The sequence below is a fragment of the Rugamonas sp. FW305-51 genome, from assembly GCF_058786935.1.
The window spans coordinates 1-47,352 of sequence record NZ_JBYSZG010000018.1 but is presented as its reverse complement, the minus strand read 5'-3'; the positions used below and the strand labels follow the sequence as shown (position 1 = coordinate 47,352).

Sequence of the window (47,352 nt, the reverse complement as noted above, 5' to 3'; positions counted from 1 at the left end):
CCAGGATTCTGCAAGGGCCGTCATTCATGGAAACGTGATTGACGGCCTTTTTGCATTCATCCTCAGCGCCGCCTCACTTGGCTGGCGCCGGCTTGCGGTACTTGGCCACCAGCGCCACGAAACGGGGATTGTCGCGGATCGGATCGAGGTCGTTGTCCATGTCGAGCTGGTCGAAGTAGCTGAAGCCGGCCGCGAAGCTGGCGTCGAGCTCGCGCAACGCGTCGTCCACGCGGTGCTGCTTGAGGCGCAGGATCGCCGTGTTGTAGGCCACCAGCGGCTGCTGCGGCGCATGGGCGCGGGCCGCCTGCAAATCCTTCTCGGCCTCGGCCAGGTTGCCCTGCTCGAGGTGGGCGATGGCCAGGTTCAGCAGTTCATTGACGGTCTTGCTGCCGGCCAGGACGGGGCCCGCTTCCGGTGGCGGCGGCGGCACTCTGGCCGCATCGTCAACCATTTCCTGCTTGGCCGAGCGCTGGGTGACATAGTACAGCCCCGCTCCCGCCAACAGCACCAGCGCGGCGACGGCCGCCGCCAGGCGCGGCTTGACGATGCCCGCCTGCCGCGCAGAAGACGTGGCGCGGGCGCGGGGTCGACGTGACACATCGCCCGCTACACCCCATCCCGGCGCGCCGCCATCGCGCGCGCGCGCGTCCGAACCAAGGACCGAATCCGTCTGTTTCACCATCGTTGTCCGCCTTTCCAGTTTTTTCCTATCTTCACCGCTGGGCGGTCCGGCGTCAATCTTTTGCCGCTTCCATCGCTTGCAAGGCTTCCTGCGCCGCGCGGAACGCGTCCACCGCCAACGGCGCGCCGCAGTAGACGGCCGCATGCAGCAGCACTTCCTGGATTTCCTTGATGGTGGCGCCGTTGTTCAGCGCGCCGCGCACGTGGCCCTTGATCTCGTGCGAACGGCCCAGCGCCGTCAGCATCGACAGCGTCAACAGGCTGCGGGTCTTCAGGTCCAGGCCGTCGCGGCACCACACCGTGCCCCAGGCGTTGCGGGTGATGAATTCCTGCAGCGGCTGGGTAAAGGTGTCCGCGTTGGCGAAGGCGCGCTCGACAAAGTCGTCGCCCATCACTTGCTTGCGCATCTGCAAGCCGTCGTTGAATTGCTGGTCCATAGCATTACTCCCTGAGGTTAGTCGTCGTTTGAGCGGGCCGTGGGGCAAGCCAAGCCGCCACGCACCTCCAATAATTCTTCGCCTGGCGATCAATGATGCCGCATAGCGAACTGACCGATCAGCGCCACGTCCCCATGGTGCATGGCGTATGAGCGACCTCAAATCCACCAAAGCCCCCTCCGCTAACATGACAACTCTAACTAAAGCGAGGTCATCATGCCATATATCGCCACGGGAAATTTTACCGATGAAAAAGAAGTCATCGGTAACGGTCAATGCGTTACGCTGGTCAAAAAATTGACTGGCGCACCGCCATCATCACTATGGAAACAGGGGGCGCAAGTAAGTTCCCTATTGAAGGATGGGAAAACAATTGCGCCTGGAACCGCCATTGCCACATTTGTCCACGGCCGCTATCCGAACTACACTCATGGCAACCATGCCGCGATCTTTATTCGCGCCACAGCGGGCGGCATCGAGGTATTCGACCAATGGAAAGGTATGAAGCCGGGAAAAAGGACGATACGCTTCGGCATGCCAAAAAGTATAGGCCGGGGGCGCGCCGCCGAAAACTATTCGGTGGTCCAGTGAAGCTGGTCCGGCTTGCGCTGGCTGGTGCCATTGTCTTTTCCGGCACCAGCATGTCGGCCACCTTGCAATGCCCCGCGCGGGCGCCATCGGATTGGATGGATGCTGGCGGGGTGTTGGAATCAGTTCGCGTATTGGCTTATCTCCCCGGTGACACGTTGAATGAGGAAGCACTGCCTAGCGGCCCACCGGACCAGCAATGGCGGCACGGCGACACCTTATTCCAGCAATGGAACATGCGGGCAGGCTCGCCACCTGCCGTTTATCGGATAGATTGCCTCTACCTGGGCACCAAACGCTTTCTGCGGCTGGCCCCGGGGTCGGTCAAACAATGTCTGGCAACTTGGACCTTACACAAGGGCGAACTGGTTGCCGGGACGCTGGTCTTCCGTTGCCGCTAGCCGCGGGCCGGCGGGCGCCACGGGACCCAACGTCACGCTAAGCCTGCGCGCACCAGGACCAAAGCTTCATCAAGTGGAATGGTTTGCATGGCGCCGCTCTCCACGCCGGCAACACGACGCTCCACTTCGATTGCCAACGCCTCTTCCCCGCCAGCATCCTGGTCCAGGCTGGCGGCGAGCAATAGCACAAAAGCTTCCCGCTCATCCGGCGCGAGTTTTAATACCTCTGCCGCCAGAATTCCAAATTGCGTTTGCATCCGCGCTCTCCCTGTTCAAGACGGCCCAGCATCGGCCGGCACCGGCAACCGGCCGCCGTTCCCTACCCGCTATTGTGCCACCCAGCCGCCATCCATGTTCCAGGCCACGCCGCGCACTTCGCGGGCGGCGTCGCTGCAGAAGAACACGGCCAGCGCCCCCAACTGCTCGGGCGTGACGAAGCCGCCGGACGGCTGCTTTTGCGCCAGCAGCTCCGCCCTGGCCTGTTCCGCGCCGATGCCGCGCCGGGCCGCCAGCGCGTCGACCTGGTTCTGCACCAGCGGCGTGAGTACCCAGCCGGGGCAGATGGCGTTGCAGGTCACGCCCGTCTGCGCCAACTCCAGCGCCACGGCCTTGGTCAAACCCACCACGCCATGCTTGGCCGCCACGTAGGCCGACTTCTGGGCCGACGCCACCAGCCCGTGCACCGAGGCGACGTTGATGATGCGGCCCCAGTTGTTGCGCTTCATCGACGGCAGCGCCAGGCGCGTGGTGTGGAAGGCGGAACTGAGGTTGATGGCCAGGATGGCGTCCCACTTCTCGACCGGGAAGGCGTCCACGTCGGCCACATGCTGGATGCCGGCGTTGTTGACGACGATGTCGATGCGGCCAAAACGCGCCAGCACGGCGGCCATCATCGCTTCGATGTCGGCGGCGCGCGCCATGTCGGCGCCCTGGTACACGGCCTGCACGCCGTAGCGCTGCTCGATGCCGGCGCGCAGCGCTTCGATCTCCTGCACGTCGCCGAAGCCATTGAGCACGACGTGCGCGCCGCTGGCGGCCAGGGCGTGGGCGATGCCCAGGCCGATGCCGGAGGTGGAACCGGTGACGAGGGCGACTTTATCCTGCAGCATGAGAGTGGATGTGCTCATATCAGTAGATCCCGGTGAGCAGGAAGGCGGCGATCACGACGAACACGGCGGCCGTCTTGATCATGGTGATGGCGAAGATGTCGCGGTAGGACACGCGGTGCGTCAGCCCCGTCACGGCCAGCAGCGTGATGACGGCGCCGTTGTGGGGCAGCGTATCCATGCCGCCGCTGGCCATGGAGGCCACGCGGTGCAGCACTTCCATCGGAATATGGGCGGCCTGCGCGGCCTGGATGAAGCTGTCGGCCATGGCGGCCAGCGCGATGCTCATGCCGCCGGACGCGGAACCGGTAATGCCGGCCAGCGCCGTGACGGTGACGGCTTCGTTGAGCAGCGGATTGGGCACGCTCTTGAGCGCGTCCGACACCAGCAGGAAGCCCGGCAGCGCCGCGATCACGCCGCCAAAACCGTATTCCGAGGCCGTGTTCATGGACGCCAGCAGGGCGCCGCTGATGGCCGCGCGCGAACCGTCGGCCAGGTGGGCGATCACGCGCCGGAAGGCGCAGGCCAGCACCACCAGGATGCCGGCCAGCAGCGCGCCCTCCACCGCCCAGATGGCCACCAGCTTGCTCACGTCGACCACCAGCGGATGACCGGGCAGGTTGGCCGTGAAGCTGGCGCCGAACACCTTGGGGATGGCCAGCGTGAAGTATTTATTGAGCACGCCCACCAGCACCAGTGGCAGCAGCGCCAGCAGCGGATGGGGCAGGCGCTCCAGCGCCACGGCGGCCGGCTCGTTGAAATGGCCGCTGCCATAGCCTTCGCCGGCGGCGGCGGCCTGGCGGCGGCGCCACGACAGATAGCTCAGACCCGCGGCCAGGATGAACACGGAACCGATCACGCCCAGCCACGGCGCGGCCCAGGTGTCGGTCTTGAAGAAGGTGGTGGGGATGATGTTCTGGATCTGCGGGCTGCCCGGCAGCGAATCCATGGTGAAGGTGAAGGCGCCCAGGGCGATGGTGCCGGGGATCAGGCGCTTGGGGATGTCGCTCTGGCGGAACATCTCGGCCGCGAACGGGTAGACGGCGAATACCACGACGAACAGCGACACGCCGCCATAGGTGAGGATGGCGCACACCATGACGATGGACAGCATGGCGCGCTCGCGCCCCAGCAGGCCGATCACGGCCGACACGATGGACTGCGAGTAGCCGGACAATTCAATCAGCTTGCCGAATACGGCGCCCAGCATGAACACGGGGAAGTACAGCTTGACGAAGCCGACCATCTTTTCCATGAAGATGCCGCTGAACATGGGCAGCACGTAGGACGGGTCCGTGAACAGCACGGCCAGCAGGGCGCACACGGGCGCGAACAGGATGACGCTGTAGCCGCGATAGGCGACCAGCATCAGCAGGGCCAGGGCGGCCAGCACGATAATAAAGCTCAAGGGTAGTCTCCAGTACAGATGATTCAAAGGGGGGACATGCCGGCCGACGGCTCTGCTGGCCGCTGCGATCCGGATGCGCGCAGCGGACATTCGCAATGATCGTGCCATGCGCGCCAAGTACTTGTTTCAAAAAGGAAAGTTGTCGCGGCGCCCAGGACGGGCGGCCGCGCGGACGGGCATGATGGCGGTTTCGTCTCGTTGACGAGACAAGCGGAGCGCGCGGCGGGGCGGGGCCGGCCTTGTGCACCGCATCAATCCGTACTATCTCGCCGACGAGACTACTGTCTTGCCCGCGAGACTAAGCGCATTTTTTGCTTGATCAAACGTCTGCGGCGGGTTGCGGGCCACTGTCACCTTGCCGCAAGTGTGCGACAAGGCGGGACAAGGTACTGCTGTGGAGCGGCAGGCTCACTGTGGATTCCATTCTATTTCTCCTTCTGGTTTGTTCTGCATCCTTCTCTTTAGACCTGCAAACACGGAACAGGTTCAAATCGAGGAATGCAGAAGAAAACAGAAGTGGAAATAGAAGCTTCGCCACAGGGGCCCACAACGCCGAACAGGCCTCACTCCCAGCCCGCTTGCGGCGAATACAAGTGGCGGCCGCGCGCAAGGCGGACTCGGGTACCGCGACGTCCGCTAGCTTGGATGCCCGCCCTTGGCCAGCGCGGCCACCCGCTTGTACATCGCCGCGCGCGACAGGCCCAGCAGCCTGGCGGCGGCCGGCACGTTGCCGCCGGCCGCCGCCAGCGCGTCGCGCACCATGGCGCGGTCGAACTCGGCCAGCGCCTCGGCGTACGGGCGCACGGCGGGCGCGATGGATGCGGCATCGGCCACGCCATCGACGCCGGCCACGGACGGCGCAGCGGCGGCCACGGCGGCCGGCAGCATGGCCGCGAAATCGTCCACATCGAGCCGCCCCCGGTCGCTCAGGATGCAGGCCCGCTCCAGCACGTTGCGCAGCTCGCGCACATTGCCCGGCCACGGGTAGCGCGCCAGCAGCGCGCAGGCGGCCGGCGTGACGGAGCGGCGCCGCATGCCGTTGCGCTCGAAAATCTGCTGCAGCAGTGCGTCGCACAGGGGCGCCAGGTCCGACAGGCGCGCGCGCAGCGGCGGCAGCTGGATCGGCAGCACGTTGAGGCGGTAGTACAGGTCGGAGCGAAAGCGCCCCTGCGCCACCAGCGCCGGCAGGTCGACGCTGGTGGCGGCGATCACGCGCACGTCAATCTTGAGCACCTTGTTCGAGCCGAGCAGCTCAATCTCCTGCTCCTGCAGCACGCGCAGCAACTTGCCCTGCACGGCCAGCGGCATGTCGCCGATCTCGTCGAGGAACAGGGTGCCGCCGTCGGCCAGCTTGAACTTGCCCTCGCGCGCCTTCTTGTCCGCGCCCGTGTAGGCGCCCGGCGCCACGCCGAAAAATTCCGCCTCCAGCAGCGACTCCGGCACCGCCGCCATGTTCACGCCGATGAAGGGCGCGCCGGCGCGGGCCGACATGGCGTGGATGGCGTTGGCCAGGATTTCCTTGCCGGTGCCCGTCTCGCCCAGCAGCAGCACGCTCACATCCTGCTGCGCGGCGCGCGTGGCCTGGCGCTTGATTTCCACGGAGGCCGGCGAAGCGCCCACGAAATGGTCCAGCGTGTACTTGGCGCGGCGGTGCTCGGCCAGGCCGCGCCGGGCCGCGTCCAGCTCCTGCTGCAGCGAGGCGAATTTGGCTACCAGCGGCTTGAGGTGGTGCAGCCGTTCGTACAGCACGAAGCCGACCGCGCCCACCACCTCACCCTGGCCTTGGCCGTCACGCAGCGGCAGGCGGGTGACGACGAACGACTGCTGGCCGAATTCCATGATGTCGAGCAGGATGGGCTGGGCCGTCCGGATCACTTCGCGCAGCAGGCTGTTGGGGATCACGTGCTCGATGTCGCGCCCCAGCACTTGCTGCGGGTCGTGCAGTCCCAGCATCGACATGTATTTGTCGTCGATCCAGCTGATGCGGCCCTGGCAGTCGACGGCGATGGCGCCTTCGTACAGGCTGTCGAACTGGTCGAACAGGGCGCGCATGGCATGCCGGCGCACGGTGGCGGAAGGATCGGACAGATCGGCAGACAGCGGTTCGGACATGGGTTCGGGCATAGGGTCGGACATAGGCTCGGATAGGGGCTCGGACGTGGGCTCGGACGTGGGTTCGGACGTGGGCTCGGATGCAGGCTCGGACAAAGACTCGGGCATGGACACGGATGTGGACTGGGACATGCGCGGCGTTCCCATGCTAAGCCGCGTCGGCGGCGGCGCCCTGGCGCCAGGCGCGCGGACTGCAGCCCGCTTCGGCCTTGAAGGCGTGGCTGAAGTTGGCCACGTCGCTGTAGCCCAGGCGGTAGGCGATCTGCGACACCGGCTGCAGCGGGTCGCGCAGCAGCGTGCGGGCGCGCTGGTGGCGCACGTCCTTGGCCAGCGCCCGCAGCGATGTGCCCTCGCTCTCGAGCGTGCGCGCCAGCGTGCGGGTGCTGACGTTGAGCATGGCCGCGAAATCGGCGATGGTGGGCTGGTAGCCTTCGCTCACCAGCAGCATCAGCCGTATCCAGCCGCTGCAGTCGCCGGCGCGGCCGATGCCGCCCTGTAGCTTGTCAAGGTCGGCCAGTTGCTGGTCGGGGTCCGGCGCGCCCTGCCAGCGCAAAGGCAGCTTGAGCGTCGCTTCCGGCAGCACCACCCGCGCCAGCGGCAGATTGCCATCGCTGAAGTGAAAGCGGGCCGGCTTGAGCGCGGCGTAGCGCTGCACATGGGGCGGCGCGGCGATCGACATGTAGACGTCATACGGCGGCAGCCGCTCGCCCAGCGTGGCCCGCAGGTAGGGATGGACCGACACCACGTACAGCTCCATCACCGTCACCATGGTGTCGGCCGCCATCGGCGCGGCGGGCCGGTAGACCAGTTCGCCGCGGTCGGGATAACGGTGGTAGTGCATGGAGAAGACGGGCGACATCAGACGGAAATAACGGGTCGCCACCTGGAACACCTCGTCGATGGTGGTGCAGCGGCGCATCAGCGGCACCAGCGGGCCGTGGTCGTCCGGCGTCATGGCCAGGCCCATGGCAAACCCAAGGTCGCTGCGGCCGGTGCGCTGCGCCAGCCCCGTCAAGATGCGCTCGAAGGCGGCCATGGTCAGCACGTTGCCCGGCTCGGCCAGCACGGCCTCGCTCAGCCCCAGTTCGGCGAGCTGCGCGCGCAGCCAGCCACGCGCTGCCTCGTCCAGCGTGGACATGAGGCGCGACAGGTAGCGCGACGGCAGTATCGGTTCGTACAGCGGCATGGGGGGACGTGCTTGGCCGAAAATCACAAGTATAGACCGGATCGGCTTCCTACAATATCGGTAGCATCCCCCCTTCATCCAACCTGCAACAGGAGACCGCCGTGTCCTTCTCTTCCCGCCGCCTGCAAGTCAACGGCATCACCCTCAACGTCGTGGTCGAAGGCAGCGGACCGGACGTGCTGCTGGTCCACGGCTTCCCTGATGACCATTCCGTGTGGCGCAAGCAGATCCCGGCGCTGGTGGCGGCCGGCTACCGCGTGATCGCGCCCGACATGCGCGGCTGCGGCGAGTCCGACCTGCTGCCTGCCACGCGCGACTACGCCATCGCCAACCTGGTCGCGGACCTGGTGGGCGTGCTCGATGCGCTGGGCATAGACCAGGTCAAGCTGGTGGGCCACGACTGGGGCGCGGTGATCTGCTGGCAGCTGTGCATCCGCCATCCGCAGCGGGTGGAACGCTACGCGGCGCTGTCGGTCGGCCACCCCACCGCCTACGCGCGCGCGCCGCTGGAGCAGAAACTCAAGGGCTATTACATCCTGCTGCTGCAGCTGCGCGGCCTGGCCGAGGCGGGACTGCGGGCGCGCGACTGGACCCTGTTCCGCCGCCTGATGGACTACCCGGAAGCGGCGCAGCACTGCATAGTGCCGCTCAGGCGGCCGGGCCGGCTGCGCGCGGCCATCAACTATTACCGCGCCAACCTGCACCTGATCCTGCCCACCATCTTCCCTTCGGTGACGATGCCGGTGATGGGCGTCTACAGCAGCGGCGACAACTTCCTGTGCGAGCAGCAGATGCGCGCCACGGAAAACTACGTGAGCGGCCCATGGCGCTACGAACAGGTGACCGGCGCCAATCACTGGCTGCAGCTGGACGCGCCCGAGCGCGTCAACGCCCTTTTGCTGGACTTCCTGCGCCAGGAGCAGAAGGCAGATTCCACTTGCGATCGACGGCGCGCTTGACGCCATTGGCAACGATGATGGCGTAGCCGCTGTTAAACAGCACGCGCGCCCGCTCGCCGTCCGGGTGGGCGGTGGAAAAGCCCAGGTACGATCCCTGCGAGACGGCCTGGAATGCGAACGCCACGCCTTCGACCTGCGCCTCGCGCAACAACACCTCGTCAGTCTTGATGTCGTCCATCATGGCCAGCGCCAGGTCCACCCGGCCGGCCGCAAGCTTCTTCAGGTTGGCCGCTTCGGAACGGGCCGCCAACAACCGTATGCCGCGCTGCTCCAGGCGCATCACCTCGGGCGGATATTCGTAACCGTTGACGATGGCGACCCGCGTGCCAGGCGCCAGCTCGGCCAGGGAACGGGCGGCGACGGGACGGGCCGTATTCTGGAAAAAGCGCGGATAGGCCAGGAACAAGGGCGCGTCGGCAAAGCGCACCTTGCCATGCAGCTCGGGCGCATCAGCCATGCTGAAGCAGCCGGCCACGGCGCCGGCCATCACGTAGATCTTGCAGCGGGCATAGGGCACCACCGTCAACTTGACGTCCGCGTGCGCGGCGGCAAAGGCGGCCAGCACCAGTTCGTTGGCATAGCCGCTACCGTCGCTGTTGGACCAGGGCGACGCCGCATCCTCGACCATCAACTCGATAGGGGCGGCGCCGCAGGCCAGCGGCAGCGCCAGCAGCAAAGCAGATACAACACGACTGGCAAAACGGGACATACCGCACTCTCGCGTTTGATTCAATCAGGCCGTCGCGAGATGGGAGCGCCGGCAGCAATGCTACCGGCTGATTATAGCGCCGGCGCCGCTGCCCCGCGCCATCAAATCGGCATTCACTGCGGCGCGGCGGCAAGCCGGGGCGGCCAAACCGCTGCGGCGTCAGGCCGCGCCCGTGTGGGCGGCGCGGGCCGGATCGATCAGGATCTTGGCGTGCAGCTGCGGATTGGCCAGGTCGGTGAAGGCCTGTTCCACCCCGTCCAGCCCCACCACGCCGGTAACGAGAGGCGCGCAGTTGACCTTGCCGTCGGCGATCATGTGCAGCGCATCGCGGTATTCGAGCGGCGAGTAGCCCAGCACGAAGCGCAAGTCGATCTCCTTGTGGATGGCCACGGCCGGCTCGAACTGGTCGAGCTGCATGCACACGCCCACCACCACTACGCGCGCGAACATGGGCGCGCCGTCGATCACATGGCGCAGCACGCCGGGCACGCCCACGCATTCGAAGATCACGGGACGCTTGGGGTCCAGCCCCAGCTTCTCGGCCACGCGCCACGTGTGCCACCAGGGCAGCGGCAGCTTGCCCAGCTTTTCGCGGGTGCCCACGGCCAGCTCCAGCAAGCCGCTCAAGTCGCCCACGAAGCCGTAATCCTCCCAGCCGGCGTAGGGCGACTGCTCGGCCGGATCGACCACGATGTCGGCCCCGCACTGGCTGGCCAGGCGGCGCCGCGCCGCCGAAAAATCGCTGGCGATCACGGTCTTGACGCCCTGCGCCTTGAGCATGCAGACCACGGCCAGACCCACCGGGCCGCAACCGATCACGATGGCCACGCCATTCTTCGGCACCTGGCCGCGGCGCACCGCATGCCAGCCCACGGCCATCGGTTCGGTCAGGGCCGCCAGGTCGGCCGACAGGCCATTGGGCACCGGCATCAGCATCGATTCCTCCACCACCACCCGCTCGGCGTAGGCGCCGGGCGAACGCGTGGACAGGCCCACCATGTCGATGCCGTCGGCGTGGCGGATCACGGGCACGGCGCAGGCGCGGGCGCCGCGGCGCACCTTGCGCGCGCAGCCGGGACCGTGATCGAGCACCTCGCCGCAGAATTCGTGGCCGAACACGAGCGGCTGGTCCTCGCGCGCCATGTTGCGGTAGCCCATGCGCGCCATCAGCTCGCCCATGTGGTTGCAGTGCTGGCGCACATGCAGGTCCGAGCCGCAGATGCCGCAGCGCAGCACCTGCAGCAGCACCTGGCCCTTGCCGGGCACGGGATCGGGACGTTCTTCAACACGCAACTGCTGGTTCTGGCAAACGACGGCTTTCATGGATACACGCTCTCTCGGGGTGGACAACAGATGGCCCGATCGTAGCGCCGCCCCACGCCGAAAACTTGTGGTTATCTGCCAAGCTGGCGGCGCCGATACTTGCGTCCTCAAATAATCCGCCGCACCGCCCACATGGCCGGAAATCACAAGTTTTCCGGCACCGCGGGCCACATAATCGCTCCATCAACCGACCGCCAGCGCAATGGCGGCAGCCCGCATGCGAGGAGACCATGGCCATTCCCGATCTGAACCACAAACACGTGCTGGTGACCGGCGCCGCTACCGGCATCGGCCACGAGACGGCACTGGCGTTCGCGCGCCAGGGCGCCAGCCTGCTGCTGTCCGATATCAATCCGGCCGGGCTGGAGGCGACGGCGCAGCAGGTGCGGGCGCTGGGCGCAACGTGCCGCACCTTCATCGTCGACGTGGCCGATGCCGGCGCCATGGCGCGCTTCGCGGCCGACGTGCACGCGGCCGTGGGGCCGCTCCACGTCCTGGTCAACAACGCCGGCATCGCCTACCTGGGTCCGTTCCTGCATACCCCGCTCGACTGGTGGCACAAGGTGCTGCAGGTGAATCTGATGGGCGTGGTGCACGGCTGCCACTTCTTCCTGCCGGCCATGCTGGGCGCGCCCGGTCCGCGCCACGTGGTCAACGTGGCCTCGGCCGCCGCCCTGGCGCCGGCCTGCAACATGAGTGCCTACGCCGCCTCCAAGCACGCCGTGCTGGGCCTGTCGGACAGCCTGGCGCTGGAACATGCAAGCGCGCAGGTGGGCTTTTCCGTGATCTGCCCCGGCGTCATCAACACGCCGATCGCCGCCATGCGGGGCGGGAACGTGGCGCGCATCGTCAGCGCCGGCCAAGTCGAGAAGCTGGGCCAGTACTACCGCGACAAGGGCGCGCCGCCGGCCGTGGTGGCCGACGCCATCGTCGACGCCGTCCGCCGCGGCAAGGGCATGGTGCTGCCCGGTCCCTACGCCCGCCTGATCTACCACCTGCGCCGGGTCTCGCGCACCTTGCTGATGAAGGTGATCCTGGACGACTCGAAAAAAATGGGCTGGCTGTAAGCCGCCCGCCCCCGCCAACTGCCAGGAGCCATTCCGCCATGTCCTTCAAGCTGACCCAAACCCGCCTCGGCATCCTGTTCGCCGCCATCCTGCTGGCCTTCTGCGTGTGGCAGAACCCGGGCATGTTGATCGACAACCGCCTGAGCGCCGCCGAGATCGACGCCGCCGTGCGCTACGTGGACCAGAACCTGCCGTTCGACCCGGCCGACAAGGCGATGGTGCTGAACAGCCTGCGCGCCTGGGGCGAGGCGGACGACGGCCAGCCCGTCTACATGCTCAACCTGATGCGCTATTTCGAGCGCATGCGCACCTTGCCCGGCGCGGCCCGGCTGGACGGCACGCCGCGCCAGAACAACGCCCACTACGAGGACCAGGCCATGGCGCTGCTGCTCAAGGCCGGCGGTTACGCCCTGTATGCGGGCAACGTGCAAGGTCCCAACATCCTCGAGCACCGGGCCGGCATGGACCATTGGAGCCGCGTGCTGCTGGTGCGCTACACCAGCCGCCGCGCCTTCCTCAAGCTGCTGACCGATCCGGCCTACGCGCCGATTGAGCCGTACAAGATGCTGTCGCTGGAACTGATCCTGGCGCCCACCACGTCGGAACTGATCATCCCCGACCTGCGCTTCGTGCTGGGCGCCGTGCTGCTGGCCGTGTTCCTGCTGTGCGGCTGGCTGCGCGCCCGGCGCCAGGGGGCGTGGCAACAACAGTCGGCGCAGCAAAAGAGCGCCGTCCGCGTCAGCAAGCTCGCCTGACGGGATCGCACATGCTAGTGTTGACACAGTCCGCTGCCGCCGGCGCCGTCCGGTCCACCGATTTGCCGCTACGCGCCCGGGTGCGGCGCGTACCGGGTTGCCCCGGTGTGCCGGGACCATGGATGCGCACCCGCAAACAGGAGGTTCCATGAAGAGCAGCGAGCATTTCGTGCCGGCCCGTTATTTCGCCCAGCTGATCGACTACCTGGAGGCCAACGGCACGCCCTGCCGCGACGCCTTGAGCGCGGCCCAGATCCGCTCCCTGAACGACCTGCAGGCCAAGCTCACGCGCGGCCAGATCGACACCCTGCTGACGGAGGTGGCGCGCCTGACGGGCCGGGGCGACCTCGGTTTCGAACTGGGGCGCCAGATCAAGCTCAATTCGCACGACATCGTCGGCTATGGCCTGATCAGCTGCGCCACCATCGACCAGGCGCTGCACTTCGCCTCGCGCTACTACCGCCTGATCATGCCGCTGTTCACCTTGCGCTACCAGCGCCGCGGCAACCTGGCCGAAGTGCTGTTCCAGCCGGTGGCCGCCATGAACCCGGCCACCGCCGACTTCTACCTGGAGATGCTGGCCGTGTCCTGCCACGTGCAGCTGATGGCGCTGAGCCAGGGCCGCATCGGCCCCTACGACATCCACATGGCCATGGCGGAGCCGGCCCACGTGCAGCGCTATCGCGGCCTGCAGCCGGTGCGCATGCACTTTTGCGCAGGCGGCCTGCCCACCGTGCGCATCGTCATGCCGGCCGCCATCCTGGACGCGCCGCTGCCCATGCACGACCCGCGCGCCTTCCGCCAGGCCGAGGCCCAGTGCAAGCAGATGATCCAGGAGTGCCGCGCGCCGGGCGAATTTCGCGAATGGATCGTGATGATGCTGCGCGAGGCCAACGACTGCCAGCCCACGCTGGACGACATGGCGCGCCAGCTCAACATCTCGGCCCGCACGCTGGACCGCTACCTGGAACTGGAAGGGGTGAGCTACCGCGAGCTGGCCATGCGCACCCGTAACGAGCGCGCCAAGCACCTGCTCGACGGCGGCAAGTTCGCCGTGTCCGAGATCGCCTACCAGCTGGGCTACTCGGACGTGGCCAATTTCAGCCGCAGCTTCAAGCGCCTGAACGGCGTGCCGCCCAGCGCCTACCGCCGCAGCCCGGACCCGCTGCCGCAAACGCAGGCGGCCTGACGCGCGCCCGGCATCCTGCCCCCACCGTCCCCGCACCACCCGAACGTGTCACCTTTGGAGCATTACATGAACTTCCCGCCGTCCCGTCTTCCCAGCAAAACCTCGCTGTCGCTCGGCCTGATGGCCCTGGGCGGCCTGCTGCCGGCGCACGCCCAGCCACCGGGCGCGCACGCCGCCGGCGCCGCCGCAGCGGCCGGTGCCACGCCGGCCGCCGCGCCCCGTCCGGCCACGGCCAGCCCGGCCAAGCCGCCCAACATCGTCATCATCATGCTCGACGATGCCGGCTTCGCCCAGGCCGACACGGTGGGCGGCGAGATCCACACCCCGACCCTGAGCCGCATCGCCGCCACCGGCGTCGAATACAACGCCTTCCATACGACCGCCATCAGCTCGGCCACCCGCGCCGCCCTGCTGACGGGACGCAACCACCACCGGGTGGGCAACGGCACCGTGACGGAAATGGCCACCGACAGCGACGGTTACAACGGCATCATCCCGGCCACGGCGGCCACCATTCCGCAGGTCCTGCACAGCCACAACTACGCCAGCGCCGCCTTCGGCAAGTGGCACAACACGCCGGCCCACGAGGCGGGTGCGCAGGGCCCGTACCACCACTGGCCGACCGGCTACGGCTTCGACCACTTCTACGGCTTCCTGGGCGGCGAGTCGGACCAGTACAGTCCCAACCTGTACAACGACACCCAAATGGTCGAATCGCCGCACGACCCCAAGTACCACTTCACGGAAGACATCGCGCACAAGGCGATCCAGTGGATAGACCAGCAGCACGCCAGCCATCCCGACCAGCCATTCTTCCTGTACTGGACGCCGGGCGCCGTGCATGCGCCGCACCAGGTGTTCAAGGAGTGGAGCGACAAGTACAAGGGCAAGTTCGACGGCGGCTGGGACGCCTACCGGGCCCGCGCCTTCGCGCGCCAGAAAGCCATGGGCTGGATACCGGCCGACACGGCCAACACCCCGCGCCCGGCCGAAATGCCGGCCTGGGACAGCCTGGGCGCCGAGGAAAAGCAGTTCCAGGCGCGCCTGATGGAAGTGTTCGCCGGCTACCTGGAACATACGGACGCCCAGGCCGGCAAGATCGTCGACGAGCTCGAACGCCTGGGCCTGCGCGAGAACACGCTGATTTTCTACATCTTCTCCGACAACGGCGCCTCGTCCGAAGGCATGCAAGGTTCGATCGCCTCGCTCACTGGCCTGAACGGCATCATCAGCTCCTCGCAGCAGCAGATCAAGGCCCTGAACGACAACTACGGCGGCCTGGCCGCGCTCGGTGGTCCGAAGATCGAAGGCCATTACCATGCGGCCTGGGCCTGGGCCAGCGAGAGTCCCTTCGTCGGCACCAAGCTGGTGGCCGGCTACCTGGGCGGCACGCGCACGCCGATGGCCGTGTCCTGGCCGGCCCGCATCAAGCCCGATGCCGCCGTGCGCAGCCAGTTCCTGCACGTGAACGACATCGCGCCCACCATCTACGACGTCGCCGGCATCACGCCGCCCGCACAGATCGACGGCAAGGCGCAGGAACCGATAGACGGCACCAGCCTGGCCGACACCTTCGACAACGCCGAGGCGCCGGAGCACAAGCGCCAGCAGTATTTCGAGATCATGGGGAGCCGCGGCGAATATTCGGCCGGCTGGATGGCGTCCACCATGGGCCCGCGCAAGCCGTGGGTGGCCGACCAGAGCTTCCTGGTGTCGCTGGCCGGCAAGCTGTCCATCGTGACCAACACCAGCTGGCTGGGCGACCACTTCGGCTGGCTCAACTGGAAACCGGAAGACGACCAGTGGACCTTGTTCAACCTGAACGCGGACTACAGCCAGGCGCACGACCTGGCGGCCCAGTATCCGGAAAAGCTGGCCGAACTCAAGCGCAAGTTCGAGGAAGACGCCAAGGCCAACAAGGTCAACCCGATCGGCGCCAGCTTCGACGTGATGGTGCGCCCCCGCAAATACGACGACAAGGCCGAGTGGCACCTGAACGCGGCCTCAACCCGCATCCCGGAAATGGCCGCGCCCAACATCAAGGCCCACAACAACCGCGTGACGGTGGACGTGGACCTGCCGGAGAACGCCAACGGCGTGCTGTACGCGCTGGGCGGTGCCGGCGGCGGCCTGACCCTGTATGTGAAGGACGGCGTGCTGACCTACGAGTACAACAGCTTCAATATCGCCCGCACCCGTCTGCAAACCAAGGGCAAGCTGCCGGCCGGCCATGCCGTGATCACGGTCGACACCAAAATGACCTCGTGGCGCCGCGGCGGCCCGGCCGACCTGACGCTGGCGGTCAACGGCGCCGAAGTAGCCAGGGGCACGGCGCCCTACACGGCCGCCATCACCTTCAGCGCCACCGAGACGCTGGACGTGGGCACCGACCGCGGCTCGCCCGTCTCGCTCGACTACTTCGAGCAGGCCCCGTTCTCCTTCCACGGCACCATCAACGACGTGCATATCGCGTATCGGCCATAAGCCGGCAATACGGCGGGCCGGCGATCCCGGCCCGCTGCGGAAGTTCCTTCCTACTGGGGGATCATCCCTGCCAGCACATAGGCTTGCAGCATGGTGATCACCCCCACCACCGCCGCGAACAGCAGGCTATGCTTGAGCGTGAAGCGGAACAGTTCCGACTCCTTGCCCACCAGCCCTGTCGCCGCGCAGGCCACCGCGATCGACTGCGGCGAAATCATCTTGCCCGTCACGCCACCGGTGGTGTTGGCCGTCACCAGCAGCGTGTCGGACACGCCGATCTGGTGCGCCGTCGTGTTCTGCAGGGAGCAGAACAGAGCGTTGGACGAGGTGTCCGACCCCGTCAGGAACACGCCCAGCCAGCCCAGGAACGGCGAGAAGAACGGGAAGGCCGCGCCGGTCCCGGCCAGCACCAGCGCCAGCGTGGACGACATGCCCGAGTAGTTGGCCACGAAGGCGAACGCCAGCACCAGGCCGATCGACAGGATGGGGCGGCGCAGCTCGACCACGGTCTGGCCGAAGGCGGCGACGGCGGCGCGCGGCTTCATGCGCAGCAGCATGGCCGAGATGATGGCCGTCAGCAGGATGGCCGTGCCCACGGCCGACAGCAGGTCCAGCTTGAACAGCGCCTCATAGGCCTTGGGCGCGGTGACGATGGGGGTGGTCTTGATCACCAGCTGGTCCAGGAACGGCACGTGCACCTTGATGACGGTGGACGCCAGCGCGCCCTTGGGACCGAACATGGCCTTGAACTGCGGCAGGCTCCAGACCGTGACGATGGCCGTCAGGATCAGGAACGGCGCCCAGGCACGCACCGTCTGCGCCATCGAGTAGGGCGACACGGTACGGCCGTCCGCCTTGGCCGCAGGCTTGCCGGCCATGCCGCCGAAGCCGGTCAGCGCGGCGGCGCCGCCGCCCACGCGCACGGCAGCCTTGGCGCTGGCCGGTTGCCACACTTTCAGGAAGCCCGTCAGCGATACCAGGCATACCAGCGCCGACGTAATGTCCGGCAGTTCAGGGCCGATGAAGTTGGAGGTGAAGTACTGGGTGAAGGCGAAGCTGCCGCCCGTGACCAGCGCGGCCGGCCACACTTCGCGGATGCCGCGCAAGCCGTCCATCATGAACACCAGCCAGAACGGCACCAGCAGCGACAGCAGCGGCAGCTGGCGGCCGGCCATGGCGCCGATCAGCATCGGGTCGATGCCCGTCACCTGGCCCGCCACGATGATGGGTATGCCCATGGCGCCGAACGCCACCGGCGCCGTGTTGGCGATCAGGCACATGCCGGCCGCGTACAGCGGGTTGAAGCCCAGGCCCACCAGCAGCGCGGCCGTGATGGCCACCGGCGCGCCGAAGCCGGCCGCCCCTTCCAGGAAGGCGCCGAAGGCAAAGCCGATCAGCAGCATCTGCAGGCGCTGGTCGTCCGTGATCGACAGCACCGAGGCGCGGATGATGTCGAGCTGGCCCGTCTTGTCGACGATCTTGTACAGGAACACGGCGGTGACGATGATCCACGCCACCGGCCACAGGCCGTAGGCAAAGCCGAAACCGGCGGCCGCCAGCGCCTGCTGCACCGGCATGCCGTAGGCGAAGATGGCCACGGCCAGCGCCAGCAGCAGCGTGACGGCGGCCGCGATGTGGCCCTTGATGCGCAACACGGCCAGCGCGACGAAGAAGAAGATGATGGGGACTGCGGCGACCAGGGCCGACAGGCCCAGGCTGCCTAGCGGCGTATAGATCTGATTCCAGGCTTGCATGGTGACTCCTCCAGGGTGGTGCTCGTTAAAATCTTGTTATGGGTTGCTGCGCTGGCGGCCAGGGTTGGCCAGCCATACTCCTATTCCGGCTGCCCCCTCGCCTTCAGCAAATCGGCCAGGCTGCGCGGGGCCGGCTTGAGCGGCGCCCGGTGCTGGGTCCAGCCCATCTGCTGCGACGGCGTAAACGCCCGCAGCCGGGTGGCGGCCCAGCGGAAGGCACGGTAGGCCGTGGGACTGGCGTAGGCGCCGCTCCAGAAGCGCCACACCATCTTGTCCATGCGGCTGTATTGGGCGCCCTGCCCCCGCAGCGGGTTGTCGACCTGCTGCGCCGGATCGCGGTTCGCTTCCGTGCGCAGCCGGATCAGCAGTTGCGGGATGGGGATGCGGACCGGGCACACTTCGCCGCAGGCGCCGCACAGGCTGGAGGCGGTGGCCAGGTCCGCCGTGGCGGCAAGGCCCAGCAGGTGGGGCGAGATGATCTTGCCGATCGGGCCGGGATAGGTGGTACCGTAGGCGTGCCCGCCCACGCGCGCATACACGGGGCAGTGGTTCATGCAGGCGCCGCAGCGGATGCACTGCAGCGTGGCGCGCAGCTGTTCGTCCGCATAGGCCTGGGTGCGGCCGTTGTCGAGCAGGACCAGGTGCACGGCGCGCGGACCATCCATTTCGCCGGGGCGGCGCGGGCCGGAGATCAGGTTGAAGTAGGTGGTGATGGCCTGCCCGGTGGCCGAGCGCGTGAGCAGGCTGGCCAGCGGCACGATGTGCTCGAGCTTGGCTACCACTTTTTCCATGCCCATGATGGCGATGTGTACGTCCGGCACCGTGGTGCTCAGGCGGCCGTTGCCCTCGTTCTCCACCAGCCACAGGGTGCCCGTGTCGGCGGCCGCGAAGTTCACGCCGGACAGGCCGATGTCGGCTTCGACGAAGGCCTGGCGCAGGGCGCGGCGGCCGGTCTGGATCAGCTGGTCCACGTCTTCCGTGTAGGGCGTGCCGGGGATGTGCTGCTCGAACAGGGCGGCGATGTCGCCGCGCGTCTTGTGCACGGCCGGCATGACGATGTGCGACGGCTTCTCGCCGGCCAGCTGGACGATGTACTCGCCCATGTCCGACTCCAGGCACGTCACGCCCCGCTCCTGCAGGTAGTGATTGAGCTCGATCTCCTCGCTCGCCATCGACTTGCCCTTGATGACGCTCCTGGCCTGGTGCGACTGGGCGATGCGGTGGATGATGGCGTTCGCTTCGTCGGCCGTGGCGGCCCAGTGCACCTGCACCCCGGCTGCGGTCAGGTTGGTTTCCAGCTGCACCAGCAGGTCGGGCAGGTGCGCCAGCGCGTGCTGGCGGATCGCTTCGCCCAGGTCGCGCAGCTGTTCCAGCTCGTCGCCGTCGGGGAACTGGACACTGCGCTTGTTCTGCAGGAAGTCCATCGCGCCGCGGAAGCTCTTGCGCAGCTTGGGATCGTCCAGCGCCGCGCGGGCACGGGTGCGGAAATCGGCCGATGGCATGAAGTGCAGCGGAGCGGTGCTCATCGCGTCTCTCCTTGCGCCGGGCGGTCGGTGACGATGATGACCCACATCCAGCGCGGACCGTGGGCACCGTAGGCCAGCGTCTGCTGGATGTCGGAAGTCTTGGACGGGCTGGAGGCCAGCACCAGGTTGGTGGGCATGCCGTCGCCCCACCGTTCGGCCTGGGCCGCCGCCTGCAGGTCGGCGTGCAGCGTGTCGGCGTACACCAGCGCCACGTGCAGCGGCGGCACCAGCGACACGGTGCGCGGCGTGCCGGCATCCGGCGCCAGCACCAGCGTGCCGGTGGCGGCGATGCCGGAGCGGGCCACGGTGAACCCGGCATCCACGCTGTCGAACAGCTCGGCCTTCCACGCTTCCAGCGGACGCGCGAACGGCAGCGCTTCCACGGCCGGCGGCAAGATGTTCTTCAATGCCGCGCCCTCGGCGCCGGCCGGGTCCAGCAGCAGGCGCCGGACGCCGTGCGCGGCCAGGCGGCCGGCCAGCTGGGCCGGCCATTCGGCGCTGGTGGCGCACCAGACATCGGCATGGGCCGCGGCCAGCGCGGCCTGCATGGCGGCCACGCGTTCGGCCGGGGTTTGCTCCGCGCGGCGACGTTCATAGTGGGCGCGGATGCGCTGATCCAGTTCGTCGGCATGCAGTTGCGCCGTGGCGGGGGCGGCGGCGCGCAGCCGTCCCAGCATCAGGTCGCGGGCGTTCAGGGTGCTCATCGTGCGTCTCCTTGGGCGGCGTATTGGGCTGCTTCCTGGGCTGCTTCCTGGGCCGCTCCTTGCGATTGTTTTTGCGATTGCTCTTGCTTTGCCCCCTGCGCCCCGGCCTGGTCGCCGCCCGTGCGGCGCCACAGGAAGCTGGCCATGTGTTCGACCGGCAGCGGCGCCTCCATGTGGCGGGCCGCATGGCCGATGTTGAGCAGGCAGCCGCAGTCGGCCGATACCAGCCGGTCGCAGCCCGTGGCGCAGGCGGCGGCCACCTTGTCGCGCACCATGGCGCCGGAAATGTCGGGATGCTTGAGCGAGAAGGTGCCGCCGAAACCGCAGCATTCCGACTCGTGTTCATGTTCGGCGCGCGTCACGCCGGGCAGCGCGTCCACCAGCGCCACGCCGTGGGCACGGGTGCCCATCTCGCGTCGCGCGCCGCAGGAGGTGTGCAGCACCACCCGTTCCGGCGCCTGGCCTTGCGGCGCGTCGGCGGGAATGGCCAGCTTGAGCACATGCAGCAGGAATTCGGTCAGTTCGTACACGCGGCCAGCCATCTCCAGCGCCTTGGCGTGCGCGACCGGGTCGTCCTCGAACAGGGCCGGCCAGTGGTGGCGCATCATACCGGCGCAGGAGCCGGACGGCACGATCACGGGCCACGGCCGGGAGAACAGGTCGAGCTGGGCCAGCGCCACGGCGCGCGCCTGCTCCGGATTGCCGCTGCTGTAGGCGGGCTGGCCGCAGCAGCTCTGGCCACGGGGGAAGTGGACGGTGAGGCCTTCGCGTTCCAGCAGGCGCACCGCGTCCAGCCCGGCCTCGGGCATGAACAGGTCGATCACGCAGGTGCCGAACAGGTACACCTGGTCCGGTGCGGTGGGATAGTCTCGAGCGTGCATGCTGTCTCCTCGGTTGCCGCGCAGCTGGTGCTGCGTTGCGGTTTGGTTTTATAGCGCCCATAATCCCAGCGACGGCGGGGCCGCACAAATTGGTCGGACCAGTGCCCGTTTTACGTGCAGAGGGGGCAATCATGCAGGAAAGGCAAGGCGGCGGACGGGTGGCCGATGTGATGCGCAAGCTGGAACAGGCGCTGCTCGACGGCAGCCTGCCGGCCAACGCGCGCCTGCCGGCCGAGCGCGTGCTGGCCGAGCGCTACGACGTGTCACGCAACACGATACGGGAAGCGATCCAGCGCCTGAGCGCGCGGGGGCTGGTGCGCAGCCGGCCCGGCGCCGGGGTCTATGTGACCGACCAGCTGCGCACGGGCATGGCCAGTTCGCCGTGGGGCCAGCTGGTGGCCGACCATCCGGCCGTGCGCGACGACATCCTGGAATTTCGCCGCGTGCTGGAAGGGGCCACCGCCTATTTCGCCGCCATGCGGGCCGACCCGCAGGAGCGGGCCCGCATCGCCGGACTGATGGCGCAGCTGGAGCAGGCCCGCACGGCGGACGACAAGGTGGCCGAGGCGGAAGTGGACGCGCAGCTGCACGAGGCAATCGCCCTGGCCTCGCACAACTCCATGTTCCTGCATCTGCACACGAGCATCATCAGCATGCTGCGCGAGCACATCACGCTCAACGGCACCGGGCTGCGCGAACTCAGTCCGGCCACCTCGGACCAGCTGCTGCAGCAACATCGCAGCGTGTGCCAGGCCATCTGCGCCAGCCTGCCGGAGGAGGCGCGCACCGCCATGCAGACCCATATCGACTTCGTGCGCAGCCACGTGGCGCAGGGGGCGATCTAGGCCGCGAGCGGCACCGCCTGGCCCGAATTGGTCCGACCAACGGCCTGCGAGCCGGCTTGGACCGGGGCGGCTGACGCGCCGTTACAACAAAATATTTTTGCGCCGGAATTGACGCGGCCGTGGTTGGCCGGCTTCACGCCCGCAGCATATGCCGGTACTGGCTGGGCGTGACGCCCACCGTGGCCTTGAACTGGCGTGTGAAGGCGCTGTGGTCGCCGTAGCCGCAGGCCTGGGCGATGTCGGCCACGCTGTCTGGCCCGGCCAGCAGGCGCGAGGCGGCGTCGAGCCGGGTCTTGATGATCATCTGGCGCGGCGTGAGGTGGAAGATGCGCAGGAAGTAGCGCTCGATCTGCGCCACCGACATGTGGGCCGTGCGCGCCAGCGCCGGCAGGTGCAGCGGCTGGTCATAGTGCTCGTGGATCTTGCGCACGGCGTCGGCCACCTTGCCGTAGGCGGGATTCTTCTGGTCGGCCATGGCCAGGTCGCGCGACACGCCCGTCAGGCCGACGATGGCGCCGCCGGCGTCGCGCAGGGCCGTCTTGCGGGTCAGGCACCAGCCGGGGTCGCGCGTGGGGTACAGGTGCAGCTCCAGCTGGTCCTCGATCTGGCCGCCGCCGGCCAGCACCGCCAAGTCCTGCGCCAGATAGGTCTGGCCGAACGGATGGGCGAAGACTTCGGCCGGGGTGCGCCCGATCAGCGCCGCCTTGTGCCGGGCACCGCAACGCTGGACCAGGGTCTGGTTGACCACCACGTAGCGCCCTTCCAGGTCCTTGACGAAGAACACCACGTCCGGCAGCGCGTCGAACAGGGGTTCGGAAAAGAACACATCGGCGATGCGCGCGCCCAAGGCGGCCCGCCCGCCGTCCGCCGATCCGGGTGATCCCGCCACTTGTTCTGGTCCTGCCATCCCCGCCGCTCCTTCTGCCACACCGCCCCATGCGGCCCAGCCCTGATTGTCGCACACGGCAGGCCTCTCGCAGCAGCGTAAATTGTGCAGATTTCGTCATCTTCGGTGCGCAGCTTGTGCAAGACAGGAGCGCCGCCCGGGCATAAGATTCAGCACATGAAAACCATCTCCATCATCGACTCCCACACGGGCGGCGAACCGACCCGGCTGGTGACGGCCGGCGGCCCGGAACTGGGCACAGGCCCGCTCAGCGAGCGGCTGGCCACACTGCGCCGCGAGCACGACAACTTCCGCTCCGCCGTCGTCTGCGAGCCGCGCGGCTCGGACGTGCTGGTGGGCGCCCTGCTGTGCGCCCCGCACGCGCCCGATTGTGCGGCAGGCGTCATCTTCTTCAACAACGTCGGCTACCTCGGCATGTGCGGCCACGGCACCATCGGCCTGGTGGCCTCGCTGGCCTACCTGGGCCGCATCGGCGCCGGCCGCCACCGCATCGACACCCCGGTCGGCGTGGTGGAAGCGCGGCTGCATGAAGACGGCGGCGTCACCGTCGACAACGTGCCGGCCTGGCGCAGCCGCAAGGACGTGACAGTGGAGGTGCCCGGTTACGGCCCCGTGACGGGCGACGTGGCCTGGGGCGGCAACTGGTTCTTCCTGGTAGCCGGCCACGGACAGGAACTGGACATCGGCAACGTGGACCGGCTCACGGCCTACACGGTGGCCGTGCGCGCCGCGTTGCAACAGGCCGGCGTGACGGGTGACGACGGCGCCGAGATCGACCACATCGAACTGTTCGCCCCGTCCCGCACGGGCGCCGACAGCCAGAACTTCGTGCTTTGCCCCGGCAAGGCCTACGACCGCTCGCCCTGCGGCACCGGCACCAGCGCCAAGCTGGCCTGCCTGGCGGCCGACGGCAAGCTGGCCGAGGGCGCGTTGTGGCGCCAGGAGAGCATCGTCGGCAGCGTATTCGAGGGCAGCTACCGCCGTACGCAAACGGCTGGGCGCGTGGCGCCCAGCATCCGCGGCCAGGCCTGGGTCAACGCCCAGTCCACCCTGCTCCTGGACCCCAGCGATCCGCTGGTGTGGGGCATACGCTGATGTCCATCCCGTCCTGCATGGATGCCATCGTGATCGGCGCCGGTATCGTCGGCGCGGCCTGCGCCGACGCGCTGGCCGCGCGCGGCCTGCGCGTGACGGTGATCGAGCAGGACGCCGTGGGCAGCGGCGCCACCGCCGCCGGCATGGGCCACCTAGTGGTCATGGACGACAGCGAAGCCGAACTGGCCCTGACGGCGTGGTCGCTGGCCCTGTGGCGCGAACTGGCCGCCGGCCACCCGCAACGCCACGAATACAGCAACTGCGGCACCATCTGGATCGCGGCCGACGAGGAAGAACTGGCCGCCGCCCGCGCCAAGGCGCACATCCTGGCCGGCCACGGCCTGGCGTGCGAACTGCTGGATCCGGCCGCCCTGTACGCCCGCGAACCCGAACTGCGCCCCGGCCTGGCCGGCGGCCTGCTGGTGTCGGGCGATGGCCTGGTTTATCCGCCCAAGAGCGCCCGCCTCCTGCTCGAGCGCGCCTGCGCCAACGGCGCCGTGCTGGCGGCCGGCAGCGTGGTCCGTATCGAAGACCACGGCGTGCTGCTGGCCGACGGCAGCCGCCACCAGGCCGGCACCGTGGTACTGGCGGCGGGCGCGCGCTCGACCGCCCTGCTGCCGGAACTGCCGCTGCAGCCCAAGAAAGGCCACGTGGCCGTCACCGACCGCTATCCCGGCTTCATCCGCCACCAGCTGGTGGAGCTGGGCTATATCAAGAGCGCCCATGCCGCCAGTGGCGCATCGGTCGCCTTCAACCTGCAACCCCGTCCGACCGGACAAATCCTGATTGGTTCCTCGCGCCAGTTCGACACAAGCGACCTGGCGGTCGAACCGCGCATGATGCAGCGCATGCTGCGCCATGCTGCCAGCTTTACCCCCGGGCTGGCCCAACTGAATCTGCTGCGCTGCTGGACCGGCCTGCGTGCCGCCAGCAGCGACGGCCTGCCCCTGATCGGCCCCTACCCGGCCCGGCGCGGCCTGTGGCTGGCCACCGGCCATGAAGGCCTGGGCATCACCACCTCGCTGGCGACGGCCCAGCTGCTGGCCGACCAGGTGCTCGAGGCGCGCAGCGCCATTCCCTGCCAGCCCTATCTGCCCAGCCGCTTTGCCAGCCTGGCCCGCGCCTATGCCTGACGCCATCGTCCTTTTCATCGACGGCCTGCCCGTCAGCGTGGCCGCCGGCACCAGCGTGGCGGCCGCCGTCGCCATGGCCGGCAGCCCGGTCACGCGCCGCTCCGTCACCGGCATGCCACGCGCGCCCTTGTGCGGCATGGGCATCTGCCAGGAATGCCGGGTGACGATAGACGGCCGGCCGCACCAGCTGGCCTGCCAGACCCTGTGCGCACCAGGCTTGCAGGTGGTGACCGCGTGCGGCGGAGGCCGGCCATGAAGCGCGCCTTCGACGTGCTGGTGGTCGGCGCCGGCCCGGCCGGCCTGGCGGCGGCCCATGCGGCGGCCCGCCACGGCGTCAGCGTGGGCGTGGTGGACGACAACCCGCTGGCCGGCGGCCAGATCTGGCGCGGCGGCCCGGGCCAGCAGGCGGACCAGCGCGCCCGCAGCCTGTGGGCCACGCTGCAGGCCGCGCCCAACGTCACGTTCCTGCACCAGTGCCGCGTGCTCTATCCGCTGGACGGCAAGCGCCTGCTGGCGCAAACGCCCACCGACGCCATCGAACTGCATTACGGCAGTCTGGTGATCGCCACCGGCGCGCGCGAGCGCCTGCTGCCCTTCCCCGGCTGGACCCTGCCCGGCGTGACCGGCGCCGGCGGCCTGCAGGCGCTGGCCAAGGGCGGCTATCCGGTGGCGGGCAAGCGCGTGATCGTGGCCGGTTCCGGCCCGCTGCTGCTGGCCGCCGCCGCCACGCTCAAGCAACAGGGCGCGCAGGTTGCCGCCATCGTCGAACAAGCGGCGTTGCCACGCCTGGCGCGATTCGCACTGGGCCTGTTGGCCACGCCGACCAAGGTCACACAGGCGCTGCAACTGGCTTGCCGGTTGCGCGATGTGCCCTATCTGCGCAACAGCTACGTGCTGTCCGCGCACGGCAGCGCCACGCTGCAATCGGTCCGGCTACGCCGCGGCGAGCGTATCGAACAGTGGGATTGCGACCTGCTGGCCAGCGGCTACGGCCTGCTGCCCAATGTGGAACTGGCGCTGGCCCTGGGTTGCGCCATGCAGGAAGGTACCCGGCAAGTACGCGCCACGCAGGCCGGCGCCACCCGCGACGGCGCTGGACAGGATCACCGCGCGCCGGAGCGCGCCATGCTGGACTATGCCGTGCAGGTGGACGCCTGGCAGCGCACCAGCGTGCCCGACGTCCTGTGCGCCGGCGAAGGTACAGGCGTGGGCGGAGTGGACCTGGCGCTGGCCGAGGGCCGCATCGCCGGCCTGGCCGCCGCCGGCCGCACGGACGCGGCGCCGTCGCTGTTTGCCGAACGGGCCCGCTGGCGCAGGTTCGCCGCGCGCCTGGCCCATGCATTCGTGCTGCGTCCCGCACTGGCCCAGCTTGCCGACGACGACACCATCGTGTGCCGTTGCGAGGACGTGCGCCACGGCGAGCTGCGCGGGCACACCAGCTGGCGCAGCGCCAAGCTGCACACGCGCTGCGGCATGGGTCCGTGCCAGGGCCGCGTGTGCGGCGCCGCCACTGGCCTGCTGTACGGCTGGCGGCCGGACACGGTGCGGCTGCCGCTGTCGCCGGCGCGCATTGGCAGCATGATCGAAGAATAAAGGGACATTCCGTCCGTTTTTGACCAAGGAGAACAGCATGGCCGCAGCAAAATGGGAAGGGGTATTCCCCGCCGTTACCACCAAGTTCAAGCCCAACGAGGAACTCGACCACGCCGCCATGGAGCGCCATTTCGCGTTCCAGATCGACAGCGGCGTGAACGCCCTGCTCACCTGCGGCTCGCTGGGTGAAGCGAGCACCCTGTCGTTCGATGAAAAGCTGGCCGTCACCAGGACCGCGCTGCAAGTGGCCGGCGGCCGCGTGCCGGTGCTGGTCAACGTGAGCGAGACGCGCACGCTGACGGCCTGCCGTTTCGCCGAACAGGCCCACGAGCTGGGCGTGCAGGGCCTGATGGTGATGCCGTCCGTGCTGTACGCGGCCGACGCGCGCGAGGCGCGCGACAACCTGCGCACCATCGCCCAGGCGGCCCAGCTGCCCATCATGGTCTACAACAATCCCGTATCGTACAAGGTGGACCTGACGCCGGACGACTTCAGGGAACTGGCCGATTGCGAATGGATCGTCGCCATCAAGGAGTCGACCGACAACGTACGCCGCATCACCGACCTGCGCAACGCCGTCGGCCACCGCTACCAGTTGTTCATGGGCGTGGACGACCTGTCGTTCGAGGGCCTGGCGGTGGGCGCGGACGGCCTGCTGGCCGGCCTGGTGGTGGCCTTCCCGAAAGAGACGGTGGCGCTCTACAAACTGATGAAGGCCAAGCGCTGGGATGAAGCGCTGGCCCTGTACCAGTGGTTCATGCCGCTGATGCACCTGGACGTGTCCAACAAGCTGGTACAGAACCTCAAGCTGGTCGAGACCCTGGCCGGCGTGGGCAACGAGCACGTGCGCCGTCCGCGCCAGCCGCTGCAGGGCGCCGAGCGCGAGCGCGTGACGGCCATCGTGCAGCACGCGCTGGCCCACCGGCCCGACGTCAGCGCCCTGTTCTGAGGCGGGCGGCGCCGTTCACGGCGATGGGGCGTCGATGCGGGCCAGGGCCGCGGCGATCGGCGCGGCCGTCAGCGGCCGCACCAGCCGCTCCACTTCCTGGCCGTCGCGCAGGAAGATCAGCGTGGGCCACAGCTTGACCCGGAACGAGCGGCCCAGCGGGCGTCCCGGCCCATCCTCGACCTTGATATGGGCCAGCGCCCCATGGCCGGCCATGGCCTCGGCCAGCGGCGCCTGGGCCGCCATGCAGTGGCCGCACCAGTTGGCGCCGAATTCGAGCAATACCGCCCCTGGCAGCGCGTCGATCTGGGCCCGCGCGGGCGCATCTGTCTGGTAATCGGTTTTCATCGTCACTCCCCGGCCCGGCCCCGCATAGTCACAAGCAGAGCACGGACACTGTTGCATAGAAAAAATATATGGTGATATTTTGCAATTTTCAATGTCATTCTGAAACTGAATGTGCTTTAATGGTAAACAGAAAAGCACATACGTGTTCCACATTTGTCGCGGTCGCCGTGTTGCGCGGCTGACCGTCCCCGCCACCAGGAGCTGACATGAAGATCCATCTGCCCATCGTGCTCGCCATGCTGTTGACTGGCGCGGGCGGCGCTGCCCAGGCAGCGGCCGCGCCGGTGGTGACGATCCATGCGCCCCATTGCCTGTCCGCCCTGAGCGCCGCGCCCTGCAACATGGAAGGTGCGCCCTACCTGCTGGCGCCCGCCGCCGGCCGGACCGGCAAGCCGCGCGACGGCGCCGTCACCCTGCCCGGCGACGACCTCGATGCGCTCGATGAATACCTGCCCGCGCCCGCACCGTCCCAGGTCCAGGCGCCGGCCGCCGATGCGGCCCCGGTGCCCGAGCCGGCACAGTTCCTGATGCTGCTGGCCGGCGTGATATTGCTTGGACTGAGCTCGACCCGGCAGGAAAAGTACGACAAATTCTCTGCCTGAGAGCCCAGCCGGTACATTGCATCCCGCCTCGCGCGGGATTTTTTTTTGCCTTGGTCTACAGGCCGCAGACGGCATGGATATTGGTCAGTGCCACGCCGTGCAGCACGGCCCGGCCCATGCAGCTGAGTTTCTGCAGGCCGTTGTCGGTGGCGGCCGTGGCGAAGATCGCCAGCGCCAGCAGCACGCCGGCGAGGATCAGGATGCCTTTGATCAGATCTTTGTTCATGGAGCTGGCAGTGGTCGGACGATGTGGGACGCCATTCTAGCGCGCCGCCGCGCGTGGCCGCAATGGCGCGCGCCGGGCAGGCCGGCGATGGTCCGGCGCCTCATGCGTGCAGCTGGCCGTCCGGATGGGCCGGCGCGGCCGGATGGGTTTCGTCGACCGGCGTCACCACGGGAATGCGCAGCACGAAGCTGGCGCCGTGGCCCAGCGTGCTGCTGACGGTGATGGTGCCGCCGAACTGCTTGGCGATCAGGTTGAACACGATGTTGAGCCCCAGGCCGGTGCCGCCCTGGCCGCGGCGCGTGGTGACGAAGGGGTCGAACACCTTGTCGATCATGTCGGGCGCGATGCCCTTGCCGTTGTCGACCACCTGCATCTCGATCCAGTCGCCGTCAAGCACCACGTTGATGCCGATGGTGCCCTCGCCGTCCGGCTCGAAGGCGTGCTCCACGCAGTTGAGCGTGAGGTTGGTGATGACCTGGGCCAGCGCCCCTGGATAGCTGTCGAGCACAATGTCGGGCGGGCAGGCGATGGCGACCTGGATATGGCTCTTCTTCAGCTTGGGCTGCAGGCTGGCCACCACTTCCGTGATGTAGTCGCGCAGCTCGAAGCGGCGCCGCGCCTCGCTCACCTGGTCGACCGCGATCTGCTTGAAGCTGTGGATCAGGTGCGCGGCGCGGTAGGCGTTGTTCATGATCAGGCGCGTGCTCTCGCCGGCCGTCTCCACGTAGCGCAGGATGTCGGACTTCTTGATGTTACCGCCTTCGATGGACTGGTGCACCCGCTCGGTCGCCTCCAGCAGCACCGAGGCGCTGGTAAGGGCGATGCCGACCGGCGTGTTGATCTCGTGCGCCACCCCGGCCACCAGCCCGCCCAGCGACGCCAGGCGCTCGGCCTGCAGCAGCGATTCCTGGGTGCGGCGCAGGTCGTCGAGCGCCTTGGCCGTGGTCTGGGCCGACTTGCGGGCCTCGTCCTCGGCCTCGCGGATGCGGGCGATGATCGATTTCACCTTGCGCTGGATGGCGTTAAAGCCCCGTATCACTTCGCCCAGCTCGTCGTGGCGGTTGTCGGCCAGCTCCTCCACCTCGTCGCTGCCGCGGGTGGCCAGGTCGAACAGGCCGTCGCGCAGCTGCTTGAGCGGGTCGAACACGATGCGCAGCGACAGCGCCAGCGCCGCCACCAGGATCAGGTCCAGCAGCAGCACCTCCGTCACCTTGCGCCGCACCTCGGCCGCCAGCGTGGCGTCGATCTGGGCCCGGCTGAAGTTGACCACCACCCGTCCCACGATGACGGGCTTGAGCGAGGCGCCGGCGGCACCCGAATCGCGGTAGGCCAGGTCGGCCACCACGGGCGCGCCGGCCACCGGGGCATCGTTCTCGATCGCCACCACGCCGCCGCCATCGTTGCGCAGCTTGCCCGAGAACAGGCCGACCGAAGTGTCGTAGACGCGGATGGCCACCAGTTCCGGCGGCAGCATCTCGGCCGCCACGATGTTGTCGACCTTGGCCTTGTCCAGGTCCCACAGGGCCGACGGCAAGCTCGTCTGCAGCCGCGTCAGCACGCCCTGGCGCAGGCGCTGGTTGCTCACTTCCAGTTCATGGCCAAGGCTGTATTGGGCATACGTGCCGGAAATGGCCAGCACCAGCGTGACTATCACCACGAACAGCGCCGTCAGCCGACCTTGGATACCAAACATCTACACACCTCCCCCGGAATACCGGGCCCCGCGCGGGCGGAACCAAAAACGTGGATTTGACGGCAACGCCCCAATGTACGGTATGACATGCGTCTTGGCAAGAACTGGCCCGTCCCGACCGCGCCGCCGGCGCCGTTTTGGCCGCGCCGGTGCGCTCCTGGCGCCACAACGGCGACCCGGCCGGCGCCACACAGGGCGCTGCGGCAATGGTAAGATCGGGACAACAGAAAGCCGGAGGCACCATGACTGCCACATACCACCACATCCCGCTGGCCCAGGTCGCGCCCGGCATGGTCCTGTCGGACGAACTGCTCGACATGCAGGGCCATGTGCTGCTGCCGCAGGGCACCGTGCTGACCGAGGCCATGCTCGAGCTGATGCCGCGCCACGGCATCGCCGTGCTGCCCATAGCGCGCCCGCCCATCTCGCACGACGAGCTGGCGGCCAGCCGCCACCACTACCAGCAACGCATCGATCACCTGTTCCGCAAACACGACCCGGACCACGACGCCGACTGGGCCACGGGCCTGTTGCGGCGCTACGTGTCGGACTTCCGGCTAGGCATGGAGGATATTCCTGAATGAGCACACCGCTGACCTACGACGACGTCGTCAAGAACCTGGACGACCTGCCCTCGCTGCCGGCGGTCGTGATGGAACTGCTCAACAGCATAGACCAGGAAGAGGTCGACATCTCGGTACTGGCCAAGAAAGTGTCGTACGACCAGGCGCTGACGGCCAAGACGCTGCGGCTGGCCAATTCCTCGCTGTACGGGCTGCAGGTCAAGGTCACCACCATCCAGCAGGCCATCACCTTCCTCGGCTTCCAGACCACGCGCAACCTGATCACGGCAGCCGCCGTCACGGGCTGCTTTGCCGAGGGCCAGTGCGCCGGCTTCGACCACAAGCGCTTCTGGCGCCACTCGATCGCCACGGCCGCCTGTGCCAAGGTGCTGGCGCGCCAGATGCGCTTCAACCAGGACTACGCGTTCACGGCCGGCCTGCTGCACGACATCGGCCGGCTGGTGCTGGTGGCCTGCTTCCCCCAGCAGTACGCGCAAGCGATCGCCCACCGCGCCGCGCACGACTGCACCATGCTGGAGGCGGAACGCACGGTGCTGGGCATCGACCACGTGGACGCGGGCATGGCGCTGGCCGAGCACTGGAATTTTTCCGACACCATGCGCCTGGCCATCGGCGGCCACCACGATCCGGAGACCCCGGGCGCCGGCTTCCTGGCCGCCATCATCCACGTGGCCGATGCCATGGTGCATGCACTGGACCTGGCGCAGGTGCCCGACGGCCTGGTGCCGCCCGTGTCGACCGTGGCCTGGACGGCGCTGGCCCTGAATGAGGAAACGTGCCTGCAGCTGTTCCGCGAAACGGAGCTGCAGTTCGGGGAAATTGCGATGGTGCTGCTGTCCTGACCGCGCCCCGTGGCCGGGGCCGGTGACCGTGCCGATGGCACGTCGCAATGCAGATGGTGCAGCGCCGCTTGCCGGGATCGCCGGCAGCTGGCTGGCAGCTGGACACGCCGGCGCCGGGTCAGCGCGGGCGGCTCGCTGGCCTGCCGGACCGGCGGGACACGGCAGGCAGGTGCGACGCCATCAGTGACGGGCGTAGCTGCTGGCCTCCGGGCGGTCGCCGCGGTCTTCCGGCTTGGGCCGGCCCTGGGCGTCGGACAGGCGGTACTTGGTGCGGCGGTCGCCCATCAAGTCGCGCAGGTCGCGGATGCTCATGCCTGTCACTTCATGCATGCGTATCAGCAGCGAGGCGCCCACCGGCAGCCGGTGGTGGCGGATCTTGCTGATGACGGGCGGCGCCACTTCCAGCAGGCGCGACAGCGCAGCGTCGTTCTTGAGCTGCATCTTGCCCAGCAGGATATCGAGCAGATGGTTGGGATTGTAGCTTTCCTGGGAAGCGAGAGCGTGGTGTGCCATGATGTTCCTCGTCTGTGTTGATGATGAAATAGTGCTGCTATGAACTTAAGGTAGGCTTAGCGCACCCTAAGTTCCAAAGGCGCCGGACTGCTTGCCTTTCATACAATCTTATGCCCAAACCCGCGCATTCCGGCCGCCGGAGGCCTCGCGATGCTTGTTTGACCTCAACCATCGGCAGGAAAACTTAGCAACATGGCCATTTCATCACATAAAGCAAAATTGCGGCGCACGCAAGCCGGGCCCCCGGCCGGGCCGCCGGGGCCCGATTTACGTTAAACTACCGTTTTGGCGGCCGGCCCGCACGGCGCCTCCCGGCCCAGTCCGCAACACTACGAAACAGCCCATTGAAAACCAAGACCCCCGTCCAGCCGCAATACTTCGTCCCCGAGCCGCTCGATAACACCCGGCTGGCCCACCTGTGCGGCCCGCTGGATGAAAACCTGCGCCAGATCTCGGCCGCGCTGGACGTTACCATCTTCCGCCGCGGCGAAAAGTTCATCGTCAGCGGCAGCAATGCCGAACGGGCGGTGCAAATCCTCGAGCAGTTCTACGCCGTGGCCAACAAGGTGGTGCCGATCGAGGAAGTGCAGCTGGCCCTGGTGGAACAGCGCGCCGGCCTGGCCGGCGTGGCCGAGCAGCACGCGGCGGCCCCGTTCGAGGAACCGGACATCGCCAGCCCCGTGCTCAAGACCCGCCGCAGCGACCTGCGCGGACGCACCCCGCACCAGATCCGCTACCTGCGCAACGTGCTGGAACACGACATCAGCTTCGGCATCGGCCCGGCCGGCACCGGCAAGACTTACCTGGCCGTGGCCTGCGCCGTGGACGCGCTCGAGCGCGACGCCGTCAAGCGCATCATCCTGACCCGGCCCGCCGTGGAAGCGGGCGAGCGGCTCGGCTTCCTGCCGGGCGACCTGGCGCAGAAAGTCGATCCCTACCTGCGGCCCCTGTACGACGCCCTGTACGACCTGCTGGGCTTTGACCGTACGCAAAAAATGTTCGAAAAACAGGTGATCGAGATCGCCCCGCTTGCCTACATGCGGGGCCGCACGCTGAACCACGCCTTCGTCATCCTGGACGAGGCGCAGAACACGACGGTCGAGCAGATGAAGATGTTCCTGACCCGCATCGGCTTCGGCAGCAAGGCCGTCGTCACGGGCGACGTGACCCAGGTCGACCTGCACAAGACCGTCAAGAGCGGGCTGGTGGACGCGGTCCAGGTGCTGAGGGACGTGCGCGGCATCGCCTTCACCCAGTTCACCAGCGAAGACGTGGTGCGCCATCCGCTGGTGGCGCGCATCGTCGACGCCTACGAGACGGCGCACGCGCACCACGCCGAAATCGCCCCCTTACTCAAAGCCACCGCCATTAAAAATGTCCGAAAAAAATAAACTGAGCCTGTCGGTGCAATATCCCGATTCCCGTTTACAAGAGAGCATCACCCGGCCCAAGGTGCGGCGCTGGGTGCAGGCCGCGCTGCTGGCGCCGGCCGAACTGACCATCCGCTTCGTCGACGCCGAGGAAGGGCGCAGCCTGAACCGCGACTACCGGGGCAAGGACTACGCCACCAACGTGCTGACCTTCGCCTACAACGAAGGCGACGCGTTGCCCGACGACGCCCCCACCCAGGCCGACATCATCCTGTGCACGGACGTGCTGGAGCGGGAAGCGGCCGAGCAGAGCAAGACGGTGGAGCAGCACACGGCCCACCTGATCGTGCACGGCGTGCTGCACGCGCAAGGCTACGACCACCTGGACGACGCAGAAGCGGCCGAAATGGAAGGGCTGGAAACGGACATCCTGGCCCGCCTCGGCATCGCCGACCCCTACACCGCCTAAAAAAAATGGGGACGTACCCCATTTTCAGGCAAGACTGAAAATGGGGTACGTCCCCATTTTTCTGCCCCGGTTTGGTGATGGCAAAACGGCAAAATCGGTCCCGCCGCTCCGTTTGGTGTATCCTATATCCCTTCGAAACAACGGCTCACGCCTCCTATGCAAGAGCACCCTAGTGGCGTCAAGCCTGACGCCAAGCCCCACCGGTCACTGTTTGAACGCCTGACCGCCCTCATCTCCCCCGAGCCCGAGAACCGTGCGGAACTGCTCGATGTCCTGCATGACGCCCATGAACGCAACCTGATCGACGCCGACGCCCTGTCGATGATCGAAGGCGTGTTCCAGGTGTCGGACCTGTCCGCGCGCGACATCATGATCCCCCGTTCGCAAATGGATGTGATCGACATTTCCAAGCCCATCGAGGAATGGATGCCGGCCGTGCTGCAGACGGCCCACTCGCGCTTCCCCGCCATCGAAGGCGAACGCGACAAGGTGATCGGCATCCTGCTGGCCAAGGACCTGCTGCGCTACTACGCCGAGGAATCGTTCGACGTGCGCGACATGCTGCGCCCGGCCATCTTCATCCCCGAATCGAAGCGCCTGAATGTGCTGCTGCGCGATTTCCGCGCCAATCACAATCACATGGCCATCGTGGTGGACGAGTACAGCGGCGTGGCCGGCCTGATCACCATCGAGGATGTGCTCGAGCAGATCGTCGGCGATATCGAGGATGAATACGATTTCGACGAGGAAGAGGACAACATCCTGTCCATCAAGGAAGGCCAGTACGGCCCCCGCTGGCGCATCAAGGCCCTGACCGAGATCACCCAGTTCAACGAGGAACTCGACACCGCCCTGCCCGACGACGACGTCGACACCATCGGCGGCCTGGTCGCCAAGCACCTGGCGCGCATGCCGCACAAGGGCGACGTGTTCGACCTGGACGGCCTGCGCTTCGAAGTGCTGCGCGCCGACGCGCGCCAGGTCCACGTGCTGCTGGTGGAAAAACTGCCGGCCGCGCCGGAGCAAGACGCGTAACATGCGTTTTCGCCGTACCGATCCCAACGCCCCACCCAAGCCCCAGCGCAGCACCCGCGGCCGGATGACCATCACGGCCGCCGCCGGCGCGGCCAGCGTGTTCGCGTTCGCCCCGTTCGGCTGGTGGCCGATCGAGATGGCCAGCCTGGCCATCCTGTTCTACCAGGTGCTGCGCAGTTCCAGCGTCAAGGGCGGCGCCCTGATCGGCTGGGCCTACGGTTTCGGCTGGACGGCGGCCGGCGTCTGGTGGATCTACGTCTCGCTGCATACCTACGGCGGCATGCCCGCGCCGCTGGCTGCCGCCGCCGTGGTGCTGCTGGCCTGGGGCATGGGCGCCTACGTGGCGCTGGCCATGGCCGGCGCCTCCTGGCTGCGCCAGCGCTGGGCGCTGCCGCTGCCCGCGTCCAACCTGCTGCTGCTGCCGTCCATGTGGTCGCTGTGCGAATGGGTACGCGGCTGGCTGTTCACGGGCTTCCCCTGGCTGTCGGCCGGCTACGCCCACAACCACAGCCCGCTGGCCGGCTACGCGCCCGTGATCGGTGTGTATGGCCTGGGCTGGCTGGCGGCCGTCTGCGCCGGCGCCCTGCTGCTGTTGCTGCACCGCAGCCGCTGGCGCGCGCTGGCGCTGGTGGCGGCCATCCTGGCCGGCGGCGGCGCGCTCACGCAACTGCACTGGACCCATGCGGAAGGCAAGCCGATTTCCGTGCGCCTGATCCAGGGTAACGTGCCGCAGGACGAAAAATTCAACGGCGCCCACGTGCTGGCCACCCTCAAGCAGTACCGCGACGCCATCATGGCCGCCCCGGCCGACCTGATCGCCACGCCGGAAACGGCGGTCGTCATGCTGCCGCAGCAGCTGCCGCCCGACTACCTGCCGGCCATCAGCCAGTTCCTGCAGCGCAGCGGCAGCAGCCTGGTGCTGGGCATCCCCATGGCCGACAGCCAGACCGCCTACTTCAACAGCGCGCTGGGCATGACGCCGGTGGCCAACGCCAACTACTACCGCTACGACAAGCACCACCTGGTGCCGTACGGCGAATTCATCCCGCTGGGCTTTCGCTGGTTCGTGGACCTGATGTCCATCCCGCTGGGCGACCAGACCAGCGGCCCGGACATCCAGCCCGCCTTCACCGTCAAGGACCAGCGCGTGCTGCCCAATATCTGCTACGAAGACTTGTTCGGCGAAGAGATCGCGGCCCAGCTGCACCATCCGGCCGGCGGCCAGCAGCCGGCCACGCTGCTGCTCAATGTGTCCAACCTGGCCTGGTTCGGCGACACCATCGCCATCCCCCAGCACCTGCAGATCTCGCAGATGCGCACGCTCGAGACGGGCCGCCCCATGCTGCGCGCCACCAACACGGGCGCCACGGCCGTCATCAACGGCCGCGGCGACGTGGTGGCGCGGCTGGACGCCAACACGGGCGGCACGCTGGCGGCCACCGTGCAGGGCATGGCCGGCAGCACGCCCTATATTGTGTGGGGCAACAAGCTGTTCCTGGCCTTGCTGGCGCTGGCCCTGGCGGGCGCCTGGATTTGGGGACGGAGCGCGACGAAAGCCGCAAAAAACCAGGCAAAAGTTCCTTAATGTCTACAGGCGCCCCTTAAAACCCGCTAAAATTAGCCGCTTTAGCGAACCTGCAACCGTTGCGCCCCGCTGCGCGCCACCGACCAAACAAGATGCTCACATTTCAACAAATTATCCTGACCTTGCAAACCTACTGGGACAAGCAAGGCTGCGCCCTGCTCCAGCCCTACGACATGGAAGTGGGCGCCGGCACCTTCCACACCGGGACGTTCCTGCGCGCGATCGGCCCCGAGCCATGGCGCGCGGCCTACGTGCAGCCTTCGCGCCGCCCCAAGGATGGCCGCTACGGCGAAAACCCGAACCGCCTGCAGCACTACTACCAGTACCAGGTGGTGCTCAAGCCGGCGCCGGAAAACATCCTGGACCTGTATCTCGGTTCGCTCGAGGCGCTGGGCCTGGACCTGAAGCAGAACGACGTGCGTTTCGTCGAGGATGACTGGGAAAGCCCGACCCTGGGCGCCTGGGGCCTGGGCTGGGAAGTGTGGCTGAACGGGATGGAAGTGACCCAGTTCACCTACTTCCAGCAAGTGGGCGGCCTCGATTGCAAGCCCGTGCTGGGCGAGATCACCTACGGCATCGAACGCCTGGCCATGTACCTGCAGGGCGTGGAGAACGTCTACGACCTGGTGTGGACGGAATGGGAAGAAAACGGCGTCACCAGGAAGCTGACCTACGGCGACGTGTTCCACCAGAACGAAGTGGAACAGTCGACCTACAACTTCGAGCACGCCAACACGGAACTGCTGTTCGCCCAGTTCGCCAACCACGAATCGGAAGCCAAGCGCCTGATCGAGCTGCAGCTGACGCTGCCGGCCTACGAGCAGATCATGAAAGCGTCCCACAGCTTCAACATGCTGGACGCGCGCGGCGCCATTTCCGTGACCGAGCGGGCCGCCTACATCGGCCGCGTGCGCACCCTGTCGCGCCTGGTGGCGCAAGCCTACTACGACTCGCGTGAGCGCCTGGGCTTCCCCATGCTGCCCGCCTCCGCCACCGCCGCCTGAGCCAACAAGAACACAACGATATGAACCAGACTCTCTTAATCGAACTGCTGACCGAAGAACTGCCGCCCAAGGCGCTTGCCAAGCTGGGCGCCGCCTTCGCCGCCGGCATCGTCAACGGCCTGAAATCGCGCGACTTCCTGGAAGCCGACAGCGTCGCCACCAGCTATGCCACGCCGCGCCGGCTGGCCGTCTCCATCACGGGCGTGCGCGCCACCTCGCCCGACAAGGCGATCCGCGAAAAAGTGCTGCCCGTGAGCGTGGCGCTGGACGCCAATGGCAACGGCACCGCGCCCCTGGCCAAGAAACTGGCCGCGCTGGGCTTCCCCAACCTGACCGTGGCCGAGCTGGAACGGGCCCAGGACGGCAAGGCTGAAAGCTTCTTCTACACCTACACGGCAGCCGGCAGCGCGCTGCAGGCCGGCCTGCAGGCCGCGCTCGAGGAATCGGCGGCCAAGCTGCCCATCCCCAAGCTGATGAGCTACCAGCGCCCCGACGGCGCCACCGTCAACTTCGTGCGTCCGGCCCACAGCCTGATCGCGCTGCATGGCGCCACCGTGCTGCCGTTGACGTTGCTGGGCCTGACGGCCTCCAACACCACCCTGGGCCACCGCTTCCTGATGGCCGACGGCAGCCGCCGCATCACCATCGCCCACGCCGACAGCTACGCCGCCACCCTGGCCGAACAGGGCAAGGTAATCGCCGGCTGCGACGCGCGCAAGGAACAGATCCGCGCCGCCCTGCTGGCCAAGGCCGGCGCCGACCAGGTGCTGATGCCGGAAGCGCTGCTGGACGAAGTGACGGCGCTGGTCGAATGGCCCGTGGTCTACGAGTGCCACTTCGAGGAACAGTTCCTGGCCGTGCCGCAGGAATGCCTGATCCTGACCATGCAGACCAACCAGAAATACTTCGCGCTGACGGACGCGCAGGGCAAGCTGCGTTCGCGCTTCCTGATCGTCTCCAACATCGCCACCGCCACCCCGGACGCCATCGTCGGCGGCAACGAGCGCGTGGTGCGCCCGCGCCTGTCGGACGCCAAGTTCTTCTTCGAGCAGGACAAGAAGAAGACGCTCGGCTCGCGCCTGCCGCTGCTGAAAAACGTGGTCTACCACAACAAGCTGGGCACCCAGGCCGAGCGCAGCGAGCGCGTCACCGCGCTGGCCGCCGCCATCGCCCGCGCGCTGGGCACCGACGTCCAGCTGGCCACCCGCGGCGCCCTGCTGGCCAAGGCCGACCTGCTGACCGACATGGTGGGTGAATTCCCTGAGCTGCAAGGCATCATGGGCACCTACTACGCCCGCCACGACGGCGAGCACGAGGAAGTGGCGCTGGCCGCGTCCGAACACTACCAGCCGCGCTTTGCCGGCGACAGCCTGCCCACCACCGCCACCGGCACCGCCGTGGCGCTGGCCGACAAGCTCGAAACGCTGGTCGGCATCTGGTCCATCGGCCTGCAGCCGACCGGCGACAAGGATCCGTTCGCGCTGCGCCGCCACGCCCTGGGCGTGCTGCGCATGCTGGTGGAAAAGCGCCTGCCGCTGGCCATCAGCGCCGTGCTGGCCGATGCCGCCGGCGAGTTCGTCGCCATCCCCGGCTTCAAGGACCCGGCCGCCGAAGTGACCGCCTTCATGCTCGATCGCCTGCGCGGCATGCTGCGCGAGCGCGGCTTCTCGCCCAACGAGATCGAAGCGGTGGTGGCGCAGAACCCGGACCGGCTGGACGACATCGTGCAGCGCCTGGAAGCGGTGCAGGCCTTTGCCGCCCTGCCCGAGAGCGCCTCGCTGGCCGCGGCCAACAAGCGCATCACCAACATCCTGAAGAAGAACGAGGAAGCGCTGGCCCAGTCGGGCGCCACCGGCGTCAACCCGGCGCTGCTGCAGGACACGGCCGAGAAGAACCTGGCCGCCGCCGTCGCCCGCGTGCAGCCGGAAGTGGACGCGGCCTTTGCCCGCGGCGACTTCGCCGGCACGCTCAAGACGCTGGCCCAGCTGCGCGACGACGTGGATGCCTTCTTCAACGACGTGATGGTGATGGCCGACGATGTCGCCCTGCGCAACAACCGCCTGGCCCTGCTGTCGTCGCTGCACGGCATGATGAACCGGGTGGCCGACATTTCCAAACTGGCGGCCTGACATGGGAGCGCCGGCACTCAAGCTGATCATTCTCGATCGCGACGGCGTGATCAACCATGACTCGCCGGATTTCATCAAGTCGCCGGCCGAGTGGCAGCCCATCCCCGGTTCGCTGGAAGCGATCGCCCGCCTGAACCAGGCTGGCTACCGGGTGGTGGTGGCGTCGAACCAGTCGGGCATCGCCCGCGAGTACTTCGACATGACGGTCCTCAACGCCATCCACCAGAAGATGCACATGCTGGCGCAGCAGGTGGGCGCCACCATCGACGCCGTGTTCTTCTGCCCGCACGCGGCGGCCGACAGCTGCGACTGCCGCAAGCCCAAGCCCGGCATGTTCGACGAAATCGCCAAGCGCTACCAGGTGAGCCTGAAGGGCGTGCCGACGGTGGGCGACTCGCTGCGCGACCTGCAGGCCGGCTACGACCGCGGCTGCGTGCCCTTCCTGGTATTGACCGGCAAGGGCGAGAAGACGCACAGCACGGGCGGCCTGCCGCCCGGCACCCTGGTCTTCCCCGACCTGGCGGCCATGGTCAGCCACCTGCTCAAGACGGCGGCGGTGGCTGCATCGGCGGCGCCGCAGGCCACCAACCCATAATCAAACCAATAATCGAGTTCTGGAGACCGCATTGCGTGATACCGTTTTATTCCTGCGTTCTTTGCTGTTCATGATCGTGATGGTCGTCTCGACCATCGTCTGGGCCTGCGTCTGCTTCCTGGCCGCGCCCCTGCCTTACAACAAGCGCTTCTGGGTCACCGCGCGCTGGAACGTGTTCATGATCTGGTGCCTTAAGGTCATTTGCGGCATCCGCTACCAGGTCAAGGGCGCCGAGAATTATCCGGACGCGCCGGCCGTCGTGCTCTCGAAGCACCAGTCGGCCTGGGAAACCATCTTCCTGCTGCCTAACATGCCGCGCCCGCTGGTGTTCGTGTTCAAGAAGGAGATCCTCTACATTCCCTTCTTCGGCTGGGCCATGGCGCTGCTGCGCATGATCCCGATCGACCGCAAGCAAGGCAAGAACGCCTTCAAACATGTGGTCAGGCACGGCAAACGTCGCCTGGCGGACGGACAATGGATTATCATGTTCCCGGAAGGGACCCGCATCCCCGTCGGCCAGGCAGGCAAGTACAAGAGCGGCGGTACCCGCCTGGCGATTGCGACCGGCGCCGTGGTGGTGCCGATCGCGCACAACTCCGGCGAATGCTGGCCCAAGAACTCGTTTATCAAACGTCCGGGGCTGATCACGGTATCGGTCGGCAAGCCGATCTCGCCGCAAGGCCAGACGCCGGACAGCATGATGCAACAGGTGGAAAATTGGATAGAATCAGAAATGCGCGTCATTTCGCCCCACGCCTACAGCGCTGGCTAGACGACCTGGCCACCGCCGTCAAACCGGCGCCGCAGGATGCGGCGCCGGACGCGGCGCGTCAGCAGCTGGACCTGTTCGGGCAGGAGGCGGCTAACCAGGCCGCACCGGCCGCGCCGCCGGCAGCGGCCGCCGCGCCCCATACGGCCAACCTGCTGCGCACGCCGGAGACGGCCAGCCCGCCCGTGCGTCCCGGCGTACCGCCATGGACGCCGCCCGTCACCGTCACACCCGCCTCGCCTCCCACCGCCATTCCCATCCGGCCGCCCGCGCCGCCTCCTTCCGAACTGCCCCCCAAGCGCCAGCTGCTGGTCGGCCAGTTCGTGCTCGAATACACGCTGCGCCGCTCCACCCGCCGTTCGATCGGCTTCATGATCGACGACGACGGCCTGCGGGTGACGGCGCCCAAGCGCATCAGCATCACCGAGATCGACAACGCCATCCGCACCAAGCAGCACTGGATACTGAGCAAACTGCACGAGCGGCGCGAACGGCGCGCGGCGCGGCTGGAAAAGCCGCCCGTCGACTGGGTGGACGGCGCCCAGCTGCCCTACCTGGGCGGCGACATCACGCTGCGCCTGCTGGTGGGGGGACGCAACCGCAGCAGCTACAACCCGGCCACGCGCGAGCTGGCCATGGTGCTCGTGCCGGGCGCCACCGAGCTGCTGCTCAAGGAAAGAGTCAAGGCCTGGCTGCAGCAGGAAGCCAAGCTGCTGTTCGAGCAGCGGCTGGACCTGTACGCGGCCCGGCTGGGGGTGCGCTACCATTCGTTCGCCCTGTCCTCGGCCGGCACGCGCTGGGGTTCGTGCACGGTGGAGCGCAAGATCCGGCTGAACTGGAAGCTGATCCACTTCTCGCTGCCGCTGATCGACTATGTGGTGGCGCACGAGCTGTCGCACCTGCTGGAGATGAACCACAGCGCCCGCTTCTGGGACACGGTGGGCCTGATCTATCCGGAGTATGAGGAAGCGCGCAACCTGCTGCGCAAGCGGGCGCAGGAGCTGCCGGTGCTGTTTGGATGAATCCCCACAAGCTAAGCAAGCTTCCTGGACGATGGATTCTTCATTTCCTGCAGTTGGTGGTCGTACCAGCTTTCATAGTCGCTGGCCTGACTCAATTGAGGTACGCCGGTCGCAGGCAACGCGCGATATAGCGGATCATTCATGACACCGGCTTCCTCTGCCAACTCAGTCAAGTCACCGTACGCCTCGGCCACGACAGCCAACGTCAGCAATCCGGCCACTCGCTCGTCGGGCCTGCTGAGCGCTTCAACGGCTACTCTTATGGAAACGATGGCCAGTTCACGATCAGCCCGCAATTCCCTTACTTCGCAATCGTGATGCGATACGTGGGGGGGAACGCGATTCATTTATACCTCCGTTTCCAATCCGACCAAAAACGCCGGGCAAGCAAAATGTCAGTTTGCTGCCTGGAGCCTTTACTTCCACCACACAACAGTATCACCAAGCTGTCCCCGTACCGCGCGCAATAAATTCGATGACCTGGTCCCAGATGAATGCGCAGCTCGTCGATGCCTCCGCCAACGCTTACCCAGTCGCCCCAATTTCCCAGCCGTAATTGACGCAAGCGAAACAGTACCCGCCCCTTCAGCTCTGTATTGCGCAAACTGTCGAACCATTCATCGAATGGAACTCGACCATTATCCTGCGCGTAACGTAGCACCTCAAACATACTGATTCCTCAGCTTAGTAACAGGCAATAGGCTTTGCAAGCCCAGCCTGAAAATGGAGGAGTTCAGTATGCAGGTACTGCGTGATCGCTATGTGGGCAAGATCAAACCAAGATGGCGATCAGCTGTGGCACTGCTACCGCAACGCCGGCAGCAGTGCCAGCGTGCGGGCGGTGGCGCCGCGGTGCTGGTTGGCGAAAGCCAGGGCGCGGGCGCCCATGGCGTCACGGGCGGCGCTATCGCCCAGCAGACGGGCGGCCTGCGCCATCAGGGTGGAGGCGTCGGCCACGCGCTCGGCGCCGCCGGCGGCCAGCGCGTCTTCCGTCACCAGCGCGAAATTGAACGTGTGGGGACCGATCAGCACCGGCTTGCCCAGCGCGGCCGGTTCGATCAGGTTCTGGCCGCCCAGCGGCAGCAGGCTGCCGCCCACGAAGGCGCAGTCGCAGGCCGCGTAGTAGGCGAACATTTCGCCCATCGAATCACCCAACAGGACGTCCACCGCGGCGGGCAGGGTGTCCACTGCGGCCGGCGGCAGATCCACCGCAGCCGGCAACGCTCCCTTGGCCGACAACATTTCCCTGGCCGGCGGCACGTTCCCCGACGCCAATGCGGTGTCCGTCCGGGACGGCCGCACGCCGCCACCGTCCAGTTGCAGGCGGCTGCGGCGCTGTACTTGCAGGCCGCGCTCGGCGATCAGCTTTTCCACTTCATCGAAACGCTGCGGATGGCGCGGCACCAGCAGCAGCAGCACGTCCGCCGGCAGCGTGGCGCGGGCCTGGCGGAAGGCGTCCAGGATCAGCGCTTCCTCGCCCTCGCGCGTGCTGGCGCACAGCAGCACGGGGCGGGCACCGATATGGGCGCGCAGCGCGGCGCCCGTGGCCAGCGCCGCCTGCGGCACCACCACGTCGAACTTGATGCTGCCGGTGACGGCCACATTGGCCACGCCCAGCGCGCGCACGCGGGCCGCATCGGCCTCGGTCTGCGCCGCCACCAACGATATGCCACGGGCCGCATCGACCAGCAGGCGGCCAAAGCGCGTCGCCTTGCGCAGCGAGCGCTCCGACAGGCGGGCATTGGCCAGCACCACCGGCACCTGTGCGCGCACGCACTGGCCGATCAGATTGGGCCACACTTCCGTCTCCATCAGGATGCAGATGCGGGGCTGGAAATGGCGGATGAAACGGCGCACCATGCCGGCCGTGTCATACGGCAGGTAGGATTGCACCAGCCGCGCGCCATGCCTGGCGAACAGCGCCTTGCCGGTGGCGCGACCGGTCGGGGTCATATGGGTCAGCACGATGCGGCTGGCCGGATATTGCGCCAGCAGCGCGTCGATCAGCGGTTCGGCGGCGCGCGTTTCACCCACCGACACGGCATGCACCCAGATCGACAACGGCGCAGCGCCGGCGGGCAAAAGCGAACGTGGTTCGGCTGCTGCGGACGAACGGGCCGGGGCAGCAGTTGACGAGCCGTCTGCCGGCGAAATGGCGAGCGGCAGCGCCCTGGTACTGGCGCCGTAAAAGCCCAGCCGCTCGCCCCAATGCTGGCGATAACCCGGCTCCTGCCGGCCGCGCAGCCACAAACGCAGCAGCACCAGCGGCAGCGCCAGCACCCACATCACGGAATAGAATACGCGCATGGTCAGCCCAGCAGGGTGCGGGCCGCAGCCAGCACTTCGGCCACGGACGGCGGCGCGCCGCGGTCACCCAGGTTGATGATCCTGGGCGACCAGTTGCCCTCGGTCTTCCAGCGCGGCGAGTCGGCGTAGATTTCCACCGTCGGCACCGTAAAGGCGGCGGCGATATGGGTCAGCCCCGTGTCCACGCCGATGGCCAGCGCGGCATGGCGCGCCAGCAGCGTGGCGTCGGCCATCGACAGCTTTGGCAGCATGCGCGCATTCGGCAGCGCGGCGGCCAGGGTTTCCGCTTCCGCCTTTTCCTTGTCCGAGCCCCAAGGCAGCAGGATGGGCATGGGCGCCAGCTGGCGGCCCAGTTCTATCCAGTGCTGCGGCGCCCATTTCTTGGCGTCGCGCGCGGTGCCGTGGAAGTAGACGGCATACGGCGCGGACGGCATCCAGTCCGGCCTGGCTTCGTCGGGCGACACGGCCGGCAGGCCGAAGTCGGCCGGGGTATCGACCGCGTAGCCGAGCGCGGCGCCGGCCACCAGGCGCCCGCGCGCCACGGCATGGGTACGCGGGTCGGTCGGCACGCTGTCGGTGTGGAACCAGCGCGAGATGCCCTCGTAGCCCGAGCCTTCGCTGCCGTTGGCCAGGCCCACCTTGTGCCCGCCCTTCACGATACGCGCCGCGCCCATGATGATGCCGGTCTTGAGCAAGCCCTGGGTGTCGAACACGTAGTCGTATTGCTGCTGGCGCAGGGTGCGGAAGAAGGCGCGCAGCTCGGCCCGCGTTTCGGGCTTGCCCAGGCTCTTGCGCCAGCGCCGCAGCGCGAACGGGATGATGGTGCGCACGCGGGCGTTAAGCCGCACCAGGCTCACATAGCCCTCTTCCACCACCCAGTCGATATTGGCGTCCGGGTAGTGGCGCGCGATGTCGGCCACCATCGGCAGATTGTGCAGCACGTCGCCCAGCGACGAAACGCGCACCAGCAGGATGTTCAGCGGCCGCTTGCCGCCCGCTTGCGCGCCCATCCGGTCAGAACGGCAGGACCGCGTCCGGCTTGGCAGCCAGGATCACGCTCTTGAACTGGCCCTGGATGCGCGCCAGCGCGGCCGGGGTCTCCGCCTCGAAACGCATCACGATCACCGGCGTGGTGTTGGACGAGCGGGCCAGGCCGAAGCCGTCCGCGTATTCCACCCGCAGGCCGTCGATGGTGATGATCTGTTCATGGCCGGGGAACACGGCGTCGCTGCGCAGCTTCTCCATCAGGATCACGTTCTCGCCTTCCTTCAGTTCCAGGTGCAGTTCCGGCGTGCTGTCGGACTGCGGCAGGGCATTGAGCAGGGCCGACGGATCGGCTTCGCGGGTCAGGATCTCCAGCAGGCGCGCACCGGCGTACAGGCCGTCGTCGAAACCGTACCAGCGGTCCTTGAAGAAAATGTGGCCGCTCATCTCGCCGCCCAGCGGGGCGCCCGTCTCGCGCAGCTTGGCCTTGACCAGCGAGTGGCCGGTCTTGTACATCAGGGGCTGGCCGCCGCTCTTGGCGATCCACGGCGCCAGGTGGCGCGTGCACTTGACGTCGAACAGGATCTGCTGGCCCGGATGGCGGGTCAGCACGTCGGCCGCGAACAGCATCATCTGGCGGTCCGGGTAGATGATCTGGCCATCCTTGGTGACCACACCCAGGCGGTCGCCATCGCCGTCGAAGGCCAGGCCGATCTCGGCGTCCGTCTCGCGCAGGCAACGGATCAGGTCCTGCAGGTTTTCCGGATGGGCCGGATCGGGATGGTGGTTGGGGAAGTTGCCGTCCACCTCGCAGAACAGTTCGATCACTTCGCAGCCCATGGCGCGATACAGGTCGCCGGCGAAGGCGCCGGCCACGCCGTTGCCGCAGTCGACGGCGATCTTGATCGGGCGCGCCAGCTTGACGTCGCCGACGATGCGCTCCAGGTAGGCGGCGCCGATGTCGTGGGTGCGGTAGCTGCCGGCCACCTCGGCGCGCGAACCGTCATGCTCGACGATGCGCTGGTACAGCGAGGTGATGGCCTCGCCGTGGATGGCCTCGCCGGCCAGCACCATCTTGAAACCGTTGTAGTCGGGCGGATTGTGGCTGCCCGTGACCATGATGCCCGAGCGCGCGTCCAGCGCATGGGTGCCGAAGTACACCATGGGGGTGGCCACCACGCCCAGGTCGATCACGTCCACGCCCGCCGCCTGCAGACCCTGGGCCAGGGCGGCCGCCAGTTCAGGGCCGGACAGGCGGCCGTCGCGCCCGATCACCACCGTGCGCTCGCCCTTGGCCAGCGCTGCCTGGCCGAAGGCCTGGCCGATTTGCCGGGCCACGCCGGCGTCCAGGGTTTTACCGATAATGCCGCGGATATCGTAAGCTTTGAAGATCGTTTTTGACAGGGAAACCATAATGTAGGTGAGCGTGGTTGTAGAGGGGGCATGGCAAGGCCGCCATGATACCGCAGCCGGGGCCGGCTGGGCG

48 protein-coding genes are annotated in these 47,352 nt (G+C 67.5%); 25 read left to right on the top strand and 23 right to left on the bottom strand.

All coding sequences use genetic code 11. From position 1 onward, the window contains the following. Positions 1 to 73: 73 nt before the first annotated feature. Both AC3WOS_RS14375 and pcaC read right to left on the bottom strand, forming a co-directional pair. Positions 74 to 682, bottom strand: a complete 609-nt coding sequence (locus AC3WOS_RS14375; protein ID WP_492716700.1) for a TPR end-of-group domain-containing protein — start codon at positions 680 to 682, stop codon at positions 74 to 76. 52 nt (positions 683 to 734) lie between these two features. Beyond that, complete coding sequence (gene pcaC, locus AC3WOS_RS14370; protein WP_492716699.1) at positions 735 to 1,118, bottom strand: 4-carboxymuconolactone decarboxylase; 384 nt, start codon at positions 1,116 to 1,118, stop codon at positions 735 to 737. A gap of 216 nt (positions 1,119 to 1,334) precedes the next feature. On the opposite strand from pcaC, the gene AC3WOS_RS14365 reads away from it, so the two are divergent. Both AC3WOS_RS14365 and AC3WOS_RS14360 read left to right on the top strand, forming a co-directional pair. After that, complete coding sequence (locus tag AC3WOS_RS14365) at positions 1,335 to 1,709, top strand: BPSL0067 family protein (protein WP_492716698.1); 375 nt, start codon at positions 1,335 to 1,337, stop codon at positions 1,707 to 1,709. Continuing rightward, positions 1,706 to 2,107, top strand: coding sequence for a hypothetical protein (locus tag AC3WOS_RS14360; RefSeq protein ID WP_492716697.1), 402 nt, complete (start codon positions 1,706 to 1,708; stop codon positions 2,105 to 2,107). Before AC3WOS_RS14365 ends, AC3WOS_RS14360 begins: the two co-directional genes overlap by 4 nt. A gap of 32 nt (positions 2,108 to 2,139) precedes the next feature. Here AC3WOS_RS14360 and AC3WOS_RS14355 read toward each other — a convergent pair whose 3' ends face one another. From AC3WOS_RS14355 to AC3WOS_RS14335, 5 genes are all read right to left on the bottom strand, one after another. Continuing rightward, the gene (locus AC3WOS_RS14355) at positions 2,140 to 2,364 is read right to left on the bottom strand and encodes an addiction module protein (protein WP_492716696.1); all 225 of its coding nucleotides are present in this window, start codon (positions 2,362 to 2,364) and stop codon (positions 2,140 to 2,142) included. Positions 2,365 to 2,433: 69 nt separating this feature from the next. Continuing rightward, positions 2,434 to 3,216 (bottom strand): 3-hydroxybutyrate dehydrogenase, encoded by a 783-nt coding sequence (locus tag AC3WOS_RS14350; RefSeq protein WP_492716761.1) that lies wholly within the window; start codon positions 3,214 to 3,216, stop codon positions 2,434 to 2,436. 19 nt (positions 3,217 to 3,235) lie between these two features. Next, positions 3,236 to 4,621, bottom strand: coding sequence for a GntP family permease (locus tag AC3WOS_RS14345; RefSeq protein WP_492716695.1), 1,386 nt, complete (start codon positions 4,619 to 4,621; stop codon positions 3,236 to 3,238). A 636-nt stretch (positions 4,622 to 5,257) separates the two neighbouring features. Then, the gene (locus tag AC3WOS_RS14340) at positions 5,258 to 6,733 is read right to left on the bottom strand and encodes a sigma-54 interaction domain-containing protein (protein WP_492716760.1); all 1,476 of its coding nucleotides are present in this window, start codon (positions 6,731 to 6,733) and stop codon (positions 5,258 to 5,260) included. Positions 6,734 to 6,881: 148 nt separating this feature from the next. Then, positions 6,882 to 7,919 (bottom strand): helix-turn-helix domain-containing protein, encoded by a 1,038-nt coding sequence (locus AC3WOS_RS14335; RefSeq protein WP_492716694.1) that lies wholly within the window; start codon positions 7,917 to 7,919, stop codon positions 6,882 to 6,884. A 101-nt stretch (positions 7,920 to 8,020) separates the two neighbouring features. Between AC3WOS_RS14335 and AC3WOS_RS14330 the strand changes: the two genes are divergently transcribed. Further along, positions 8,021 to 8,878: an alpha/beta fold hydrolase gene (locus AC3WOS_RS14330; RefSeq protein WP_492716693.1), complete on the top strand. Its 858-nt coding sequence runs from the start codon at positions 8,021 to 8,023 to the stop codon at positions 8,876 to 8,878. Here the strand turns inward: AC3WOS_RS14330 and AC3WOS_RS14325 are convergent. Then, positions 8,805 to 9,587: a hypothetical protein gene (locus AC3WOS_RS14325; RefSeq protein ID WP_492716692.1), complete on the bottom strand. Its 783-nt coding sequence runs from the start codon at positions 9,585 to 9,587 to the stop codon at positions 8,805 to 8,807. The genes AC3WOS_RS14330 and AC3WOS_RS14325 overlap by 74 nt on opposite strands. 159 nt (positions 9,588 to 9,746) lie before the next feature. Continuing rightward, positions 9,747 to 10,910 carry a zinc-binding dehydrogenase gene (locus tag AC3WOS_RS14320; RefSeq protein WP_492716691.1) on the bottom strand — a complete coding sequence of 388 codons (1,164 nt, stop codon included), beginning with the start codon at positions 10,908 to 10,910 and terminating at the stop codon, positions 9,747 to 9,749. Between the two features lie 230 nt (positions 10,911 to 11,140). Here AC3WOS_RS14320 and AC3WOS_RS14315 point away from each other — a divergent pair, with 230 nt between their 5' ends. The 4 genes from AC3WOS_RS14315 to AC3WOS_RS14300 all read left to right on the top strand — a co-directional run bounded on the left by AC3WOS_RS14315 (position 11,141) and on the right by AC3WOS_RS14300 (position 16,405). Next, the gene (locus AC3WOS_RS14315; RefSeq protein WP_492716690.1) at positions 11,141 to 11,977 is read left to right on the top strand and encodes an SDR family NAD(P)-dependent oxidoreductase; all 837 of its coding nucleotides are present in this window, start codon (positions 11,141 to 11,143) and stop codon (positions 11,975 to 11,977) included. A gap of 38 nt (positions 11,978 to 12,015) precedes the next feature. After that, positions 12,016 to 12,732: a hypothetical protein gene (locus AC3WOS_RS14310; RefSeq protein WP_492716689.1), complete on the top strand. Its 717-nt coding sequence runs from the start codon at positions 12,016 to 12,018 to the stop codon at positions 12,730 to 12,732. 148 nt (positions 12,733 to 12,880) lie between these two features. After that, positions 12,881 to 13,921: a helix-turn-helix domain-containing protein gene (locus AC3WOS_RS14305; RefSeq protein WP_492716688.1), complete on the top strand. Its 1,041-nt coding sequence runs from the start codon at positions 12,881 to 12,883 to the stop codon at positions 13,919 to 13,921. Positions 13,922 to 13,987: 66 nt separating this feature from the next. Beyond that, entirely contained in the window at positions 13,988 to 16,405 is a 2,418-nt protein-coding gene (locus tag AC3WOS_RS14300) for a sulfatase family protein (protein ID WP_492716687.1), read from the top strand. Positions 16,406 to 16,455: 50 nt separating this feature from the next. Here AC3WOS_RS14300 and AC3WOS_RS14295 read toward each other — a convergent pair whose 3' ends face one another. The 4 genes from AC3WOS_RS14295 to AC3WOS_RS14280 all read right to left on the bottom strand — a co-directional run bounded on the left by AC3WOS_RS14295 (position 16,456) and on the right by AC3WOS_RS14280 (position 21,270). Then, a complete protein-coding gene (locus AC3WOS_RS14295; RefSeq protein WP_492716686.1) occupies positions 16,456 to 18,159 on the bottom strand; it encodes a lactate permease LctP family transporter in 1,704 nt (567 codons plus the stop codon). Between the two features lie 80 nt (positions 18,160 to 18,239). Further along, the gene (locus AC3WOS_RS14290; protein ID WP_492716685.1) at positions 18,240 to 19,685 is read right to left on the bottom strand and encodes a LutB/LldF family L-lactate oxidation iron-sulfur protein; all 1,446 of its coding nucleotides are present in this window, start codon (positions 19,683 to 19,685) and stop codon (positions 18,240 to 18,242) included. Further along, positions 19,682 to 20,380: a LutC/YkgG family protein gene (locus tag AC3WOS_RS14285; protein WP_492716759.1), complete on the bottom strand. Its 699-nt coding sequence runs from the start codon at positions 20,378 to 20,380 to the stop codon at positions 19,682 to 19,684. Before AC3WOS_RS14285 ends, AC3WOS_RS14290 begins: the two co-directional genes overlap by 4 nt. A gap of 5 nt (positions 20,381 to 20,385) precedes the next feature. Continuing rightward, a complete protein-coding gene (locus AC3WOS_RS14280) occupies positions 20,386 to 21,270 on the bottom strand; it encodes a (Fe-S)-binding protein (RefSeq protein ID WP_492716684.1) in 885 nt (294 codons plus the stop codon). A 131-nt stretch (positions 21,271 to 21,401) separates the two neighbouring features. Here AC3WOS_RS14280 and AC3WOS_RS14275 point away from each other — a divergent pair, with 131 nt between their 5' ends. Beyond that, a complete protein-coding gene (locus tag AC3WOS_RS14275; protein ID WP_492716683.1) occupies positions 21,402 to 22,115 on the top strand; it encodes a FadR/GntR family transcriptional regulator in 714 nt (237 codons plus the stop codon). A 133-nt stretch (positions 22,116 to 22,248) separates the two neighbouring features. Here the strand turns inward: AC3WOS_RS14275 and AC3WOS_RS14270 are convergent, their stop codons facing one another. Continuing rightward, positions 22,249 to 23,022: an AraC family transcriptional regulator gene (locus tag AC3WOS_RS14270; RefSeq protein WP_492716682.1), complete on the bottom strand. Its 774-nt coding sequence runs from the start codon at positions 23,020 to 23,022 to the stop codon at positions 22,249 to 22,251. Positions 23,023 to 23,178: 156 nt separating this feature from the next. Here AC3WOS_RS14270 and AC3WOS_RS14265 point away from each other — a divergent pair, with 156 nt between their 5' ends. From AC3WOS_RS14265 to AC3WOS_RS14245, 5 genes are read left to right on the top strand one after another with little or no spacing between them, the layout of a single operon-like run. Continuing rightward, positions 23,179 to 24,117: a 4-hydroxyproline epimerase gene (locus AC3WOS_RS14265; protein ID WP_492716681.1), complete on the top strand. Its 939-nt coding sequence runs from the start codon at positions 23,179 to 23,181 to the stop codon at positions 24,115 to 24,117. After that, complete coding sequence (locus AC3WOS_RS14260; RefSeq protein WP_492716680.1) at positions 24,117 to 25,250, top strand: NAD(P)/FAD-dependent oxidoreductase; 1,134 nt, start codon at positions 24,117 to 24,119, stop codon at positions 25,248 to 25,250. The genes AC3WOS_RS14265 and AC3WOS_RS14260 overlap by 1 nt, the downstream gene beginning before the upstream one ends. Continuing rightward, positions 25,243 to 25,506, top strand: a complete 264-nt coding sequence (locus AC3WOS_RS14255) for a (2Fe-2S)-binding protein (protein ID WP_492716679.1) — start codon at positions 25,243 to 25,245, stop codon at positions 25,504 to 25,506. The genes AC3WOS_RS14260 and AC3WOS_RS14255 overlap by 8 nt, the downstream gene beginning before the upstream one ends. Further along, positions 25,503 to 26,843 (top strand): FAD-dependent oxidoreductase, encoded by a 1,341-nt coding sequence (locus AC3WOS_RS14250; protein WP_492716678.1) that lies wholly within the window; start codon positions 25,503 to 25,505, stop codon positions 26,841 to 26,843. Before AC3WOS_RS14255 ends, AC3WOS_RS14250 begins: the two co-directional genes overlap by 4 nt. 37 nt (positions 26,844 to 26,880) lie before the next feature. Then, a complete protein-coding gene (locus AC3WOS_RS14245) occupies positions 26,881 to 27,792 on the top strand; it encodes a dihydrodipicolinate synthase family protein (protein ID WP_492716677.1) in 912 nt (303 codons plus the stop codon). A 15-nt stretch (positions 27,793 to 27,807) separates the two neighbouring features. Here the strand turns inward: AC3WOS_RS14245 and AC3WOS_RS14240 are convergent, their stop codons facing one another. Further along, positions 27,808 to 28,137: a thioredoxin family protein gene (locus AC3WOS_RS14240; protein WP_492716676.1), complete on the bottom strand. Its 330-nt coding sequence runs from the start codon at positions 28,135 to 28,137 to the stop codon at positions 27,808 to 27,810. A 206-nt stretch (positions 28,138 to 28,343) separates the two neighbouring features. Between AC3WOS_RS14240 and AC3WOS_RS14235 the strand changes: the two genes are divergently transcribed. Then, positions 28,344 to 28,739 carry a hypothetical protein gene (locus AC3WOS_RS14235; protein WP_492716675.1) on the top strand — a complete coding sequence of 132 codons (396 nt, stop codon included), beginning with the start codon at positions 28,344 to 28,346 and terminating at the stop codon, positions 28,737 to 28,739. A 55-nt stretch (positions 28,740 to 28,794) separates the two neighbouring features. On the opposite strand, the gene AC3WOS_RS14230 is transcribed toward AC3WOS_RS14235, so the two are convergent. Both AC3WOS_RS14230 and AC3WOS_RS14225 read right to left on the bottom strand, forming a co-directional pair. After that, positions 28,795 to 28,965 (bottom strand): hypothetical protein, encoded by a 171-nt coding sequence (locus AC3WOS_RS14230; RefSeq protein ID WP_492716674.1) that lies wholly within the window; start codon positions 28,963 to 28,965, stop codon positions 28,795 to 28,797. A gap of 100 nt (positions 28,966 to 29,065) precedes the next feature. Continuing rightward, complete coding sequence (locus AC3WOS_RS14225) at positions 29,066 to 30,658, bottom strand: sensor histidine kinase (RefSeq protein WP_492716673.1); 1,593 nt, start codon at positions 30,656 to 30,658, stop codon at positions 29,066 to 29,068. Positions 30,659 to 30,900: 242 nt separating this feature from the next. Here AC3WOS_RS14225 and AC3WOS_RS14220 point away from each other — a divergent pair, with 242 nt between their 5' ends. Further along, positions 30,901 to 31,242 carry a hypothetical protein gene (locus AC3WOS_RS14220; RefSeq protein WP_492716672.1) on the top strand — a complete coding sequence of 114 codons (342 nt, stop codon included), beginning with the start codon at positions 30,901 to 30,903 and terminating at the stop codon, positions 31,240 to 31,242. Further along, positions 31,239 to 32,084, top strand: a complete 846-nt coding sequence (locus AC3WOS_RS14215) for an HDOD domain-containing protein (protein ID WP_492716671.1) — start codon at positions 31,239 to 31,241, stop codon at positions 32,082 to 32,084. The genes AC3WOS_RS14220 and AC3WOS_RS14215 overlap by 4 nt, the downstream gene beginning before the upstream one ends. A 180-nt stretch (positions 32,085 to 32,264) precedes the next feature. Here the strand turns inward: AC3WOS_RS14215 and AC3WOS_RS14210 are convergent, their stop codons facing one another. Next, positions 32,265 to 32,597 carry a hypothetical protein gene (locus AC3WOS_RS14210; protein WP_492716670.1) on the bottom strand — a complete coding sequence of 111 codons (333 nt, stop codon included), beginning with the start codon at positions 32,595 to 32,597 and terminating at the stop codon, positions 32,265 to 32,267. 344 nt (positions 32,598 to 32,941) lie between these two features. On the opposite strand from AC3WOS_RS14210, the gene AC3WOS_RS14205 reads away from it, so the two are divergent. The 9 genes from AC3WOS_RS14205 (at position 32,942) to AC3WOS_RS14165 (ending at position 42,575) form a co-directional block, all read left to right on the top strand. Next, positions 32,942 to 33,988: a PhoH family protein gene (locus AC3WOS_RS14205; RefSeq protein ID WP_492716669.1), complete on the top strand. Its 1,047-nt coding sequence runs from the start codon at positions 32,942 to 32,944 to the stop codon at positions 33,986 to 33,988. Then, positions 33,972 to 34,436 carry an rRNA maturation RNase YbeY gene (ybeY, locus tag AC3WOS_RS14200; protein ID WP_492716668.1) on the top strand — a complete coding sequence of 155 codons (465 nt, stop codon included), beginning with the start codon at positions 33,972 to 33,974 and terminating at the stop codon, positions 34,434 to 34,436. Before AC3WOS_RS14205 ends, ybeY begins: the two co-directional genes overlap by 17 nt. A 156-nt stretch (positions 34,437 to 34,592) precedes the next feature. Beyond that, positions 34,593 to 35,471 carry a CorC family transporter gene (locus tag AC3WOS_RS14195; RefSeq protein WP_492716667.1) on the top strand — a complete coding sequence of 293 codons (879 nt, stop codon included), beginning with the start codon at positions 34,593 to 34,595 and terminating at the stop codon, positions 35,469 to 35,471. A 1-nt stretch (position 35,472) separates the two neighbouring features. Beyond that, entirely contained in the window at positions 35,473 to 37,056 is a 1,584-nt protein-coding gene (lnt, locus tag AC3WOS_RS14190; RefSeq protein WP_492716666.1) for an apolipoprotein N-acyltransferase, read from the top strand. 92 nt (positions 37,057 to 37,148) lie between these two features. Then, entirely contained in the window at positions 37,149 to 38,060 is a 912-nt protein-coding gene (gene glyQ, locus AC3WOS_RS14185; RefSeq protein ID WP_492716665.1) for a glycine--tRNA ligase subunit alpha, read from the top strand. A 20-nt stretch (positions 38,061 to 38,080) separates the two neighbouring features. Beyond that, entirely contained in the window at positions 38,081 to 40,189 is a 2,109-nt protein-coding gene (gene glyS / locus AC3WOS_RS14180; protein WP_492716664.1) for a glycine--tRNA ligase subunit beta, read from the top strand. Position 40,190: 1 nt separating this feature from the next. Continuing rightward, positions 40,191 to 40,784 (top strand): D-glycero-beta-D-manno-heptose 1,7-bisphosphate 7-phosphatase, encoded by a 594-nt coding sequence (gmhB, locus tag AC3WOS_RS14175; RefSeq protein ID WP_492716663.1) that lies wholly within the window; start codon positions 40,191 to 40,193, stop codon positions 40,782 to 40,784. A gap of 31 nt (positions 40,785 to 40,815) precedes the next feature. Continuing rightward, complete coding sequence (locus tag AC3WOS_RS14170; protein ID WP_492716662.1) at positions 40,816 to 41,556, top strand: lysophospholipid acyltransferase family protein; 741 nt, start codon at positions 40,816 to 40,818, stop codon at positions 41,554 to 41,556. Positions 41,557 to 41,561: 5 nt separating this feature from the next. Continuing rightward, positions 41,562 to 42,575 carry a M48 family metallopeptidase gene (locus AC3WOS_RS14165; protein WP_492716758.1) on the top strand — a complete coding sequence of 338 codons (1,014 nt, stop codon included), beginning with the start codon at positions 41,562 to 41,564 and terminating at the stop codon, positions 42,573 to 42,575. A gap of 11 nt (positions 42,576 to 42,586) precedes the next feature. On the opposite strand, the gene AC3WOS_RS14160 is transcribed toward AC3WOS_RS14165, so the two are convergent. The 5 genes from AC3WOS_RS14160 to AC3WOS_RS14140 all read right to left on the bottom strand — a co-directional run bounded on the left by AC3WOS_RS14160 (position 42,587) and on the right by AC3WOS_RS14140 (position 47,279). Then, entirely contained in the window at positions 42,587 to 42,922 is a 336-nt protein-coding gene (locus AC3WOS_RS14160; protein WP_492716661.1) for a helix-turn-helix domain-containing protein, read from the bottom strand. Further along, positions 42,919 to 43,245 carry a type II toxin-antitoxin system RelE/ParE family toxin gene (locus tag AC3WOS_RS14155; protein ID WP_492716660.1) on the bottom strand — a complete coding sequence of 109 codons (327 nt, stop codon included), beginning with the start codon at positions 43,243 to 43,245 and terminating at the stop codon, positions 42,919 to 42,921. Before AC3WOS_RS14155 ends, AC3WOS_RS14160 begins: the two co-directional genes overlap by 4 nt. 134 nt (positions 43,246 to 43,379) lie before the next feature. Further along, on the bottom strand, positions 43,380 to 44,882 hold the full coding sequence (waaA, locus tag AC3WOS_RS14150) for a lipid IV(A) 3-deoxy-D-manno-octulosonic acid transferase (protein ID WP_492716659.1): 1,503 nt from the start codon (positions 44,880 to 44,882) through the stop codon (positions 43,380 to 43,382). 2 nt (positions 44,883 to 44,884) lie between these two features. Beyond that, positions 44,885 to 45,892 (bottom strand): lipopolysaccharide heptosyltransferase I, encoded by a 1,008-nt coding sequence (waaC, locus tag AC3WOS_RS14145; RefSeq protein ID WP_492716658.1) that lies wholly within the window; start codon positions 45,890 to 45,892, stop codon positions 44,885 to 44,887. A gap of 4 nt (positions 45,893 to 45,896) precedes the next feature. Beyond that, a complete protein-coding gene (locus AC3WOS_RS14140; RefSeq protein ID WP_492716657.1) occupies positions 45,897 to 47,279 on the bottom strand; it encodes a phosphomannomutase/phosphoglucomutase in 1,383 nt (460 codons plus the stop codon). Between the last annotated feature and the right edge of the window lie 73 nt (positions 47,280 to 47,352).

Excerpts from the sequence above, each read along its gene's own strand:
- AC3WOS_RS14315 (WP_492716690.1), top strand. The coding sequence starts at position 11,141 with ATGGCCATTCCCGATCTGAACCACAAACACGTGCTGGTGACCGGCGCC.
- AC3WOS_RS14225 (WP_492716673.1), bottom strand. The coding sequence starts at position 30,658 with ATGTTTGGTATCCAAGGTCGGCTGACGGCGCTGTTCGTGGTGATAGTC.
- AC3WOS_RS14340 (WP_492716760.1), bottom strand. The coding sequence starts at position 6,733 with ATGTCCGAACCGCTGTCTGCCGATCTGTCCGATCCTTCCGCCACCGTG.
- AC3WOS_RS14275 (WP_492716683.1), top strand. The coding sequence starts at position 21,402 with ATGCAGGAAAGGCAAGGCGGCGGACGGGTGGCCGATGTGATGCGCAAG.
- AC3WOS_RS14255 (WP_492716679.1), top strand. The coding sequence starts at position 25,243 with ATGCCTGACGCCATCGTCCTTTTCATCGACGGCCTGCCCGTCAGCGTG.
- AC3WOS_RS14365 (WP_492716698.1), top strand. The coding sequence starts at position 1,335 with ATGCCATATATCGCCACGGGAAATTTTACCGATGAAAAAGAAGTCATC.
- AC3WOS_RS14215 (WP_492716671.1), top strand. The coding sequence starts at position 31,239 with ATGAGCACACCGCTGACCTACGACGACGTCGTCAAGAACCTGGACGAC.
- AC3WOS_RS14295 (WP_492716686.1), bottom strand. The coding sequence starts at position 18,159 with ATGCAAGCCTGGAATCAGATCTATACGCCGCTAGGCAGCCTGGGCCTG.
- AC3WOS_RS14210 (WP_492716670.1), bottom strand. The coding sequence starts at position 32,597 with ATGGCACACCACGCTCTCGCTTCCCAGGAAAGCTACAATCCCAACCAT.
- AC3WOS_RS14350 (WP_492716761.1), bottom strand. The coding sequence starts at position 3,216 with ATGCTGCAGGATAAAGTCGCCCTCGTCACCGGTTCCACCTCCGGCATC.
- AC3WOS_RS14265 (WP_492716681.1), top strand. The coding sequence starts at position 23,179 with ATGAAAACCATCTCCATCATCGACTCCCACACGGGCGGCGAACCGACC.
- AC3WOS_RS14195 (WP_492716667.1), top strand. The coding sequence starts at position 34,593 with ATGCAAGAGCACCCTAGTGGCGTCAAGCCTGACGCCAAGCCCCACCGG.
- AC3WOS_RS14300 (WP_492716687.1), top strand. The coding sequence starts at position 13,988 with ATGAACTTCCCGCCGTCCCGTCTTCCCAGCAAAACCTCGCTGTCGCTC.
- waaA (WP_492716659.1), bottom strand. The coding sequence starts at position 44,882 with ATGCGCGTATTCTATTCCGTGATGTGGGTGCTGGCGCTGCCGCTGGTG.
- AC3WOS_RS14290 (WP_492716685.1), bottom strand. The coding sequence starts at position 19,685 with ATGAGCACCGCTCCGCTGCACTTCATGCCATCGGCCGATTTCCGCACC.
- AC3WOS_RS14235 (WP_492716675.1), top strand. The coding sequence starts at position 28,344 with ATGAAGATCCATCTGCCCATCGTGCTCGCCATGCTGTTGACTGGCGCG.
- lnt (WP_492716666.1), top strand. The coding sequence starts at position 35,473 with ATGCGTTTTCGCCGTACCGATCCCAACGCCCCACCCAAGCCCCAGCGC.
- AC3WOS_RS14270 (WP_492716682.1), bottom strand. The coding sequence starts at position 23,022 with ATGGCAGGACCAGAACAAGTGGCGGGATCACCCGGATCGGCGGACGGC.
- AC3WOS_RS14245 (WP_492716677.1), top strand. The coding sequence starts at position 26,881 with ATGGCCGCAGCAAAATGGGAAGGGGTATTCCCCGCCGTTACCACCAAG.
- AC3WOS_RS14220 (WP_492716672.1), top strand. The coding sequence starts at position 30,901 with ATGACTGCCACATACCACCACATCCCGCTGGCCCAGGTCGCGCCCGGC.
- ybeY (WP_492716668.1), top strand. The coding sequence starts at position 33,972 with ATGTCCGAAAAAAATAAACTGAGCCTGTCGGTGCAATATCCCGATTCC.
- AC3WOS_RS14240 (WP_492716676.1), bottom strand. The coding sequence starts at position 28,137 with ATGAAAACCGATTACCAGACAGATGCGCCCGCGCGGGCCCAGATCGAC.
- AC3WOS_RS14325 (WP_492716692.1), bottom strand. The coding sequence starts at position 9,587 with ATGTCCCGTTTTGCCAGTCGTGTTGTATCTGCTTTGCTGCTGGCGCTG.
- AC3WOS_RS14375 (WP_492716700.1), bottom strand. The coding sequence starts at position 682 with ATGGTGAAACAGACGGATTCGGTCCTTGGTTCGGACGCGCGCGCGCGC.
- AC3WOS_RS14355 (WP_492716696.1), bottom strand. The coding sequence starts at position 2,364 with ATGCAAACGCAATTTGGAATTCTGGCGGCAGAGGTATTAAAACTCGCG.
- AC3WOS_RS14260 (WP_492716680.1), top strand. The coding sequence starts at position 24,117 with ATGTCCATCCCGTCCTGCATGGATGCCATCGTGATCGGCGCCGGTATC.
- AC3WOS_RS14320 (WP_492716691.1), bottom strand. The coding sequence starts at position 10,910 with ATGAAAGCCGTCGTTTGCCAGAACCAGCAGTTGCGTGTTGAAGAACGT.
- gmhB (WP_492716663.1), top strand. The coding sequence starts at position 40,191 with ATGGGAGCGCCGGCACTCAAGCTGATCATTCTCGATCGCGACGGCGTG.
- AC3WOS_RS14305 (WP_492716688.1), top strand. The coding sequence starts at position 12,881 with ATGAAGAGCAGCGAGCATTTCGTGCCGGCCCGTTATTTCGCCCAGCTG.
- AC3WOS_RS14280 (WP_492716684.1), bottom strand. The coding sequence starts at position 21,270 with ATGCACGCTCGAGACTATCCCACCGCACCGGACCAGGTGTACCTGTTC.
- AC3WOS_RS14160 (WP_492716661.1), bottom strand. The coding sequence starts at position 42,922 with ATGAATCGCGTTCCCCCCCACGTATCGCATCACGATTGCGAAGTAAGG.
- glyS (WP_492716664.1), top strand. The coding sequence starts at position 38,081 with ATGAACCAGACTCTCTTAATCGAACTGCTGACCGAAGAACTGCCGCCC.
- waaC (WP_492716658.1), bottom strand. The coding sequence starts at position 45,892 with ATGGGCGCGCAAGCGGGCGGCAAGCGGCCGCTGAACATCCTGCTGGTG.
- AC3WOS_RS14155 (WP_492716660.1), bottom strand. The coding sequence starts at position 43,245 with ATGTTTGAGGTGCTACGTTACGCGCAGGATAATGGTCGAGTTCCATTC.
- AC3WOS_RS14230 (WP_492716674.1), bottom strand. The coding sequence starts at position 28,965 with ATGAACAAAGATCTGATCAAAGGCATCCTGATCCTCGCCGGCGTGCTG.
- AC3WOS_RS14310 (WP_492716689.1), top strand. The coding sequence starts at position 12,016 with ATGTCCTTCAAGCTGACCCAAACCCGCCTCGGCATCCTGTTCGCCGCC.
- glyQ (WP_492716665.1), top strand. The coding sequence starts at position 37,149 with ATGCTCACATTTCAACAAATTATCCTGACCTTGCAAACCTACTGGGAC.
- pcaC (WP_492716699.1), bottom strand. The coding sequence starts at position 1,118 with ATGGACCAGCAATTCAACGACGGCTTGCAGATGCGCAAGCAAGTGATG.
- AC3WOS_RS14335 (WP_492716694.1), bottom strand. The coding sequence starts at position 7,919 with ATGCCGCTGTACGAACCGATACTGCCGTCGCGCTACCTGTCGCGCCTC.
- AC3WOS_RS14250 (WP_492716678.1), top strand. The coding sequence starts at position 25,503 with ATGAAGCGCGCCTTCGACGTGCTGGTGGTCGGCGCCGGCCCGGCCGGC.
- AC3WOS_RS14140 (WP_492716657.1), bottom strand. The coding sequence starts at position 47,279 with ATGGTTTCCCTGTCAAAAACGATCTTCAAAGCTTACGATATCCGCGGC.